Source organism: Herbidospora mongoliensis, from assembly GCF_001570545.1.
Taxonomy (GTDB): Bacteria; Actinomycetota; Actinomycetes; order Streptosporangiales; family Streptosporangiaceae; genus Herbidospora; species Herbidospora mongoliensis.
Map to the genome: position 1 here is coordinate 745,685 of NZ_BBXD01000009.1, position 56,615 is coordinate 802,299.

Sequence of the window (56,615 nt, forward strand, 5' to 3'; positions counted from 1 at the left end):
TATCGCCCGGATCCCGGGGCAGACGTCTCTGTGGGGCGTTGCATGGGATGAAAAGGCCCGGCGGATTCGATCCGCCGGGCCTTTCTCATGCTCTCCCCCGGCCCGCCGCCTCTCTTCGGGGCGTCGCATGGACGAAAGAGGCCCGGTGGACTTGATCCACCGGGCCTCTTCGTTGAAGGTTTCAGGACTTGTCGCACACCGTGCAGGGCGTCAGCCCCGCCTCTTCGGCGGCCGGCAATGACATGGTCTCGATGCCGTCTTCCTCACCCTTGATCAGCGGGCACTCGGGCGAGTGGTAGCGCTTGGTGCCCTCCATGACCTTGACCATGGGCGGCGGCAGCTTGCGCTCGACGGTGTCACCGTCACGGTCCTCGCCGTCTTCGCCCTCTTCCACGGCGACCTCTTCCACGTAGGTCTCTTCGACCTCGGCCTCTTCCGCGGCGGCGGGGGCCGGCGCGGGCGCGCGCTCAGCAGCGGCCGCGGCCCGGGAGAAGGCGTTCCAGGAGGACGAGGCCTCGGGGATCGCGATGGCGGGCTTGGTGGAAGTGGTGGGCTCGGGCTGGTCGGTCTCGGCCTGGAGAGCCTCGGAGGCCTCGGGCTCCGGAGAGTCGGGCTCGGCGGGCTTGTCCTTCTTGGGCGAGGGCTCCGGAACAGCGTCTTCGGGATCGGCGGGCTTCATCGTCTCGGAAGCCGCCGCGAAGGAGGGAACCGCGCTCTTGGGCTCGGCCTTCGCATAAGGGTTGGCCCTGGTGGCGGACTCGGCCTTGGCCGCGGGTTCCGCGGGGCGCACGGACTCGGGCCAGCCGCCCGACGACGTGGGCCGGGCTTCGGACCGGCTCGACGCGACCGGTTCCGGCCATCCGGTCGAAGACGGTTCGGCGCGGAAGACGGCGGTGGACTCGCCGGACTCCAGCGACGGAGCTGCGGCCGGGACGGCCGGGGAGACGACGGCCGGGGCGACAGGAGGGGTGGAGGCGGCCGGAGGCACCGGTCCGGCGCGCCCGGGGGTGTCGGCCGGCTCCACCCTCGCTTCCTGGACCGTGGTGGCCCAGGTGTCGTCTGTGACTGCGTCGACGACGCAGGTGGTGCAGGGCGTGAAGCCCTCTTCCCTGGCTTCCTCGACCGTCAGTTCCTCGGTCTCGCGGCCGACGAGCTGCCGGCAGCCGGAGCGGTGGAACCTCTTGCGGCCGGGGATGACCAGGACGATCGAATCGGGCCCCAGCCCGGGGGCGGGCATCGGGGCGGACACGGTCGGGTTGGGCGGATAGGCAGGGGAAACCGTGGGCGGCACCGGCGGCATGGGAGCCATGACCGTCGGAGCGCCGTAGACCGGCATTCCGGCGTGGGCCATCTGCGGCATCAGCTGCGGAGCGATGGCGGCCTGATGGGCCTCGACAGCGGCCCGGCCCCCAGCGGGGAACAGCTCGTGACGCCTCAGCAGCGCCCCGATCAGCAGGCAGACCGCGCTCAGCACGCTGATCACGATCGACCACATCACGAGGAATGCCATCCCGAGCACGACACCGGCGATCAGTAGCACGATCGCCGCGAGAACAAGGGCGGCACTGACAAGGATCACGGGGGGCTAGCCTTCCGAACTACCTGAACGCGTGCGAGGAGCGATAACCCTAGCGGCGGTCGCCGTGAGAGCCGTCGGGGGCGGGGAAGCCTCCGGTGTGCTGCTCAGTGGCGAACGGGTTGGGGACGGCCTGGATCTGCGGACCGGGCGCGACGGCGTGAGCCATCTGCGGCTGGCCCTGCTGACCCTGCTGCATGGCTGGATTTCCGACGATCGGGAATCCACCGCTGCCTTCGGCCTGGACGTTCAGCTCGGCGAGCTGGTTCTCCAGGTAGAGCTTCAGGCGGCTGCGGTATTCGCGCTCGAAGCTGCGCAGTTCGTCGACCTTGCGCTCGAGCTCGTCGCGGGTCTGCACCAGCGAGCCCATGGCCTGGCGGTGACGCTCCTGAGCGTCACGCTCCAAAGTCTCGGCACGGGCACGCGCGTCGCCGATGACCTGCTCGGCCTGACGACGGGCCTTGCCGAGAACCTCGTCGGCCTCACGGCGGGCGCGGGTGACGGTCTCGTCGGCTTCACGACGGGCGTCGGCGATCGCCTGGTCGGCGGTCTGCTGAGCCAGCGCGAGCACGCGGGCCGCGGTGTCCATGTTGTCTTCAGCCGGAGGAAGGCTCATGACGGGGACGGGCTCGGGACGCACCGGCTCGGGCTGGCGCATCGGCTCGGAGATCATGTCATTCTTCTGATCACCGATGGGGGCGGGGGCCATCTGCATGCCGCCCATGGCCATGCCGCCGGGGACCTTGCCCCGGAGACACTCGGCCAGCTTGGCGCGCAGCTCCTCGTTCTCCTGAATGAGGCGGTCGAGCTCTGCCTCGACCTCGTCGAGGAAAGCGTCCACCTCTTCCTCGTCGTAGCCCGGCCTCAACCGGGTGGTACTGAACTGCTTGTTCCGCACGTCGGCGGGCGTCAGCGGCATTTGGGTCTCCTTGGCGCGCTTGGAGTCTGTCCGGAGGGACGGTACCCGATCAACGAAGCGCGGACACGACTTGGATCAAGACCAAGACCACAATGAACAGCACTGTGAAGCTTAGGTCAAAGGCCACCGTACCCAACCTGAGGGGAGGAATGAAACGGCGGAGAAACTTGAGAGGTGGGTCGGTGGCGGTGTATGTGGCCTCCGCCAGAACCAGCACCGGGCCCTTGGGCCTCCAGGCCCGGGCGAATGCCTGGACCGTCTCGAAGATCATCCGTCCGATCAGCAGCACCAGATATAGGGCCAGGACAGCGACCAAGATCTCACTAACGATCCCCACGGTCGAGCCTCGCCTCCGTCCGGGTCTGCTTCCTCCGGGCGTTCAGGCCGCCGGGGAGCCGCTCACTGTTCATACACGGAACTCTAGCTCTGGTTGAAGAAACCGCGTTCCGCGATCCGTGCCTTGTCCTCAGCCGTCACCTCGACATTGGCCGGGGACAACAGGAACACCTTGTTGGTAACACGTTCAATGCTGCCGTGTAGGCCAAAAATCAGACCTGCCGCAAAATCGACGAGTCGTTTCGCGTCACTGTCAACCATTTCGGTCAAATTCATGATCACCGGGGTGCCTTCACGGAAGTGCTCCCCGATCGTCCGCGCCTCGTTGTAGGTGCGGGGATGGAGCGTGGTAATTCGCGCCAGATCGGTCGTACGCCGCTCAATGACGGCCGCCGAGGGTCGCGGCGCCGGGACGGGGGAATCGTCGCTCCCATCGCGGCCCTGGGTGCCCTGCGGGTTGAAGTCGCCAGGGATGTCGTAGTCGTCGCCGAACTCGTCGGCGTACTCGCGGTATCGGTCGTAACGGTCGTCGTCCTCCACGAGACCGAGGTAGACCGCCATCTTGCGCATCGCGCCGGCCATCGCTCCGTCGTCCTCCGTCTACCGTGCCCAAGGCTGAAGGTCCGTGGCGGATCCCTGCCTGTTCGTTGAGGCAAAATTCAGGCTCGAGCCACGGCCGTCCTTCGGCCGTCCGCATCTCTCGCTCTGGCGAACCGCTGATCGTACCTACTTGTTACTCGGGGGACATTACCTGACGAAGGGCTTCCGGCGGCCGAGCAACGCCGTACCGACTCGCAGGTGTGTCGCGCCGTTCGATATCGCTTGGGGCAGATCGCCGCTCATGCCCGCCGAAATGATGTTCGCGTGCTGATGATCTTTTTGTACGGCTTGCGCCACCCCGTACAACCGGGCGAACGCGGGGTCCGGGTCCTCCCCCAGCGGAGCGACCCCCATGACCCCCCGCAATTCCACACCGGGCAACCCGGCGATCGAAGAGGCGAGCGGCAGGACGTCGGCCGGGAGCGTGCCACCCCGGTCGGGGCGGCCGTCGAGGGAGACCTGGATGAGGCAGCCGATCTCGCGCCCGGCGCGGACGGCCTCACGGGACAGCGCCTCGGCGAGGCGGAGCCGGTCGACGCCGTGGACGACATCGGCGTAGGCGACGACGGACCGGGCCTTGTTGGTCTGCACCTGGCCGATGAAGTGCCAGGTCAGCGCCAGATCAGCGCATTCGGCGGCCTTGACGGCGGCCTCCTGGTCGCGGTTCTCCCCCACGTCGGCGACGCCGAGCCCGGCCAGCAGCCGGACGTCGGAGGCGGGGTAGGTCTTGGTGACCGCGATGAGCGTGATTTCGGAGCGGGACCGGCCTGCGGCGGCGCACGCGTCGGTGATGCGGCGTTCGACCTCGGCCAGCCCCGCCGCGATCTCCTCACCCCGGGGGGAGGGTGCGGCGTGGGTCATGGATGAGCGGTTACTTCAGGAAGTCGGGCACGTCGAGTTCGTCTTCCTGCTCTTCGAAGACGACCGGACGGCGCGGCACGGGCTGGGTGACCTTCGAGGTGATCGGGGTCGGCGGCTCGGTCGGGCGCGGGATCGCGAACGGGCCGGTGCCCGAGGCGCTCTGCTGCTCGGGCCGGGACTCGGCCGACTCGCGGCCGAAGTGACCGGTCGACACGCTGCCCTCACGCTCGGACTGCACCGGGGCCGGAGCCTGGGCGGCCTGCTGGGCGGGCTGGTGCGCCGGGGCGACCGGCGGCGAGACCGGAGCGGAGACCGGGCGGATCGGCTGCGCCTGCTGGGCCGGAGCCGGGCGCGGGGCCGGAGCCTCGACGCGCTGCTCGGGCTTCGGCTTGGGCGACGGCGCCACGAACGACGACAGACCCGGACGCTCCCGCGTCGGCTGCCCGGTCGGCGAGGACACGGAGGCCGGGCGGGCCGCGGCCGCCGGAGCGGCGGGCTGCGGGCGGGTGGACTGCTGCGGCAGCGGCTCGCTGCGGACCGGCTCCGGCTCGTCGAAGCCGGCGGCGATGACCGTCACGCGGACCTCGTCGCCGAGGGCGTCGTCGATGACCGTACCGAAGATGATGTTGGCGTCGGGCGCGGCGGCGTTGGAGACGAGCTGCGCGGCCTCGTTGATCTCGAACAGGCCCAGGTCGGAGCCGCCCGCGATCGACAGCAGCACACCGTGGGCGCCGTCGATGCTGGCCTCCAGCAGCGGGCTGGACACGGCCATCTCGGCCGCGGCGACCGAGCGGTCGTCGCCGCGCGCGTGGCCGATGCCCATGAGGGCCGAGCCGGCGCCCGACATGACCGACTTCACGTCGGCGAAGTCGAGGTTGATCAGACCCGGCGTGGTGATGAGGTCGGTGATTCCCTGCACACCCGACAGCAGGACCTGGTCGGCCGCCTTGAACGCGTCGAGCACGCTCACCTGGCGGTCGGAGATCGAGAGCAGCCGGTCGTTCGGAATGACGATGAGCGTGTCCACCTCAGCGCGGAGATTCTCTATTCCCGCTTCAGCCTGCATCGCGCGCCGCTTCCCTTCGAAGCTAAACGGCCGCGTGACGACTCCTATAGTCAAAGCACCGAGCGATCGTGCGATGTTGGCCACGACGGGTGCGCCACCGGTTCCGGTGCCGCCGCCCTCACCTGCGGTGACGAACACCATGTCGGCGCCCTTGATGACCTCTTCGATCTCCTCGCGGTGATCTTCGGCCGCTTTGCGGCCCACCTCGGGGTTCGCGCCGGCGCCGAGGCCGCGGGTGAGCTCCCGGCCGACGTCGAGCTTGACGTCGGCGTCACTCATGAGCAGCGCCTGGGCGTCGGTGTTGATGGCGATGAACTCGACGCCCTTGAGTCCCTCCTCGATCATCCGGTTGACGGCGTTGACTCCGCCGCCGCCGATTCCAACGACTTTGATGACCGCGAGGTAGTTCTGCGGTGCTGCCACGACGAGGGGCCTTTCCGCTCGCTTACATATGTCCGTCACGGGCGGGTGCCCGCACTAGCCAAGTCTCACCCTCAAGTTGAGATTTAGAGTTATGTCAACCTGAGGATTGATACGGACAGTAGGGTTGCGCCCCGCCAGGGTCAACTCACCGCGCCGCAACCGGCCCGGCGTGTCGTGAACGCGGCTCCTCAGCGGACGGTGACGACTTCCGGAGAGCTCACGTCGAAGGTCTCGGCCCGCTGGTTGAGCAGCCCGAGAAGGATACGGGTCTTGTCGGCCGCGCGTTCGGGCCCGCCGAAGATCACCGTCCGGCCGTCGGACAGCAGCAGGGTCACCGAGTCGGCCTTCTTGGCCTGCACCTCGTGGACCTTCCGCAGCAGGTGCTCGGGCAGCACGCCGAGAACGCTCAGCGCGGCGAGCACCGCCGGGTCCTGCGGGTCGAGCTGCGGCAGCCGGACCACCGGCAGCCGGGGCGGGGCGACCGCGACGATGTCGAGCACCACCCCGAACCGGTCGACCACGGCCGACTTGCCGTTCATCGGCACCGAGGCCAGCGCGGTGCGTTCGCGGATCGTGATCGTGATCGTGCCGGGCCAGACCCGTTCGACCCTGGCCGACTCGACCTCGGTCACGGCGGCCACCCGGCGGCGGACCGCCTCGAGGTCGACCGTGGCCATCGGGGTGTCGGGGGACAGCGCGGCGGCCCGCTCGATCTGATCGGACGGCAGCGCCAGCACGCCCTCGACCACGATCTCCTTGACGCCCAGCACCGGCGACAGGAACACCAGCCAGCCCGAGACCGCCAGCGTGCCGCCGGTGATCAGGGCGGCGCTGGCGAAGCGCCAGATGCCCGGCCGTTTGCGGGTCGCCCGCTCGGGTGCGGGCGACCTGTCGGCGAGCGCCGGAACCTCAGCCGTGGTCACCGGGCCCGCAGCTCCGCGACGATGCGGGGGCCGAGCTCGGTGACGTCGCCCGCGCCCATGGTCAGCACGATGTCGCCGGGACGGGCCCGGTCGGCGACCAGCGCGGGGACGGCCCCCCGGTCGGGCGCGTAGGCCACGTTGCCGGCCGGGAGGGTGACCTTCCCGGCCACCAGCGCGCCGGAGACGCCGGGCTCGGGGTCTTCGCGGGCGCCGTACACATCCAGGACGATCGCCTCGTCGGCCAGGCCGAGCGCGGCGCCGAACTCGTCGGCGAAGAAGCGGGTGCGGGAGTAGAGATGGGGCTGGAAGACCGCGATGACCCGGCCCGCCCCGGCCACCACGTCGCGGGCGGCGCGCAGGTCGGCGGCCAGCTCGGTCGGGTGGTGGGCGTAGCTGTCGTAGACGGTGACGCCACCGCCCTCGCCCTTGGCCTCGAACCGGCGCTTGGCCCCGGTAAAGGCGGCCAGGCCGTCTCTGACCTCGTCGAACGACAGGCCGAGGTCGAGTGCGACCGCGATGACGGCGGTGGCGTTGAGGGCGTTGTGGCGGCCGGGCACCGACAGGCGGACCGCGCCGTGGCCCTTCAGGGTGAACTCCAGGCCGAGACCGCGCGGCACCACGTCGGAGATGCGCAGGTCGGCCTCTTCGCCCTCGCCGTAGGTGACGACCTTCAGGCCGCGGGCGTGGGCGATCGGGATCAGCACGGCGGCGCCCGGGTCGTCGGAGCAGAGCACGACCGTCTCGCCGATGCGCTCGACGAAACGGGCGAAGCTGTCGTAGACGGCCTGCGGGTCGCCGTAGTTGTCGAGGTGGTCGGCCTCGACGTTGGTGATCACGGCGATGCGCGGGGCGAGCATCAGGAACGAGCCGTCGCTCTCGTCGGCCTCGGCGACGAACGCCGCCCCGGCGCCCTCGTCGGCCCCCAGGCCGGTGGTGACGAGCTGGCCGCCGACGCAGTAGGACGGGTCGGCCCCGCACTTCTGCAGCGCCACGGTCAGCATCGAGGTCGTGGTCGTCTTGCCGTGGGTGCCCGCGATGGCCACCCCGGTCTTGCCCGTCATGACGGCGGCGAGCGCGGCGGCGCGCGGGATGATCCGCACGTTCTGCCGCAGCGCCTCCCCCAGCTCGGGGTTGGAGTCGCGGATCGCGGTGGAGACCACGACGGTGTTGACGTCGCGGATGTGCGAGGCGGCGTGGCCGACGTGGACGGTCGCGCCCAGCTCGCGCAGCTCGCTCAGCTGGTCGGAGCTGCGGGCGTCGCTGCCCGACACGGCCACCCCGCGCTTGAGCAGGATGCGGGCGATGCCGGACATGCCGGACCCGCCGATGCCGATGAAGTGGACCCGTCCGAGTTCCTCGGCGGGGATGGGCTCAACCAGTTTGACCAGACTCATCGGGCTGCGATCTCCAGAACCTTGCGGGCGAGCGTCACGTCGGCGTCCTTGCGTCCCATCCGGGCGGCGGCCTCCGACATGGCCGCTATCCGGTTCGGGTCGTGCAGGAGGGGCGCGAGCGTGCGCATGATCCAGTCGGGGGAGAGCTCGGCGTCTTCCACCATCAGGCCGCCGCCCGCGCGCACGATCGGCTCGGCGTTCAGGCGCTGCTCGCCGTTGCCGTGCGGCAGCGGCACATAGGCGGCCGGCAGGCCCACGGCGGACAGCTCGGCGCAGGTCATCGCGCCGCTGCGGCACAGCACGAGGTCGGCGGCGGCGTAGGCCAGGTCCATGCGGTCGACGTAGGGCAGGATGACGTATTGCGGGTCGCCGGGCGGGGGCTCGACCTCGACGGTGTTCTTCGGGCCGATCACGTGGATCACCTGGATCCCGGCGCGGCGGAGGTAGGGCTCGGCGTTGAGGGCCGAGTTGTTGATCGAGCGGGCCCCCTGCGAGCCGCCGAACACCAGCAGCGTCGGACGGTCGCTCTCGAGCCCGAAGTAAGAGCGCGCCTTGTCGCCCAGCGAGAACCGGTCGAGCGTGGAGACGTCCTTGCGCAGCGGGATGCCGACGTATTCGGCGCCCGGCAGCGGGGTGTCGGGGTGGCCGGTGAAGACGTGGCTGGTCAGGCGGGCGCCGAGGCGGTTGGCGAGGCCGGGCTTCGGGTTCGCCTCGTGCACCACGATCGGCACGCCCTTGCGGCGCGCGCCCAGGTAGCCGGGGGTGGCGACGTAGCCGCCGAAGCCGACCAGGATGTCGGCCCGCACCTGCTCCAGGATGTTCCCGGCGGCGCTGATCGCGCCCGCGAGCCGCCCCGGCACGGTGAGGAGCTGGGGGGTCAGCGCGCGGGGCAGGGGAACCGCGGGCACGAGCGCGAGCTCGTAACCCCGGGCCGGGACCAGTCGCGTCTCCAGGCCGCGTTCGGTGCCGAGGCAGGTGATGCCGATCGACGGGTCGAACTGGCGGAGCGCGTCGGCCAGCGCCAGCGCCGGCTCGATGTGGCCGGCCGTCCCGCCGCCGGCGAGGACAACCCTCATGTCTCTCCCTAGTCGTGCTTTGGACCGTTGCGCTCGTGGATCTGCCCCAAAATAAGGCGGTCAGGACTTGAGGCCAAGCCAGCTTAGAGCCCGCGCGGCCGGTCCGGGGCCCCGCGCGGCCAAGGCCTCGGCGGCGCCCGGCTCGCGTTTGGCGAACGACAGCAACATGCCGAGCGCGGCCAGGGTCGGCAACAGCGCCGACCCGCCGTAGGACAGCAGTGGCAGCGGGATTCCGGTGATGGGCAGCGCGCCGATGACCGCGCCGATGTTCACGATCGCCTGCCCGCCGATCCAGGCCGTGCAGGCCGCCGCGGCCAGGCGGACGAACGAGTCCTTGGTCCGGACGGCGATGCGCAGCCCGGCGTAGCAGAGCAGGCCGAACAGCACGAGCACGGTGAGCGTGCCCATGAGGCCGAGCTCCTCGCCGATGATCGCGAAGATGAAGTCACTCTCGGCGTGGGGCAGCCAGTCCCACTTCTGCCGCGACGACCCGAGGCCCAGCCCGAACCAGCCGCCCGACCCCATCGCGATCTGCCCCTGGACGGCCTGGAAGCCGGTCGTCTGGGCGTTGGCCCACGGGTCGAGCCAGCCGTCGATTCGGTCAGACCTGTATCCCTCTGACGTGATCATGAAGACGGTGGCCATGGCGAGGAGTGCCATGATGCCGGCGAACAGGCGTACCGGAGCTCCCACCACCCACAGCAGCGCCAGGAAGATGATCATCAGCACCAGCGTGGTGCCGAGGTCGCGGCCGATCATGACGAGCACGGCCAGGATGGCGACGCCGGGCATCAGCGGGATCAGCAGGTGGCGCCACTCGATCCTGCCGTTGCGCGCCTTGCGGGCGAGCAGGTCGGCGCCCCAGATCACCAGGGCCAGCTTGGCGGGCTCCGACGGCTGGATGGTCAGGCTGCCGATGTAGATCCAGCGCTGCGCGCCGAGCTCGGACGAGCCGATGAAGATCGTCATGACCAGGCCGATGATCGCCAGCGCCAGCAGTGGATATCCGGCCAGCCGGAAGAATCGCTGCGGGAGCCGGGAGCAGACGTACATCAGCGGCAGGCCGAGGGCGACCGACAGCGACTGCTTGAGGAACCAGTAGAACGGGTCGCCCATCATCTGCAGCGCCTCGATCGACGACGCCGACAGCACCATCATCAGGCCGAGCGCCAGCAGCAGGGCGCTGCAGCCGAGGATGAGGTAGTAGGAGGTGAGGGGACGGCTCAGCAGCTCACGCGCGGTGGCGAGCTGGGTCGCCGCCCACGACGGGCGGGCCTGGGCCTGGGTCTGCTCCTCCGTCACCGCGCCGGCGGTCACTGCGTTCCCAGGGTTGGTCCCGGGGTGGAATCCAGCTGGCGAACGGCGCGCGCGAAGGCGTCTCCCCTCGCGCCATAGTTGGCGAACAGGTCGAATGACGCTCCGGCGGGGGCCAGCAGCACGGTGTCACCCGGGGAGGCGAGCCGGGCGGCTTCGGTGACGACACGGTCCATGACCCCAGTGTCTTCCCCACCGACCTCCACAACGGGAACATCCGGCGCGTGTCGCGCGAGCGCCTCGGCGATCCTGGCCCGGTCGGCGCCCAGCAGCACCACGCCGCGCAGCCGCTTCGCGGACACCGCGACCAGCTCGTCGATGTCGGCGCCCTTGAGCTGTCCGCCGGCCACCCAGACGATCGACGTGTACGCCGCCAGCGACGCCCCCGCCGCGTGCGGGTTGGTGGCCTTGGAGTCGTCGACGTAGTCGACCCCCTTCACGGTCGCCACGTGGGCGATCCGGTGGGGGTCGGGGGTGAAGGCGGCCAGCCCCTCGCGCACCGCGCCGGCCGGCACGCCGTAGGCGCGGGCGAGCGCGGCGGCGGCCAGCGCGTTGGCGACGTTGTGGGGCGCGAACGGCTTCACGTCGCCCAGTTCGGCCAGCTCGACCGCGTTGCTGTGCGGGTCGTCGCAGAAGGCCCGGTCGACCAGCAGGTGCTCGACCACCCCGAGCTCACCCGGCCGGGGCACCTGGAGGGTGAAGCCGATCGCGTCGTAGGGCTCGGCGAGCCGGGTCGCCCACGGGTCGTCGGCGTTGTAGACGACCACGCCCGCGTTGGCGAAGATGCGGGCCTTCGCGGCGGCGTACTCCTCGAAGGAGCCGTGCCAGTCGATGTGGTCGGGCGCGACGTTGAGGATCGCGGCCGCCGCCGGGGCGACGCTCGACGACCAGTGGAGCTGGAAGCTCGACAGCTCCACGGCCAGCACAGTGGTGTCGCCCGGGTCGAGGACCGCCTCGATGATCGGGGTGCCGACGTTGCCGACCGCGAGGGGCCGTTCGCCGGCCTTCTCCAGGATGGAGGTCAGCATGCGGACCGCCGTCGTCTTGCCGTTGGTGCCGGTGAGGGCCAGCCACGGCGCGGCGCCCTCGTGGCGCAGCCGCCAGGCGAGCTCGACCTCGCCGATGACCTCGATCCCGGCCCGCGCGGCCTCGACCAGCAGCGGGTGGTCGGGACGCCAGCCCGGCGAGGTGACGACCAGCTCCACCTTGTCGGGCAGCTCGGTGGCCTTCTCGACCCCGAGGTTCGCGAGATCCTCGGGGAGCGGCCGGTCGGACTGCTCGACCACGACGACCCGCTCGCCGCCCAGGGCCAGGCCGCGCGCGGCGGCGGTGCCCGAGACGCCCAGCCCGGCGACGACGACACGACTCACGTCTTGGGCATCCATTCCACGTAGAAGAGACCGAGCCCGGCCGCCGCGCAGAGCATGGCGATCAGCCAGAACCGCACCACGATCGTGGTCTCGGCCCAGCCCTTGAGCTCGAAGTGGTGCTGGAGGGGAGCCATCCGGAAGATGCGTTTCCTGGTCATCTTGAAGAACCCGACCTGGATGATCACCGACGCGGTGATGACGACGGTCAGGCCGGCCAGCAGCAGCAGCAGGAGCTGGGTGCGGGTGGTGATGGCCAGGCCGGCGATCACACCGCCGAGCGCCAGCGACCCGGTGTCACCCATGAAGATCTTCGCCGGCGGGGCGTTCCACCACAGGAAGCCGATCAGCCCGCCCAGCACCGCCGCCGCGACGACGGCCAGGTCGAGCGGGTCGCGCACGATGTAGCAGTTGGGCCCCAGGATCGCCGTCGTGCAGCTGTTGCGGAGCTGCCAGTTGCCGATCAGCACGTACGACGCCAGCACCACCCCCGTCGCTCCGGAGGCGAGGCCGTCGAGGCCGTCGGTCAGGTTCACCGCGTTGGAGAACCCGACGATCATGATGAGCACCCACACGATGAAGCCGATGAGCCCGATCGACGGGCCGAAGTCGCGCAGGAACGACAGGCGGGTCTCGGCGGGGGTGACCGCGTAGGAGTTGGGGAAACGCACCACGAGGATCGCGAAGACGACGCCGACGACGAGCTGGCCGAGGGCCTTGGCGCCCGACCGCAGGCCCAGGCTGCGCTGCTTGTAGATCTTGATGAAGTCGTCGAGGAAGCCGACCACGCCCAGGCCCGTCATGAGGAACAGGACCAGCAGCGCGGAGGCGGTGGGGGGCGAGGGGTTGGCCGACAGCAGGGTGGCCAGGTGGGCGACGGCGTAGCCGAGGAGGGCGGCGATCACGATGACCGTGCCGCCCATGGTGGGCGTGCCCTTCTTGTCGTAATGGCCCTGAGGGCCCTCCTCGCGGATGTTCTGGCCGTAGCCGCGCCGCCCGAACAGCCGGATCGCCAGGGGGGTGCCGAGCATCGAGATGATGAGCGCGACCGCTGCGGCGACGATGATATCTCTCACCGGGCGTCACCCCCCAAGAGAGCTTCGGCGACCTTCTCCAGGCCGGCGGCCCTGGGTCCCTTGATCAGCACGACGTCTCCCGGTGCGAGTCGGCCACTCAGTTCGTTCACGGCCGCCGCGACGTCGGGGGCGTGGATCGCGCCGGGGGCGCCGGCGATGATCTGCCCGGCGTCCTCCCCCACGACCACCAGGGCCGCCAGACCGGCGGCGTCGGCCAGCCGTCCGACGCCCTCGTTCAGCGCGGGCGCGTCGTCGCCGAGCTCGCGCAGGGCGGCCACGACCGCGAACTTCCGGCGGTGGAGGCCCAGGGCGTGCATGGCGGCGAAGGCGGCGCGCATCGAGTCGGGGTTGGCGTTGTAGGCGTCGTTGATCACGGTCACGCCGTCGGCCCGGTCGGTGACCTCCATCCGCCAGCGGCTGCGCGGCTCGGCCAGCGACAGCTCCTCGGCGATGGCGGCCACCGGCAGCCCCAGCTCGTGGGCGGCCGCCGCGGCGGCCAGCGCGTTCTCCACCGCGTGGGCGCCGTGCAGGCGCAGCGCGACGTCGGCCTCACCCGACGGGGTGCGCAGGGTGAACCGGGCCCGGCCGCGGTCGTCGAGGGTCTCGTCGGTGGCGCGGACGTGCGCGCCGGCCTTGCGGCCGAAGTAGAGGACCCGCGCCGAGGTGCGCTTGCTCATCGCGGTGACCAGCGGGTCGTCGAGGTTCAGCACGGCCACGCCCGACGACGGCAGCGCCTCGGGCAGCTCGCCCTTGGCGGCCGCGATGGCCTCCTTGCCGCCGAACACGCCCAGGTGGGCGGTGCCGACGTTCAGCACGACCCCGATGGACGGCGGGGCGATTCCCGCCAGATAAGCGATATGTCCGGCGTTACGCGCGGACAGCTCCAGCACCAGGAACCGGGTGTCCTCATCGGCCTTGAGCACCGTGAGGGGGTGGCCGATCTCGTTGTTGTACGACCCCACCGGCGCCACCGTTGGACCGATCCTGGCCGTCAGCCGGGCCAGCAGGTCTTTGGTCGACGTCTTCCCGGCAGAACCGGTGACTCCGATGACGGTCGCCTTCGACAGGTCGGTGACCACGGCGTTCGCCAGCTTGGCCAGCGCCGCCACGACGTCGTCGACGATGACGGCCGGACCGTCGACCGGCCGGGAGGCCAGCACGGCGGTCGCGCCCGAGGCCAGGGCCTGAGCGGCGAAGTCGTGGCCGTCGGCCCGCTCACCCCTGATCGCGACGAACAGCGACCCCGGCTCGACGGCCCGCGAGTCGATCACGACCGGGCCTCTCACGACGGCGCCGGGGTCGGCCTGGCCCGAGAGGGCGCCCGACGTGATCTCTGCGACCCGGCCCAGCGGCAACGGGATCATGCGTTCCTCCTGCTGATGGCGGCGGCGACCACTTCACGGTCATCGAACGGGACGACCTCTCCCGCGAAGTACTGCCCCTGCTCATGGCCCTTCCCGGCCACGACGACGACGTCGCCCCGGCCGGCCCTGGAGATCGCCAGGTCGATGGCGGCGGCCCGGTCGGGCTCGACGATCACACGGGCACGATCTTCGCGCGGCACGGCCAGCGCGCCGTCGAGCATCGCGGCGATGATCGCGAGCGGGTCTTCGCTGCGGGGGTTGTCACTGGTGTAGACGGCCACGTCGGCCAGCCGCGCGGCGGCCTCGCCCATGAGGGCGCGCTTGCCGCTGTCGCGGTCGCCGCCACAGCCGAGGACGATCGTCAGAGTACCGTCGGTCACCTCGCGCAGGGCGCGGAGCACAGACTCGACGGCTCCAGGTTTGTGGGCGTAGTCGACGATGGCCTGGAACCCGTCGCCGCCGGACACCCGCTCCATCCGCCCCGGCACGCCCCGGAACCCGCTCACCCCGTGGACGGCGGTCTGCAGCGCCACCCCCGACTCCACGAGCGCCACCAGGGCGCCCAGGGTGTTGGCGATGTTGAAGGGCCCCGGCAGCCCGACGGCCACCTCGGCCTCGACCCCGCCGGGCCCGACGATCCGGAAGGTGCTCCCGTCGGCGCCCAGCCGGACGTCGGCCGCCCGCCACTCGGCGTCGGCCGCGCCCTCGGCGGAGAACGTGGTGACCGGGATCTTCACGGACCCGGCCAGCTCGCGGCCATGGGCGTCGTCGATGTTGATCACGCCGAGGCGGGAGAACTCCGGGGTGAACAGGCGGGCCTTGGCGGCGAAGTAGTCGTCGAAGTCGCGGTGGAAGTCGAGATGGTCCTGCGACAGGTTGGTGAAGATCGCGACATCGTAGAACAGACCCTCGACCCGGCCCAGCGCCAGCGCGTGGCTGGAGACCTCCATCGTCGCGGCGGTCACCTTCTGCTCGCGCATCAGCGCGAACAGGCCCTGCAGGTCGCTGGCCTCCGGGGTGGTCAGCTCGGGCGTCACGCTGATGTCGCCGGCGTGGATCTCGACGCCGCCGACCAGGCCGGTGCGGTGCCCCGCCGCGCGCAGCCCCGCCTCGATCAGGAACGTGGAGGTCGACTTGCCGCTGGTGCCGGTGATCCCGATGACGGGGATGTCGGCGGCCGGCTGACCGTAGACCCAGGCGGCGACCTGGCCGAGCACCTGACGCGGCTCCGCCAGCACGAACACCGGGAGACCGGTCTCGGCGGCCATCTCGGCGCCCTCGTGGTCGGTCAGGATCGCGCTGGCGCCCGCGCCCATGGCGGCCGAGCTGAAGGTGGCGCCGTGGGCGGTCTTGCCCTGGATCGCGACGTAGAGGTCGCCCCGGCGGACCCGGCGGGAGTCGATCGTGATCCCGGTGACCACGCCGCGTCCGGCCCCGGCGACCGACTGCACGCCGAGCAGGGCCGTCAGCCCGGAAAGCGGGCGCGGCGAAGTGGAGGACGGGCGCATCTGCTGGTCCGGGTGAGGCCGGGCGGTGCGGTCGGGCTCGTTCACGGCGAGAGCGTATCGTTCCCGGTCACCGGAGAAGGCTCGTCGACCCGGTCGGCGGGATTTTCTTGGTCTTCAACGCAAAAGTCATGACTTCCTGGAATACGGGCGCGGCGATCGTTCCGCCGTAATGGTCTTTCTTCGGGTCCTGAATGACGGCCAGGGCCATCAGTCGGGGCGCGTCGGCGGGGGTGAACCCGACGAACGTCGCCGTATAACCGCAGTATCCGCCACATTTCTGGTCATAACGCATGGCGGTTCCGGTTTTACCCGCCACCCGATATCCATCGATGGAGGCGGCGGCGCCGGTTCCGTCGGCTCCCGCGACGGCCTTCTCGAGCATGCCGCTGAGCTGGCGGGCGGTCAGCTCGCTGATCACCCGGGTCTGCTTCGGCGCGGCGGCCGGGACCAGGTGGCCCTTCTCGTCGGTGGTGCCGGCCACGATCGTGGGCGTCAGCCGCACGCCGCCGTTGGCGATGGTCTGGTAGACGCTGGCCATCTGGAGGGCGGTGACGGAGATGCCCTGGCCGTACATGATCGTGCAGCGCTGGGAGCCGCTCCACTTCTGCCAGTCGGGCAGCAGACCCGCCTCCTCGGCGGGGATGACCCCGCCGCTCTTGGAGCCGAAGCCGAACGCCGTGAACATGTTGTGCAGGCGCTGATCGGTGATCTTGGTGCCCGCCATGATCGTGCCGACGTTGCTCGACTCCTCGAGGATCTGGGCGAAGGTCATCTGCTCGGTCTTGTGCGGGTGGGCGTCGCGGAGCACCTTGTCGGCGCACTGGATGTTGTCGGGCACCGTGAACAGCGTCGAGGGCGCGACCACACCCGCCTCCAGCGCGGCGGCGGCGGTGATGACCTTGTTGGTGGAGCCCGGCTCGAACACGTCGGCGGCGGCCTTGTTCCCCCGGTCTTCCGCGGAGGTCGCCTGCCAGTCACGCAGGTCGACCTCGGGCGCGTTGGCCATGGCGACGATCTGCCCGGTCGTGATGTCCATGACGATGACACTGCCGCTGCGCGCCCCGACCGCCTTGACCTGCTTGGCGATCGCCTCGTAGGCGGCCCACTGGATGTAGCGGTCGATCGTCAGCCGCAGGTCGCGACCCGGCACCGGCGCGACACGGGTGCTGCGGGTCATCGGGATGCGCTCGCCGGCACGCCCGATCTCGATGCTCTGCTGCCCGTCCTTGCCGGCCAGAGTCTTGTTGTACGCCTGCTCCAGACCCTCCAGCCCGAACCCGTCGTCGCCCACGAACCCGACCAGCCCGCCGGCCAGCGTCCCGCCGGGATAGAGCCTTCTGTACGTCGGCTTGGAGCCCACCCCCCGGAAGCCCATGCCCATGATCTTGCGGGCGACCAGCGGGTCGACGTCTTTGGCCACGACCAGGTAGCGCTTGGTGTCCTGGGCGAGCTTAGCGACGATGCTCTCCTTGGGCTTGCCGAGCTCGGCCGAGAGCTTGGTGGCGATGAGGTCGCGCTGCTCGGGCTTGGTCTCCTTGGGGTCGAGGTAGATCTCCCGCGCGTCGGCCGTGACGGCGAGCTCGTTGCCGTTGGCGTCGAGGATCGAGCCCCGCCTGGCGGGCAGGACCTCGGGCCGCACCCGCTGCTCGGCGGCCTTGGCCTGGAACGTCTTGGAGTTCAGCCCCTGGAGCTGGACCAGCCGCCCCGCGAACAGCGACAGCACCACGGCCATGGCCATGAGCGCGATGTTGATCCGCCGGCGCGGGTTCCCCAGCCGCAGCACAGCCGGACGCGGCGGCGGAACCGGCCGCCGCGGCGGGCCACCGGGCCCACCCGGACCGCCGGGACCGCCGGGGTTCCGGCGCGGCGGGCCGTCGCCTTCACGCGCCCTGAGCGGCCGCTCCCCCGGCTTGAGCGGCCGGACGGGCTTCTCCCCGGGCCGCAGGGGCCGCCCGGCGCCCTCGCGGCCGCGGGCGCCGTCACGAAGAGGACCCTCACCGGGGCGTGCACCGTCACGCGGCGGTCCGTCGCCCGGGCGGGCACCGGCGCGGGCGCGCCCCTCGGCCGGACGCGCGTCGTCTCTGGGACGTCCGTCTACCGGGCGCCCGCCTTCACGGAGCCGGCCTTCGCCGTCACGGTTCCGGCCGCCGTCGCGGAAGCCGCCGTCACCGGGCCGGCCACCGCGCCCGCCCTCTCGGGGCTTCCCTTCCCGGCCGTCGTCACGACGGCGTGGCTCATCGGCCGGGCGGCCCTTCTTGGGAACGCCCGGCTCGGTGTCGGCCTCGCGTGGCCGACCGGCGTCGTCGGGACGCCGTGGACGCCCCGGGCCGTCGGCGCGGCCTGGATGGGAGCCTGAACCCGAGGCGCGGCGGCCGTCACGAGGGCCCCGGTCGCCGGGGCCGCCCGGCCGTCCCGGGGACGGTGGGCGGCCGCCGCCACTGCTCACTGCTCGGTGCTCCCCGTCTCAGCGTTGTCTGTGACTTCCGCGTTGGGCTCGGTGCGGCCCGAGGTGGTGGGCTCCGGGTCGGTGATCGACGGCGTGCGGGCGCCGCCGACCCACTTCGGAGCCGTGTCGTCGGGGGACACGCCGTGCTGGACGCCGTTCTTGGCGACCGTGCCGGGCTGGCCGGCGTCGCGGAGCTGGCCCCTCACCGCGTCGGCCTGCTGGCGCAGCTGCTCGTTCACGCGGCGCAGCTCGTTGTGCTTGAACGAGTCCTGTGCGAGCACGGTGTTGAGCAGGAGCAGGCTGACCAGACCGCCGCCGAGCAGACCGACGACGAGCATGACGAAGGGCGCCCTCGGCGGGCGTCGCCGCTCGGACGGCGGCTGCGGCGCGCGCCGGGTGACCGGGGCCTCCGGCCGGGCCACCGGGCGGGCGTGGGTGACGGGTCCGCGCGGGCGACGCCGGACGTCGGGCCGGACATTGGGCTGGGCGTCCGGCTTGACTTCGGGCTTCAGGTCTTTCAGTGGGCTCATCGTCGGCCTCATCCCTGGCGGATCCTCTCTGCCGCCCGCATGCGGGCCGAGGCGGCCCGCGGGTTGCGGGCCAGCTCGTCGTCGTCGGGGAGCTCGGCTCCCCTCGTCAGGAGGCGGAACCGGGGCTGGTGAGCCTCCATCGGGACCGGCAGCCCGGGGGGGCCGGTTTCCCTGGTTCGCGCCGTGAGGACCTGCTTGGTCAGCCGGTCCTCCAAGGAGTGGTAGGAGAGCACGACGACGCGCCCGCCCACCGTCAGCGCGTCGAGCGAGGCGGGCAGGGCCACGTCGAGAGCGGCCAGCTCGGCGTTCACTTCGATGCGCAGCGCCTGGAAGGTTCGTTTCGCCGGATTGCCGCCGGTGCGGCGGGTCGCGGCGGGGATCGCCTCGCGGACGAGGTCGGCGAGGCGCTTGGTCGAGTTGATCGGCTCGACGGCCCGTTCCCTGGCGACGCGGTCGGCGATGCGCGCGGCGAAGCGTTCCTCGCCGAAGTCGCGCAGCACCCGGGCGAGGTCGCGGGGCTCGTAGGTGTTCACCACGTCGGCCGCGGTCAGCTCCTGGTCACGGTCCATGCGCATGTCGAGGGGCGCGTCGTAGGAGTAGGCGAACCCGCGGTCGGCCTCGTCGAGCTGCGGAGAGGAGACGCCGAGGTCGAACAGCGCGCCGTCGATGACCGGCCGGCCCGCTTCACGCAGGACGTCGGAGAGTTCGCTGGAGACGGCACGGACGATCGTCGTGCGGTCGGCGTAGGGCGCGAGGCGCTCGGTCGACATCTCGATGGCGAAGGGATCGCGGTCGATGCCGATGAGGTGGACGTTCGGGTGGGCTTCGAGGATCGCCTCGGCGTGGCCCCCCAGGCCCAGGTTGGCGTCGACGACCACCGGGGACGGCCCGGTGAGTGCGGGAGCCAGCAGCTCCAGCACGCGACCCAGCAGCACCGGAACGTGCCCACCGGTGTTCTGGTCGATCATTCGTCGTACCCCCCATATGTGAATGCCGCTTCTGGGCTCGCGGTCGCGCGGCTCCGTCGGTTAGACAGTCCCCACCCTCGACCGGCTTGCCGCCGAGAACTATGGCGGAGAGCCGACCCGTCCGGCCAGGTCCCCATCCGCAAACCGCGTCTCGTGGCACCTGACACCGGGGAAGGTGCATCAGGTGCCCGGCGGGCGGGTGGAGACCTCGCCGAACGTCACCGACGGGTCATTTCGAAAGGTCACAGGATCCCGGGCAGCACCTCCTCGGAAAGGTCGGCGAATGCCTGTTCCTGGTCGGCGAGATAGGCCTCCCACGCAGGGGCGGCCCAGATCTCCAGCCGGGTGTTGGCGCCGATGACCACGCAGTCACGATCGAGCCCGGCGTAGTTCCGCAAGCCGGGCGGGATGGTGACGCGCCCCTGTTTGTCGGGGGTCTCATCGGATGCACTGGCGAAGAAGACGCGGCTGTAATCGCGGACGGCCTTGGCGGTCACCGGCGCGGTGCGCAAAGCCTCAGTGATGCGCTGGAACTCCTCTACGGGGAAGACGTAGAGGCAGCGCTCCTGGCCTTTGGTGATCACAAGACCCTCCGCCAGCTCCTCGCGATACTTCGCCGGCAGGAACAGCCGTCCTTTGTCATCGAGGCGCGGGTGGTGAGTGCCGAGGAACATCGGCGCCACCTCCCGTGCCATGGGGAACACGAAGCCCTACAGCCACGGCCCTCCACTGGGCTCCACCATACTCCACTTCTCTCCACCGTCAACTGATTCAAACGGTATGACGATCTCGTTTATCGGGCGTTTCCGCAGGTCAAAAGCGGTGGGGCTAAGTGGGGTGGTGGAGCGGCGCGGGCGTGTCGCTCAGCGCGCGTATCAACAGGTGCGGGTCAAGGCGCCCGCCCGGCGTGTCACGGAATCAGGACTGGCGTACCACACGATCCGGACGGCGTAGCACGACACTGTGGGCAGTTCACCCTTCTTTCTGCACAAAGTCGCCCGGGAACCACGTGCGGCATAGTCTCGGTACACACAATGGATAAGAAATGGCAAACCCCCAGCAATACGGCACGCCCTTGGAGGCCCGGTGGCAGTAACTCACGGCGTCGGTGATGAGGCCGGCTCGGAGAGCCTGAACGAGCTGGTGGAGGTCGCGCACCGGATCCGGGACGCGATCGAATCCGTCATCGAAGGCAAAAGCGATGTGGTCCGGCTGACGCTGACCGTGTTGCTCGCCGAAGGTCACCTTCTCATCGAAGACGTACCGGGTGTGGGAAAGACGATGCTCGCCAAGGCCCTGGCGAAGTCGATCGACTGCCCGATGCGCCGGGTGCAGTTCACACCCGACCTGCTGCCCTCCGACATCACCGGTGTGAGCGCGTACAACCAGCAGACCCGCGAGTTCGAGTTCAAGCCCGGCCCGGTGTTCGCCAACATCGTGGTCGGCGACGAGATCAACCGGGCCTCGCCGAAGACCCAGTCGGCCCTCCTCGAGTGCATGGAGGAGAAGCAGGTGACGGTCGACGGCATCACCCACCACCTCGACGGTCCTTTCATGGTCATCGCGACCCAGAACCCCATCGAGATGGAGGGCACCTATCCCCTCCCCGAGGCGCAGCGCGACCGGTTCACCGCGAAGATCGCGATGGGCTATCCCGAGCCGCTGGCCGAGCTGGAGATGCTCGACGTGCACGGCGCCTCGCCGCCGCTCGACAAGCTGGAGCCGGTCGCCACCACCGCCGAGGTGAAGTCGCTGATCCAGGCGGTCCGCGCGGTCTACGTCTCCGTGCCCGTGAAGAAGTACGCGATCGACCTGGTGCACGCCACCCGCCAGAGCCCCGACCTGCGGCTGGGCGCCTCCCCGCGCGCCACTCTGCAGCTGGTGCGGGCGGCCCGCGCGCACGCCGCGCTCTCCGGGCGTGACTATGTGATCCCCGACGACATCCAGGACCTCGCGGTGCCGGTTCTGGCCCACCGCCTGCTGCCCAGCATGGAAGCGCAGGGCCAGCGGCGGCTGCCCGAGCAGTCGCTCGCCGAGCTTGTGCGCCGTGTCCCGGTGCCCGACACGAAGTAGGACTCCTCTATATGACCGGACTCAGGGCGCTCACCGCCCGGGGCAGGTCGTTCCTCGCGTCCGGGATCGCCGCTCTGGTGTGCGCGTTCCTGCTCGGGGAGCACGACCTCGTCCGTGTGGCGATCCTGATCGTCGCGTTGCCGCTGCTGGCCGTCATGGTGGTGGCGCGGACCCGTTACCGGCTGAGCTGCGCGCGCCGCCTCGACCCCTCCCGGGTCGAGGCCGGCAACGACAGCACGGTCACCCTGCGGCTGGAGAACGTGACCCGGCTGCCCACCGGCCTGCTCCTCATCGAGGACACGCTGCAGTACGCCCTCGGCACCCGCCCCCGGTTCGTGCTCGACCGGGTGGAGGCCAAGGGGATCCGCGAGATCGACTACAAGGTGCGGTCGGATCTGCGCGGGCGCTACTCCATCGGGCCGCTCTCCGTCCGCATCACCGACCCGTTCGGGCTGGTCGAGCTGGCCCGCACGTTCACCGCGACCGACACACTCGTGGTGACCCCGCAGGTCATCCCGCTGCCGTACGTGCGACTGTCCGGAGAGTGGGCGGGCGGGGGCGACAGCCGTACCCGATCGGTGGCCTCGGCCGGCGACGACGACGTCGCGCCGCGCGACTACCGGCAGGGCGACGACCTGCGCCGGGTGCACTGGCGCTCGACCGCCCGGTACGGCGAGCTGATGGTGCGGCGCGAGGAGCAGCAGTGGCAGAGCCGCGGCGCGCTCCTGCTCGACACGCGGCGGCCCGCCCACCGGGGTGAGGGGCCGCGTTCGTCGTTCGAGGTCGCGGTCTCGGCGGCGGCCTCCATCGGCGTGCACCTCGCCCATGAGGGACTGGGACTGCGGCTGGTCACCGACCAGGGCGCGCAGCAACTCATGGAGGGCGGCGTGCAGACCTCGCTGCTCGACACGCTCGCGGTGGTGCGCAACAGCCAGTCGCGGTCGCTGTCCAACGGCATCGCCGGGCTTCGGCAGGGCGGCGGCGAAGGACTGATCGTGGCGGTGCTCGGGGCCCTCGACCTCGAAGACGCCCAGTCGCTGGCGCGGCTGCGGCACGGCCACATGACCGGGGTCGCCGTCATGCTCGACGTCGCGACCTGGGAGGGCGGGACCGCGGACGAGGTCTCCCCCGAACACGAACAGGCTCAGGCGGTGCTGGCCGCGAGCGGCTGGCGGGTGCTGCGGCTGCCCGCCGGGGTCCCGCTTCCCGCGGTGTGGCCCGATGCCGCGTACAAGAGGAGTGCCGCGTAATGCGACTGCCCATCGCGTCGGGGGCGGCCACCGGGGCCGTCGCGCTCACTCTCTATCCGTTGTTCTCCGAGGGCTCGTGGTTCTGGGCCATGCTGGGCGTGCTGATCTGCACGACCCTGGCGGCGGCGCTGGTGTCGCGGTTCGCGCAGCCGCCGTTCGCGGCGCCGATCGCGATGGCGCTGGCCGCGATCCTGTTCATGACCGTCAGCTTCGCCCGCGACGAGGCGTGGTGGGGGTTCATCCCGAACTTCGACTCCACCGCCAAGATCGCTGAACTGATGGCCGAGGGCTGGGACGAGATCCAGCGGTTCGCCGCGCCGGTCCCGTCGACCACGGGTATCACCCTGCTGGCCGCCGGCGGGATCGCGTTCATCGCGATACTGGTCGACGCGTTCGCGGTGCGGGTGCGCCGGGCGGCCCTGGCGGGCCTGCCGCTGCTCGGGCTGTTCACCGTCCCGGCCGCGGTGCTGAACGAGCCGATCGCCTGGCCCGCGTTCATCATCGGCGCGCTCGGTTTCGTCGGCCTGCTGGTGTCCGACGGGCGCGAACGGGTCAGCCACTGGGGCCGGGCCGTGCTGGTACGGCGTACGCGGACGACCACCACCGCGCCCGACGCGGGCAAGCTCGTCCTGTCGGGCAAGCGCATCGGGGTCACCGCCGTGGCGCTGGCCATCGGCATCCCGGCGCTGATCCCCACGCTGACGCCCAACCCGCCGTTCGGGTTCGGGGTGGGCAACGGCTTCGGCCCGGGTGGCCGCAACGTCGGCATCCCCGACGCCATCGCCAAGCTCAGCGGGCAGCTGTCGCACCCGGTGAACGCGCCGGTGCTGACCTACACCTCCTCCGACGACGTGCCGCGCTACCTGCGCATCTACTCGCTCGACGAGTTCGACGGGCAGCAGTTCAAGTCGAGTTCGCTGCGCGGGCGTCCCGAGGACCGGGTCAGCGAGAGCGTCATGCCGCCCCCGCCGGGCCTGTCGGACACCACGCCGACGGTGCCCACCGACCAGACCATCACGGTCAGCGAGGACATCGAGGAGCTGCGGTTCCTGCCGCTGCCCTATCCGGCCGCGCAGGTCATCGCCGACGGCGACTGGCGGGCCGACCGCAACACCCTCATGGTGTTCTCCACCGAGGACGACGCGGCCGGGCTCGAATACAAGGTCATCGGCAAGGACGTGCGGCCCGAACCGGACCTGCTGAACAACGCGCCGGACGCGCCGATCGAGGTCCAGGGGCGCTTCCTGACACTGCCCGCCGACATCGACCCCGCGGTGATCGAGCTGGCCGAGGAGGTCGCCCAGGGCGCCACCACGCCCTACGAGCGAGCGGTGAAGCTGCAGCAGTTCTTCACCGTCTCCGGCGGGTTCACCTACGACCTGCAGACCAAGGGGTCGGGGCTGAACGCCCTGAGCGACTTCCTGCTGGTCGGCAGGTCGGGCTACTGCGAGCAGTTCGCCAGCGCCTTCGCGGTGATGGCGCGGATCCTGAACATCCCGTCGCGGGTGTCGATCGGCTACACCGGCGGCACCAAGTCGGAGGGCCGGTGGATCGTCCGGACCCACGACGCGCACGCCTGGCCGGAGCTCTACTTCGAGGGCGCCGGCTGGCTGACCTTCGAGCCGACCCCGTCGGGCGGGTTCGGGCAGGCGACGGCGCGGGTGCCGTCGTACACGCTGCCGCAGTCCGACTCGGCCGATCCCGCACCGGGGGCGTCGGCCGCGCCGTCGAGTGGCCCGGCGGCCTCGCCGGGCGCGAACAGCCCGGCCGGGGGCATCGCCAACGCCGAGCGGGAGCTCGGTCCGACCGGTCTGCCGGTGGCCGAGGAGACGCCCATCTGGGTCAACATCGGCATCGGGGTGGCCATCGCGCTGCTGCTGTCGCTGATCCCCGCGTTCATGCGGATGGTGCTGTGGCTGTGGCGGCGGCGGGTGCTCAACCGGGCGGCGGCCGTACCGGACGACGAGGTTCCCGTCGTCGCGCCGAAGAAGAAGGACGAGGACGACGGCTGGGGCGGCGGCGAGGTGATCGGCGGTGAACCCGCCGGGGAGCCCGCGTCGGTCTGGTCCGTGGAGGAGCCCGTGGTCGTCGCGGCCAAGCAGGAGAACACCTTCGCGGCCCCGGCCGTGGAGGCCGCCTGGGCCGAACTCTGCGACACGCTGATCGACCTGGGCATGCCCAAGGCCGGCAGCGAGACGCCCCGGGCCCTGGGACGGCGGCTGGCCGAGGCCTACCCGCTCGACACCGAGGCGGCGAAGGCCCTGACCAAGATCGCCACCAGCGAGGAGAAGCTGCGCTACGCCCGCACCCCCGGCGAGACGACGCCTCTGGTCGACGACCTCAAGGCGATCAGGCGGAGCCTGGCCGCGTCGGTGTCACGGGGCCGGCGGATCGCGGCGGTGCTGGCGCCCATGTCGGCGCTGCTGCGGGTGCGCGGCCTCGGAGAGCGGCTCCTGGACGGGTTCGACCGCCTGGAGACCATCCGCTTCCGTCCGTCGCGAAAGGCAACCGAGACCGCCACCACCGAGGACGTCCTGGAATCCCAGGTGGGCTCACGCCGGTAAGCACGGAACAAACGAACGGGCCCGGGGCGTCAGCCCCGGGCCCGTTCGTGTTTCCACGTTCAGCGAGACGCGGACAGCCCGCCGTAAGATGCGGAGGGCCGGAGGCCGGTCGTGGCTCACGCTCGGATCTGCCCCTAGGCAGGCCTGTCGTGGCTCGCGCTGTGAATCTGCTCGGACAACACGAGACGCGGCCAGCCGATGGCTGGCCGTGGCTCGGGCTGTGGATCTGCCCCTAAAACAAGCTGTGGCGGCTAACGCTCGTCGTTACGACGGCGCCAGCGCTCCTCCATGCGCTCCATGAAGCCGGGACGGCGCGCACGACGGCCGGCCGGCCCTTGCTGCTGCGTGGATGCCGGGGGGCGGTCGCCGTGGAAACCGTTCATGCGTTTCCAACTGGACAGACCCCACAGGCAGGTCGCGAGCATGACCACGAAGCCGGCGACGCCGAGCCAGATGACGGTGGACACGACGCCGACCATCAGCAGGACGACGCCGAGTGCGAAGCCAATGGAGGCCTTCACCAGGCGGCGCTTGTAATGGCTGCGTGGGTCACTGATCCGGACGGTATTGGCCCACTTCGGGTCCTCGGCATAGAGGGCCTGCTCGATCTGGTCGAGCAAGCGCTGCTCGTGCTCAGACAGCGGCACGGCGCCTCCCAAGGACGGCCCCAAGACGGGGAAGACGGCAACGAACTACACGGGATGTCCGAACCCTGCGGTCGGTTATCCCCAGAATACGAGTCTGTAGACGTCGGCGAAAGAAAACGGTCAGAACGTCCACAAGCGCGGTCCAATGTGGAGGTGACGTCATAGATCCATTGGACCAAACTGTTTTCGGACCAGCGAGGCGGGGCGGACCGCATCCGGGCCGAATCTCCGGATCGCCTTGTCCATCGCCTGTTCCGCCTCCCGCCAGCCGATCTCGCGGTCTCCCAGGCCGATTTGCCTGGTCGCCGTGCCCGCCGGGCGGAGGTTCTCCATCCGGACGCCTACGAGTCGCAGACGCACTCTATCGAGACCGGCGGCCTTGTAGAGGTCGCAAGCGGTGGTATGTATCTCTTTCGCCACATCTGTGGCCTCTCGGAGGGTACGCGACCGCGTGATGGTCGTGAAATCGGACCGGCGCAGCTTCACACTGACGGTCCGGCCGACGTAGTCGGCGGCGCGCAGCCGGGCGGCGACCCGTTCGGAGAGCCGGAGCAGCTCCCGCATGATCGTCTCGGGGTCGTCGACGTCGTGGGCGAAGGTCTCCTCGTTGCCGATGCTCTTGTCGGGCACGTGGGTGGTCACCCGGCGCTCGTCGCGGCCCCACGCCAGCGCCGCCAAATGGCTCCCCGCGGCCCCGAATTCGCGCTGGAGCGTGGCAATGGGCACTCGGGCCAGATCACCCACCGTTTTGATGCCCAGGCGCGTGAGCGCCTGCTCAGTGCGTTCGCCCACGCCCCACAGAGCGGCCACCGGGAGCGGGTGGAGGAAGTCGACGACGCCGTCGGCCGGGACGACCAGGAGGCCGTCGGGCTTGCACTGGCGGGAGGCGAGCTTGGCGACGAACTTGGTGGAGGCCACACCGACCGAGCAGGTCACCCCGAACCGGTCGGCCACCTGGGCCCGGATCATCGCGGCGACCTGAATCGGGGACCCCAGCCTGCGGCGGGCGCCGGCGACGTCGAGGAAGGCCTCGTCGACCGAGAGCGGCTCCACGAGTGGGGTGACGGAGTGGAAGATCTCGAAGACGCCCTTGGAGATCGCGCCGTATTTGCCGTGGGAGGGCGGGATGATCGTGGCCTGCGGGCACAGGCGCATCGCGCGGGTCATCGGCATCGCCGAGTGGACCCCGAACCGGCGGGCCTCATAGGTGGCGCTCAAAACCACCCCGCGCGCCCCGGCGGCCCCGACGATCACGGGGGTGCCGTGGAGCTCCGGGCGGTCGATCAGCTCGACCGCCGCGAAGAACGCGTCCATGTCGACGTGGAGGATCGGGCAGCCGGTGTCGTCGCCCGCTTGGGTCGGGCCGGTGACCTGCGGCAACACCTGTTTCCTCGACATGCCGCGAGTCTATCCGAACAGACGTTCGGCCGAAACGGCCAGACCTGGCCCGTTTGGCCAAACCCACTCGTTGGCCAGCCCGCCCGTTTGACCCAAGCCCGCTCGTTTCGCCAAATCTGCTCGTCGGCCGGACCTGCTCGTCGGGTGTGATGCGGGCGCGGCCGGTGGGCGCCGGGTGCGGCGCTCGCCGGGGGCGGCGGGCGGGGCCGGGGTGGGCGGAGCCGTAACGGAGAAAGAGGCTTTTCTACCTGTGGGCGAGGAGGTGGAGTCGCGTCGCGATGTCTCGGAGGACCGGGTGCGTGATGGCCACCCTCTCCAACTCGACCAGTCCATCCGGGTCGTCTTCGGCGAAGCGGCTGGGGACCAGGTCGGTGAAGACGCGGACGCCCTGGACCTCGCCCACGGTGAAGCCGGCCTTGCTCAGCAGGGCCGCCAGGGTGTCGCCGGTGAAGCGGCGGGGGGTCGGATCTTTCTCGCCCCAGGTGCCGGTGCGGAGCACGTCGGCGGCCTCGGCGAAATTGCCGGCCAGGGCGCGGTGGATGGCGGTGGCCACGGGGTTGGCGGCCAGCACGCTGACCACTCCCCCGGGGCGGACGACCGTGTGGACCGACGCGAGCGCGGCGGCCGGGTCGTCGACGTATTCCAGGACGCTGTGGCAGAGCACCAGGTCGGCGCTGGCGGCGGGGAGCAGGTCGGCCAGGTCGCCCGCGTCGCCCTGGAGGGCGGTGACGGTCACGCCCGCCTCGGCGGCGCGGCGCTCAAGGCCGGCCAGGGAGTCGGGTGAGGGATCGACCACGGTCACCGAGTGGCCCAGCCGGGCCAGTGGCACGGCGAAACCGCCGGTGCCGCCGCCGGCGTCGAGGATGTCGAGCGCGGATCTGCCGGCGATGGCCGCCTGTAGGGACTCCCAGACCAGGGGCTGCCGCGTGGCGTCACGCACGGTGATCCTCCCAAACGGGAGCCCGGTTGCCCCCAGTCGACGACGTAGGCACGTCAGCCTACGCCGCCGCCGGAGCTCAGAGCGTCAAGGAAGGCTTGAGCTGCTTGAAACGGGCCAGCAGGCCGTTGACGAACTGGGGCGACTCGTCGGTCGACAGTTCGCCGGCCAGGGCCACCCACTCACTGATCACGACGCCCTCGGGCACCTCGTCGACGCAGAGCATCTCGTAGGTGCCCACCCGGAGGATGTTGCGGTCGACGGCGGGCATGCGCTCCATCGTCCACCCCTCCGAGTAGGTCGAGATGAGGTCGTCGATGCGGCCCAGCCGACCGGCCACGCCCTCGACCAGGGAGATCGTGTATTCGTTGACCGGAGGCTCGGCCCGCTCCACCCGCTCGGCGAGGACGCTGAGCGGATCTTCGTCACGAGCCTCGGCCTCGAAGAGGATGTCGAGCGCGCGCCGGCGTGCCTTCCCTCGGGCAGACATCAAGCGCGACCGAGGTAGTCGCCGGTCCGGGTGTCGACCTTGACCTTCTCGCCGGTCGTGATGAACAGCGGCACCTTGATCTCGGCGCCGGTCTCCAGCTTCGCGGGCTTGGTGCCGCCGGTCGAGCGGTCGCCCTGCAGGCCCGGCTCGGTCTCGGCGACGATCAGCTCGACGGCGGCCGGAAGCTCGACGTAGAGGACGTTGCCCTCGTTGACGGCGACCGTGGCGGTCATGTTCTCGAGCAGGTAGTTGGCGGCGTCGCCGACGGCCACCCGGGTGACGTTGAGCATGTCGTAGGTCTCGGTGTCCATGAACACGAACTCTTCCGCGTCCATGTAGGAGAACTGCATCTCGCGCCGGTCGACGATCGCGACCTCGACCTTGACGCCGGCGTTGAAGGTCTTGTCGACGACCTTGCCCGACTTGATGCTCTTCAGCTTCGTTCGGACGAACGCGCCGCCCTTGCCGGGCTTGACGTGCTGGAACTCGACAACGGACCAGAGGTCGCCGCCGTCAAGCTTGAGCACGAGTCCGTTCTTCAGGTCGTTCGTGGTCGCCACGTTGAAGTCTCTTCTCCTGCGTGCGGGCCGCTCACAGGACGAGCAGCTCCCGGGTGGTGAGTGTGAGTAGCTCCGGCAATGGGTCACGCGTCACAAGCGTGTCCTCGATGCGTACGCCGCCCAGCCCCGGCAGGTAGACGCCGGGCTCGACGGTGATCGGAACTCGATCCTCTAGTCTACCGTTCCTGCCGGGGCCGAGGAACGGCTCCTCGTGGATCTCCAGGCCGACGCCGTGGCCCAGGCCGTGTCCGAAGCGGTCGCCGTAGCCCGCCCCGGCGATCAGGTCGCGGGCGGCCGCGTCGATCTCGCCGACCTCGGCCCCCGGGTGGACGGCGGCGCGTCCGGCCGCCTGGGCCGCGTGGACCAGCGTGTAGATCTCGCGCTGCCAGTCGGACGGCTCTCCCAGGGCCACGGTCCTGGTCATGTCGGCGTGGTAGCCGTCGTACAGGGCGCCGAAGTCCATCGTGACGAGGTCACCTTTTCGCACCGCGCGATCCCCGGGCGAGTGGTGGGGGATCGCGCCGTTGGGGCCGCTTGCGACGATCGTGTCGAATGCGGGGCGGTCGGCGCCGAGCTCCATCATCCGGAAGTCGAGCATCCGGGCGATCTCGCGTTCCGTCATGCCGGCCGCGATCTGGCCGATGACCAGGGAGAACGCCTCGTCGGTGAGGGCGCAGGCGCGGGCCAGGGCGGCGATCTCGGTGGAGTCCTTGACGCGGCGCAGGTCTTCGACCAGGCCCTCGGTCAGCGGCGCCGTGCCGCCGAGACGGTGGTATTCGCTGACGGTCAGGTGGTGGGCCTCGACGGCGGCGCCGGGTTCCAGGAGGTCGCCGGCGACGTCGCGGCTCTGCTTCAGGTCGACGCCTTCGCAGGACCGGGCGGTCTCGATGTAGCGGGAGTCGGTGGCGAGGGAGGCGGTCGCGTCGGCCCGGACGAGCACGGCGGCGTTGGAGCTGGCCAGGCCGGTCAGGTAGCGGACGTTGACGGGCCGGGTGACCAGGAGGCCAGCGTGGCCGCGCTCGGTGAGGAGCGCGGCCAGGCGGGCGCGGCGTTCCGCGAAACTCATGGTTGGAAATCTAGGACATTTCAGCAGCTGGGCGGTTCGAGACGGGCTTTGACACGTGGCTGGGGGGCGGTGCCTCCGCCCAGGAGGGCGCGGGTGAGCGACTCGCTGTCTCCGGACATCTGGGCCAGCACCGTGGAGAAGTGGTCGTCCGTCAGGGCGTGCTCGTCTCGTCTCAGGGCCGTGAGGACGACCCTCCGGAGCAGCTCCTTGACGAAGGAGGCGGTGACCCCCTCGGTGGCCGCGACGACCTTGTCCACGTCGGCCTCGACCGGGCGGTTGCGGGCGTAGAGGCGGACCAGCCGCGCGCGGGCCGGGCCGTCCGGGGGCGGCACCTCGACGGCCAGGTCGATGCGGCCGGGGCGCTGGACCAGCGCCGCCTCCAGGGTCTCCACGCGGTTGGTGGTGAGCAGGAAGGTCACGTCGGCGTCCCCGGCGACGCCGTCCATGGCGTCGAGGAGGGCGAACAGCAGCGGGCTGGTCTCGAACTGGGAGCGGTCCTCGCCGATGAGGTCGACGTCCTCGATGACCACGATCGACGGCTGGAGCCTGCGGGCCAGGGCCACCGCGAAGTCGATCTTCGACATGCCCTCGGCCGTCATCAGGATCGCGGTGCTCTCGGGGCGGCGGCCGAGGAGGTAGCGCACGGTGTGGGTCTTGCCGGTGCCGGGCGGGCCGTAGAGCAGCAGGCCACGGCGCAGGTGCTGGCCGGCCTCACGCAGGCGGTCGGCGTGGCGGCCGATGCCGACGACGTGCTCCTCCAGTGCCTCCAGGCGGCCGTCGGGCAGCACCACGTCCTCGGGGGTGAGGTCGGCCCGGGGGATGAAGGTGAGCAGTTCGTTCTCGCGGTGCTCGGAGAAGCCGAAGCTGACCACCTGGCCGCGCAGCGGGTCGAGCTCGTTGCGGTGGCGGTCGATCTCCTCGCGGACGGCGGTCGCGGCGGCTCTGTCGGCGGCGATGACCGTCAGGAGGGCGTACTTGCTGTAGTCCTCGCGGTTGCTGACGCCCACGACGACAGGGGTGCCGTCGGGCGCGTGGGTGCAGACCATGCCGAGCTTGATCACGTCCATGGTGGCGTCGGGCCCGATGGAGGCGACCGTGTAGTCGGGGCGGCCCAGGAGCACGCTGCCCGCCCGCATGGCGCTGGCGATCAGGTTGATCAGGCTCTCCCAGCGCACGTCGGAGCCGACGATGCCGAACCACTCGGCGTCCGGGCTGTGCGCGCTCAGGTAGCGGTCGGCGGCGAGCTGGAGGGCCGCGTGTTCGAAGAGGCGGTACTTCTCCTCGACCACGACCACCTCGCCGAGAGGCCTGCCCAGGTGGCCGGTCACCTTGGCGGCCAGGGGCGAGGTGGCGTTCTCCTCGGTCACCCGTTGCGCGACCGCGTCGTAGACCCGGCGGAGGCTCTCGGCCAGGGCTCGGGCGTCGTGCGAGTCGATTGACGTCACCCGGCCATGGTGGCCGGGGGCCGCGGGGGCGGGCAATCCGTTAAACGCGTTCGTGCCTGCCGTGGCGGCTGTGGCGACCCGCCTCGGGCTCAGGGGTCGCCGGGGCGCCCCCTCCGCGCAGCGGCACCTCCTTGAGCAGCAGGACCGCGACCACGCCGAGCACGGCGGCCGGAACTCCGACCAGGAACACGGTCTGCATCGCTTCCGTGTACGACTCCAGCACCGCCTTCACCACCTGCGGCGGCAGCGAGTGGATGGCCTCGGGGGTGCCCAGCGCGGGCGCGGCGCCGACGCCGCCGAGGCGGGCGGCCAGCTCGTCTTTGACCCGGTTGGTGAGGATCGCCCCGAACGCCGCCACGCCGACCGCGCCGCCGAGGCTGCGGAAGAAGGTGACGCCCGAGGTGCTGACGGCCATGTCCTGCCGGGTCGCCGCGTTCTGGGCGGCCAGCACCAGCATCTGCATGGTCATGCCCAGGCCCGCGCCCATGATCGTGATGTAGACGCCGATCTCCAGCGCGCTGGAGTCGACGTGCAGCCGCGACAGCAGGAACAGCCCGATCGCGACCAGCACCAGCCCCACCGCGGGGAACGCCTTCCACCGCCCGGTCGTCGAGGCGACCCTGCCGGAGATGATCGAGCTGAGGAACAGCCCGACCACCATCGGGAGGGTCATCAGCCCCGACTCGGTGGGCGACATGCCCTTGACGATCTGGAGGAACTGCGGCAGGTAGATCATCGCGCCGAACAGGGCGACGCCGACCAGGAGCGAGGCCACGCTCGCCAGCACGAACGTGCGGTCCCTGAACAGCCGGGGCGGCAGGATCGGCGCCGCCGCCGCCCGCTCGGCCACCACGGCCCCCGCGACCAGCACGACCGTGATCGCGCCCAGGGCGTAGGTCCACACCGAGTTCCACTCGAACTCGTGGCCCCCGAACGAGAGCAGCAGCATGAGGGCGGTCGCGGCGCCGGTCAGCGTGGTGGCGCCCCACCAGTCGATGCGGGCGTCCCGGCTCTCGTGGTCGAACCTGAGCACCCGCTGGACCACGGCGAAGGCCACGATCGCGAGCGGCACGCAGACGTAGAAGCACCAGCGCCAGCCCAGCCAGTCGGTGTCGACGATGAACCCGCCCAGCAGCGGCCCGGCGACGGTCGAGAGGCCGAAGACCGCCCCGACGTAGCCGGAGTAACGGCCGCGCTCCCTCGGCGGCACGATGTCGCCCAGGATGACCTGGGTGAGGGCGGACAGACCGCCCGTGCCGAGGCCCTGGACCGCGCGGGCGGCGATGAGCATGCCGATGTTCTGCGACAGGCCCGCCACCACCGAGGCGGCGACGAACAGGGCGAGGGCGATCTGGAAGAGGCGCTTGCGGCCGAAGATGTCGGACAGCTTGCCCCAGAGCGGGGTGGAGACGGTCATGGTCAGGAGGGTCGCGCTGGCCACCCAGGACAGCTGCTCCTGCCCGCCCAGATCGCCCACGATCGTGGGCAGTGCGGTGCCGACGACCGATGTGGAGAGCATCGAGGTCATCAGGGCGAGGAGGAGTCCGGAGAGGATCTCCAGGACCTGTCGATGGGTGTAGGTCCGTTGTGGTGCGTCCAAGAGAGTCAAAGCCGGCGTCCCCCCGTGTAAAGAAACTTCCACAACAGAGTTAGTAGACGCTTGTTTACTTGTCAAACGCAGCTAATATTCCGTCACGTGACGAGAGATCGGGAGGCGACCAGCCGGCGGATCCTGGAGGCGGCCCGCGAACTGTTCGCGGAGCACGGCTACGACCAGGTGACGATGCGGATGATCGCATCCGAGGCCGGGGCGAACGTTGCCCTGGTCAACCGCTATTTCGGGACGAAGGCCGCTCTCTTCGCCGAGGCCCTGGCGACCGGGTCGACCCTCGCGGCGGTGATCGACGGCGATCCCTCGGGGTTGGCTTCCCGCTTGGCGCATCGACTGGCGGTCCGGCTGCAGAGCGGCGTGACCGAGTCGGTGACGCGGATGGTCGACAGGGCGGGCACCAGCCCGGAGATCCGCGCCATCCTCCACGCTCATGTGGAGGCGACCGTGGTGAAGCGGATCGCGGCCCAGCTGGAGGGGCCGCGACCGGAACAGCGAGCCTTACTGGCCGCGACGATGATCATGGGAACAGGTTCGGTGCGCCGCCTCTTCGGCCCCGGAGTGATCGAAGAAGTTGACGCGGAGGAAGTCGAGGAACGGCTGCGGGAGATGTTCGCCATCTGCCTGCGGCCATGATCAGCCCGCCAGCTCCTTCACTTTCTCGATCAGGCGAAGGCGCTCCTCGTGGGTCGAGCCGACCGGGGTCACGTTGAGGGTCGTGACGCCGCTCTCCTTCATGGCGGCCAGGCGGTCGCGGACGAAGCCCTCGCTGCCGATCAGGGACATCTTCTCCAGGAGGTCGTGCGGGACCAGGGCCGCCGCCTCCTCCTTCTTGCCGGCCAGGTAGAGGTCCTGGATGTCGGCCGCTTCCTTCTCGTAGCCGTAGCGGACCGCGAGGTCGTTGTAGAAGTTCTTGCCCTTGGCGCCCATGCCGCCGATGTAGAGCGCCGCCATCGGGCGGCCGAACTCCAGCAGGCCGCTCACGTCGTCGCCGATGGCGAGGGTGGCGGTGGCGATGACGTCCAGCTCCCCCAGTTCGGGGTCCCGTTTGGCCCGGCCCGCCGCCAGGGACGGGCCCCACACGTCGGCGGCCTTCTCCGGCATGTAGAAGATGGGCAGCCAGCCCTCGGCCAGTTCGGCGGACAGTTCCACGTTCTTGGGGCCGATGGCGGCCACCACGATCGGGATGCGCTCGCGGACCGGCGGGATGATCAGCTTCAGGGGCTTGCCGAGGCCGGTGCCGCCCTGGAGGGGCATCGTGTAGTGCTTGCCCTGGTATTCGAGGCGTTCCCGCTTCCACACCTTGCGGACGATCTCGATGACCTCGCGGGTGCGGCCGAGCGGGGCCGTGTAGGGCACGCCGTGGAAGCCCTCGATCACCTGGGGGCCCGACGCGCCGAGGCCCAGGGTGAAGCGGCCGTCGGAGACGTAGTCGAGTCCGGCCGCCGTCATGGCCAGCAGCGCGGGGGTGCGGGAGTAGACCGGCAGGATGCCGGAGGCGATCTCCAGGCGCTCGGTCTTGGCGGCGATGTACCCCATTTGGCTGACCGCGTCGAAGCTGTAGGCCTCGGCGACGAACACGATGTCGAGGCCGGCCTTCTCGTAGTCGGCCAGTTCGGCGACGGTCTCCTTGAAACCGCCCGAATAGCTCAGGGCCATCCCGATCCGCATAGATCCTCCCTGGACAGAATGTTGTTCCGGTAATACGGCACTCCGAGGGTACATGTCGTCTCACGCCCTCCGTATATGGGTGCCCGTACACTTCCCGGCAGGGGAGGGATCTTGCTGGCTCGTGTGGTGTCCGTGTTCGCGGTGGCGCTCGCGGCGGTTCTGGCGTTGCATCGGCTGCTGCCCGAACTCGGCGGCGTGACGCCGGTGCTGGAGAGCGGGCTGCCCTGGCTCGGGGTGGCGATCGTGCCCTTAGTCGCGCTGGCGGCGGTGGCCCGGTCGCGGGGCGCGGTCATCGCGGCACTGACCCCGGCGCTGGTGTGGGGCGTGATGTTCGGGCCGAGCGTGCTGCGCCGGCCGCCCGGCGGCCCCAGCGACTTCACCGTGGCGACGCTCAACGTCGGGGTGGCCAACGAGATGTCCGGCGAGGCCGTGGAGGCCGCCGCCGCGGGACGCGACGTGGTCGCGGTGCAGGAGCTCACCCCCGGCGGGCCGGCCGCCAAGAAGCTCAGCGACATCTACCCCTACCGCTTCCAGGTCGGGACGGTCGGGCTGTGGAGCAAATACCAGCTCGACGACGCGAAACGGGTCGATGTGGGGCTCGGCTGGGCCAGGGCGCTGCGCGCCGTCGTACAGACGGAGAAAGGCACCGTGACCGTGTACGTCATGCACCTCGCCTCCGCCCGCCCCGGTGAGACCTCGTTCCGGGACAAGACATTGAAAGAGGCCGGCGAGGTGATCGCCAAGGACAAGAGCCGGCGGCTCGTCCTGCTGGGCGACCTGAACACCGCCACGACCGACCGCAACCGGGGCAACCTGGTGCCGCCGCTGCGCGACGCCCAGGAGGAGGCGGGGGCGGGCTTCGGCTTCACCTGGCCGTCGGGCTTCCCGATCACCCGCCCCGACCACATCCTCTACCGGGGCATGGACGCCACCCTGGCGGAGGTCCGCGAGGCCACCGGCAGCGACCACCGCGCGGCGATCGCCGACCTGAAGTTCTAACTGACCGGCAGGTCGCCCGGTTCGTCGATGTCGGCCGGGTCGCCGGCGTCGTCGCAAGGCACCTCGGTCACCAGGCTCCGGTTCTTCTTCAGGTAGGGCCGCGCCCCCACATCCCCCTCCAGCGAGGCCGCCACCTCGGCGATGTGGTCGCGGGAGATCAGCACCGGGTTGCGTTGCTTTCCCGAGTAGGTCGCCACGGCCAGTTCGGCCCCCGCCTGGAAGGCGGCGATGAGGCGTTCGACCGCCTCGGGCCGGATGAACGGCTGGTCGACCAGGGCGATCACGACGGCGAGCGACTCGGGCGGGACCGCCTCCAGGGCGACGCGCAGGGACGAACCCATCCCCGTCTCCCACTCCGCGTTGAGCACGGTCACCGCACCCCGTACCGGAGTGCACGCGGCGCCCAGCACGACGACGACCGGATGACACCCGCCCTTCTCCAGCAGCCGCACGCCCCGGTCGACCAGGCGCTCGCCCTCGAACTCGACCAGGGCCTTCGGGCCGCCGAACCGGCGGCCCGCCCCGGCCGCCAGCAGCACGCCGGTGATCATGCGAGCTCGCCGTGGATGCGGCCCTCGGTGGTGGTCAGCGGACGCCCCGAACCGCCCCAGCGGAGCTGGATCAGCTCGGCCGCGATCGAGACGGCGGTCTCCTCGGGGGTCCGCGCCCCCAGGTCGAGCCCGATCGGCGAGCGCAGCCGGGCCAGTTCGACGTCGGTCAGGCCGATCTCGCGCAGCCGGGCCATCCGGTCGTCGTGGGTCCGCCGGGAGCCCATCGCCCCCACGTAGGCGGCGGGCGTGCGCAGCGCCACCTCCAGCAGCGGCACGTCGAACTTCGGGTCGTGGGTCAGCACGCAGATCACGGTGCGTTCGTCGACCGCCGCCTGGGACAGGTAGTCGTGCGGCCACTTCACCACGACCTCGTCGGCGTCGGGGAAGCGCTTGGAGGTCGCGAACACCGGCCGGGCGTCGCAGACCACCACGTGGTAGCCGAGGAACTTGCCCACCCGGGCCACCGCCGCCGCGAAGTCGATCGCGCCGAACACCAGCATCTTCGGCGGCGGCGCGAACGACTGGACGAAGACCTGCAGGTCGTCGAGACGCCGTTCGCCGTCGCGGCCGTAACGCCGGACACCGGTCGCGCCCTGGGCCAGCATGCCCCGGGCGTCGTCGTCGACGGCGTCGTCGAGCCGCGCGGAGCCGAGCGAGCCGGAGACGTGGTCGGTCCAGACGACGCGGCGGGCGCCGATCCGTCCCGGGCCGGACAGTATGGTCGCCACCGCCACCGGGATCCGCTTCTCGATGGACGCGGCGATCTCGCCCAACTCGGGATAGTCCTGCCGGGAGACCGGCTCGACGAAGATGTCGATGATCCCCCCGCAGGTCAGGCCCACGGCGAAGGCGTCGTCGTCGCTCACTCCGTAGCGCTGGAGGACGGGTTCTCCCGAGGCGACGACCTCCTGGGCGAGTTCGTACACCGCGCCCTCGACGCAGCCGCCCGACACGCTGCCGACCGCCTCGTCGCCGAGCACGGCCATCGCGGCGCCGGGCTGGCGCGGCGCGCTGCGGAACGTCCCCACGACCGTGGCCAGGCCGAACGTGTCCTGGTCGGCCGCCCACCAGCGGCTGACCTGCGAAAGGATGTCACGCATGACCGGTTCTCCTTCCCGCGAGAAGCCCGGCCAGCTCCTCGTAGGCGGCCAGGCTGTGCCCGGCCACCAGATCGTCGATATACGGCAGTGCCGCCCGCATCCCCCCGGTCAGCGGCCGATACGCGGGGTCCCCCTTATGGGGGTTAACCCAGATGACCCGGTGGGCCATCCTGCTCAGCCGCTCCATCTGGGCGCCGAGCAGGGATGGATCACCACGTTCCCACCCATCGGAGGCGATCACCACGATCGCGCCCCGCGCGTCGGGGCCTTTCAGGAACTCCCGTAGCTCCTCCCCCAGGCGGGTGCCGCCACTCCAGTCGGGGATGGCCCGGGAGACCTGGTCCATGGCGAGGGCCGGGTCCCTGACCCGGAGTTCGGCGGTGATCCTGGTGAGCCGGGTCCCGGCCGAGAACACCTCGGTGGCCCTGGGGGCCGACCTGGTGATCGCGTGGGCGAGGCGGAGCAGGGTGTCGGCGTAGGCGGCCATCGAGCCGCTGACGTCGACCAGGAGGACCACTCTGCGCGGCTTCCTCCTGCGGTCCCGGAACCTGAGCCTGGCCGGCTCGCCGCCGCGCTTCATGGCCTCCCTGACGATGCGGCGGGGGTCGAGGCGGCCGCGTTTCGAGGAGGTCAGGCGGCGGGAGGCGCGCTGTTCACGGGCGGTGCGCATGAGGGCGAGCAGGCGGTTGATCTCGGCGCGTTCTTCGGGGGTGAGCCCGGCGACGTCCCGGCCCCGGAGGATCTCCAGGGTGCTGGCGGTGGCGGCGAGGGATTTCTCGCCCGATTGTTCTGGTGTGCCGTCGGGTGAGGCGGTGTAGCGGGTGACGGTGACGGTCGGCGCCGGTGACCGGGGCGGTTGGCGGCCGTCGAAATAGGCGGCGAAACAGCGGTCATATCTGGGGAGGTCGTCGGGGCTGGAACAAAGAGTGAGCCGGCCCGCCCAATAGACGTCACCGCGCCGACCGACATGGAGATTCTCCAGGGCCGCCAGAAATCCCCGGGTCCGCTCATGGTCGGCCGCCACTCCGGCGGCCCGGAGTGTGCGAACGAACCCGGCCATGACCGGAACGATGTCAGCCACGCTCAAGCCGTTCAGGCATCGAGGAGCCCGTTCCGAATGGCCGTCTGCTGGTCTTCGCGGTATTTCAGCGCGGCCCCCAATGTCACCGCCGCCATTTCCGGGTTGAGCTGATCGGCGCCCAGCGTCAGCAGCGCCTCCGCCCAGTCGATGGTCTCCGCGATCCCCGGAGGTTTCAGCAGGTCGGCGCCGCGCAGCCGGGCCGCCACCTTGGCCACCTGTTCGGCCAGGACGGCGGTGCAGGCAGGCAGCCGGCGCAGCAGGATCGCGACCTCCAGGTCGAAGCCCGGATGGTCGAGCCAGTGGTAGAGGCAGCGCCTTTTCAAGGCGTCGTGGACTTCACGCGTCCGGTTGGAGGTCAATACGACGAGTGGCGGGGAGGCGGCCCGGATCGTGCCGAGCTCGGGAATGGAGATGCTGAAATCCGACAGCACCTCCAGCAGGAACGCCTCAAATTCGTCGTCGGCCCGGTCGATCTCATCCACGAGAAGCACGGACGGGTGCGACTCGATCGCTTGCAACAATGGCCTCGCGATGAGGAACCGGCGGTCGTAGATCTCGCCTTCGAGGGCTTTCACGTCGGTGATTCCGGCGGCTTCCGCGGCTTTCAGGTGCAGGAGCTGGCGGGGGAAATCCCAGTCGTAGAGGGCCTGGGCCGCGTCCAGTCCCTCGTAGCACTGCAGGCGGATCAGCGGGGCGCCGAGGACGGCGGCGAGGGTTTTGGCGAGTTCGGTCTTGCCGACTCCGGCCGCCCCTTCCAGGAACAGCGGCCGGCCCATGCGCAGGGCCAGGAAGGCTGCCGTCGCCAAGCCCGGGTCGGCGAGGTAGTCGCGCTGTTCGAGGAGGCCACGCAGGGTCTCCGGGGAGTCGATTTCCACCCGTCCTAGGGTACTTCGGAGAGTGATGAGGATCTCGGCGTCAATGGACGAAACGCGCCGGTAAGCCTTGGTAGGTTCGCCCGCGTGACGCAGGATTTCCCCGACACCCCGGCGGGGCGCGCCCTGCTCGCGGAGCTGTCCGCACGCTGGGCGGAACCCCACCGCCGCTACCACACGACCGACCACCTGACCGCGGTCCTGGCGGCGATCGAACCGCTGAAGGACCACGCCCACGACCTCCACGCGGTGAGGCTGGCGGCCTGGTTCCACGACGCCGTCTATGACGGCAGGCCCGGCCTCGACGAGGAACGCAGCGCCCAGCTCGCCCAGGCCCGCCTGACCGCCCTGCACGCGCCGACCGCCCACGAAAGCACAGCCACCCTGCACCTGCCGGTCGCCCTTGAGGTCGCCCGGCTGGTCCGGGTGACGGCGCGGCATTCGTACCGGAAGGAAGACGGGAACGCGGCGGTGCTGTGCGACGCCGACCTGGCCGTGCTCGGGCAGGACCCTGCGGCTTATGACCTCTACGCCGCCGCGATCAGGCAGGAGTATCGCCACGTCCCCGACCCGCTGTTCCGGGTGGGGCGGGGTGAGGTGCTGCGGAGGCTTCTGGACGGTCCTCTCTACGGCACGGAAACGGCCCGCGACCTCTGGGAACGGCAGGCCCGGGAGAACCTCACGAGGGAGCTTCACCACATTACCGATTGACTTGGTAGGAAATATGGGTAACCCTGAGGGCGGTCCACTCCTCCCCGCCCTCTGCGAGGTTCCCGTATGTCCGTCGTCGAGCTGGCGCGCCCGGTCGAAAAGCCGCGCGCCACGCCGAAAGGGCCACGGCGCCGCGTCACCGCGTGGCATCGCTGGCTGAGCCCGCTCGCCCTGCTCGCGATCTGGCAGATCGCCAGCGCGTCGGGGCTGCTGCCCGAACGCCTGCTGGCCGCACCGGCCACCATCGCCGCCACCGCCGTCGACCTGACCCAAGCGGGGACGCTGCACACCGCGATCGGGGTCTCGCTCCAACGGGTCCTGATCGGGTTCGCGATCGGCGGGCTGGCCGGCATCCTGCTGGCCACGGTCGCGGGGCTGAGCCGGGCGGGTGAGAACGCGGTCGACCCGATCATGCAGATGCTGCGGGCGTTGCCGTTCTTCGGGCTGATCCCGCTGTTCATCCTCTGGTTCGGCATCGGCGAGGAACCAAAGATCCTTCTGGTGGCCCTCGCGGTGTCGTTCCCCCTCTACCTGAACACCTTCTCCGGCATCCGCGGCGTCGACGGCAAGCTCGCCGAGGTCGCCAAGACCCTGCGGCTGTCGCGCGGCCAGCTCATCAGGCACATCGTGCTGCCGGGCGCGCTCCCCCAGACGCTCGTCGGACTGCGGCAGGCGCTCGGCGTGGCCTGGCTGGCGCTGATCGTGGCCGAGCAGGTGAACGCGACCACCGGCCTCGGCTACATGATCAACGACGCCCGCGAGTTCCTGCGCACCGACGTGATCGTGGTCGGGCTGCTCGTCTACAGCGCCCTGGGTCTGCTGACCGACTCTCTCGTACGACTTCTCGAGCGGAGGGCGCTGGCATGGCGACGCGGCTTTCTGGCGTAGCGCGCGCGTTCGGCGACCGGGTCGTGCTCGACTCGGTCGACCTGGAACTGCGCGACGGCGAGTTCACCGCCCTGCTGGGCCGCAGCGGCTCCGGCAAGTCGACCCTGCTCAGAGCACTGGCCGGGCTCGACGACGAGGTCACCGGGAAGATCGACGTCACGAGTTCGGTCGCGGTGGCCTTCCAGGAACCCCGGCTGGTGCCGTGGAAGCGGCTGCTGGCCAACATCACCCTCGGCCTCGACGCCCCGGTCGAGAAGGCCAAGGCGGCCCTCGAAGAGGTCGGGCTGACCGAGCGCTCCGACGCCTGGCCGCTGACCCTGTCGGGCGGCGAGGCCCAGCGGGCCAGCCTGGCCCGCGCGCTGGTCAGGGAACCCGAACTGCTGCTGCTCGACGAGCCGTTCTCCGCGCTCGACGCGCTCACCCGCATCACCATCCACCACCTCGTCCTGGAGCTGTGGGCCCGGCACCGCCCGGCCGTGCTGCTCGTCACCCACGACGTCGACGAGGCCCTGCTGCTGGCCGACAGGGTGCTCGTCCTCGACGAGGGCCGCATCGCCCACGACATCCCCATCACGACCGACCGTCCCCGCCACCGCGAGGACCCCGATCTGGTCGCGCTGCGCACCACCCTGCTCGCCGCACTCGGCGTCTCACCCGAAGGAAGATCATGAACCGAAGAGTTCTCGCCGCCGTCGTCGTCCTCGTGGCCACGCTGGCCGGCTGCGGGACGGGCGACGACGCGGCGGCGCCCGCAGCTGGCGGACAGGTCGAGCTGCGCGTCGGCGACCAGAAGGCGGGCGCCCAGGCGCTGCTGAAGGCGGCCGGGCTGCTCGACGGCACCCCGTACAAGATCACGTTCGCCCAGTTCACCTCGGGCCCGCCGATGCTGGAGGCGATCAACGCCGGGGCCGTGGACATCGGCGGCGTGGGCAACACTCCCCCGATCTTCGCGGCGGCGGCCAACTCGAAGATCAAGGTCGTCGCGGCCTACAAGCAGAACGTGACGGGGGCGGCGATCGTCGTACCGGAGAACTCGACCCTCGCCGGCCCCGCCGACCTGAAGGGCAGGAAAGTCGCGGTCTCCAAGGGCAGCTCCGCGCACTACCACCTGCTGGCGGTGCTGAAGAAGGAGGGCCTGAAGTTCTCCGACATCCAGCCCCAGTACCTCCAGCCCGCCGACGCGCTGGCCGCCTTCTCCGGCGGCACCATCGACGCCTGGACGATCTGGGAGCCCTTCACCTCCCAGGCCAACATCCAGAACAAGGCGAGGACGCTGGTCGACGGCACCGGCTACGTGAACGGCCTGAACTTCCAGGTCGCGGCCCCCGCGGCGGTCGACACCAAGGCCGACGCGATCCGTGACTTCCTCACCCGCATGGCCAAGGCCCGCGTGTGGGCGCTCGACCACAAGCCCGAGTGGGCCAAGGTCTGGGCGACCGAGACCGGCCTGCCCCAGGAGGTGGCCGACGCGGCCGTCGACAACGCGGTGATGTCGCCGATCGTCATCGACGACGCGGTGATCAGCTCGGAGCAGGAGATGGCCGACGCGTTCATCGCCGAAGGACTCATCCCCGCCGGTCTGAAGTTCGCCGACTTCGCCGACCAGCGGTTCAACGACATCGTGGGGGCGGCCCAGTGAGTGACGCGCTGAAATTCCACTGGTTCCTGCCGACGACAGGTGACGGGCGCTCGATCGTGGCCGGCGGCCACGGCCTGGGCCGCACCTACGGCGACTCCGAATACCGGCCCCCGACGATCGACTACCTGGGCCAGATCGCCCGCGCGGCCGAACAGGTCGGCTTCGAGGCGGTGCTCACCCCGACCGGCACGTGGTGCGAGGACGCCTGGCTCGTGACGGCGGCGCTCACCCAGGTCACCAAGAAGCTGAAATTCCTGGTGGCCTTCCGGCCCGGCCTGCTGTCGCCGACCCTCGCCGCGCAGATGGCGGCGACCTACCAGCGGATCTCCGGCGGGCGACTGCTGCTGAACGTGGTGACCGGCGGCGAGGCGGCCGAACAGGCCCGGTTCGGCGACCATCTGAGCAAGGACGAGCGTTACGCCCGTACCGGCGAGTTCCTGACCGCTGTCCGGGGGGCGTGGCAGGGCGGCTTCGACTTCGCCGGCGACTACTACGACCTGACCGACGCCCGCGTGGCCGTGACGCCCGACCCGATTCCGGAGATCTACTTCGGCGGGTCGTCGGGCGCGGCCGGCCCCGTGGCGGCCAAGCACGCCGACGTCTATCTGACCTGGGGCGAACCGCCCGCGCAGGTGGGCGAGAAGCTGCGGTGGATCCGCGAGCTCGGGGCCGCTGAGGGGCGCACTCTGCGGTACGGCGTCCGCCTGCACGTCATCACCAGGGACACCAGCGCCGAAGCCTGGGCGGAGGCCGGACGCCTGCTGGAGCGCATCCCGTCCGGAGACATCGACAAGGCCCGCAAGCTGCTGTCCACCAGCGAGTCGGTCGGCCAGAAGCGCATGCTGGCCCTGCACGAGGGCTTCAAGAGCGGCAAGGTACGGGACCTGGAGATCCACCCCGGGCTGTGGGCGGGGGTGGGCCTGGTGCGCGGCGGCGCCGGAACCGCCCTGGTCGGCAGCCATTCGGAGGTGGCCGACCTGCTGGAGGAGTACGCCGCCCACGGCGCCTCGGAGTTCATCCTGTCCGGCTACCCGCATTTGGAAGAGGCCTACTGGTTCGGCGAGGGCGTGCTGCCGGAACTGCGGCGGAGGGGGCTCGTCCAGAAGGCGGCCTGAACCTGCTCGTCGCGGGCGGCGGCTATCGGGTCTTCCAGATGAAGTAGACCGGGATGGGGCCAGGGTCGTCGGGCCCCGCGCTCGGGAACTCCATGAGGCCGAACCTGCCTTCGCTCGTCTGCACGCAGAACGTGCCGGTGTCGTTCATCCACCCCAGTTCCGTCCGCCACGCGTCAGGGGCGACCGAGACGCAGTCGGCCAGCCAGGCGTAGCCGTCGCCCTCCCACTCCACCGCCCTGGCGCCGTTGACCATGACGATCTCGCCCGCGAGAACCCCACGATCGTAGAAGGAGTCGGCTCCGGGGCCGGGCCCCATCGGCTTTCTGTGGTCGAAGTCCATGTAGTTGCCCGGCTTGAACGCGTCGAACGTCACCGTGTCGTATCTGGGCTGGAGGAGGCTGTCCAGGACGGCGACGGTGGCGGCGCGCCCCTCGGGGATCTCCACGGTGATCGGCACGTCCGCATCCCGGTAGGTGCGCGGTTCGCCGCCGGTGACGACCACGTGGATGTCGCCGGGGATGGCGACCGTGTAACCCTGGGCGCCTTTCGCGGTGTTCAGGGTGAGGCGCCAGCCGGTGGCCGCGGGCTCCAGCGGCCGCACCGGGACACCCGGGCCGGCCGCGACCTCGACCGACCCGTCTTCGGCCACCAGGAACCTCGCGACGGCGACGGCGCCCTGGTCTCTGGTCTCCGCACGGAACAGGTCATCCGAGACGGGAGGATCGAACAGCCCGGCCACGATCTCGATGAGGATCAGGATCACGACGATGCCTATCGGCACCAGAACCCAGCGACCTTCCACTTCCTCATCATTGAGGAAATAAGTGACCTTGGCACTAGCGCATGTCGGAGCAGAGCGGTGCGATGCCGTCGAGCGTGCGCTGGAGCCCGAATTCGAAGAGTGTGTCGAGGGACAGATCCACGTCGTCCCGGGCCAGCAGTCCGGCCATGAGCGGGAAGGATCCGGCGTGCATGGCCGCGGCCAGCGCGTTGCCCTGGGTGCGCAGCCACTCGTCGTCGGTCAGGCCGGTGTCCTGCTCGGCCTCGGCCTCCCGCTCCAGGTTGGCAGCTGTGCCGCGGACGAATCCCGCCATCGTGGCGGCGACGTGGATCATCGTCAGGGGGTCGAGTCCCTGACCGGAGACCGCGCGCATCGTCCATTCGGTGTGAGCGATCGCGTTCGGCGCGAGCAGCGGCCTGGTCAGCGACACCACCTGTGCGAGCCAAGGATGCCGCCGATACATGGACCATTGGACTCGGCACACCAGTTCCAGTTGGGCGCGCCAGTCGCCGGTCGGCCGGGCCGGTAGACGGTCCTCGGCGAACACGGCGTCCGCCATCAGCGTCACGAGGTGGTTCTTGCCGCGGACGTGACGGTAGAGCGCCATCGTGGCCACGTCGAGGTCGGTGGCGATGCGACGCATCGTGGTGGCGGCCAGGCCTTCGGCGTCGGCGATCGTGGTGGCGGTTCGCACGATGCGGTCCGTGAAGATCTCCGCGTCGCTCCGCCCGGCGATCCGGCGCTGCCCCGCCTGAGCTCCTTCGGCCCGCCGTTCCTCCGGTCGGGCCGTCCGGCGCCGTTTACCGGACGTGACCACGGTGCCGACGCCGGGCACGGGTTCGACCAGACCCTCATTCCGCAGCGCGGCGAGGATCTTGGACGCGGTGGCCATCGCGACGCCCCATTCCCGGACGATCTGCCGAGTGGACGGGACACGGTCGCCGGGTTTGAGCGCGCCAGTGGTGATCCGACGGCGTAACTCCGCGGCGATCCGCGCGGACGCGGGCTCCGCTTCATCCTGTACCGCACCGTCGTCGTTCGCCACGAAATCTCCCGACCGTACTAGTGCACCGGATCGTCGTGCAGCCTGACCCGCCAAGGATGCCACCGTGCGGAGTTGGTGCACTAGTGCCGTTCTTGGCCGGATCAGCACGTGGCCAGGATGCTGGCGGCCAAGCGCGTACCGGGTTAACAAGACGCAGGAGGCAAGGGATGGGCAAGGCGATTCGGAACTGGATGGGTGCCGGCGCGATTGCGGTCGGGCTGGCTTCGGTTCCCCTGAGCGCGGCGGCGGGCACGGCGGACCGGGGCGCGAATCCGGCCGTGGTCCGCACGGCTCAGGGCGCGGTGCGGGGCACGGTCGCCGCGGACCACCGCTCGTTTCAGGGCATTCCCTACGCGAAGCCGTTGAACAAGAAGCTGCGCTGGCGGTCACCGCAGCCGAGGGAGCCGTGGAAGGGCGTTCGTGACGCCAGGAAAGCCGCTCGTGGGTGTGCTCAGCCGCAAGGGCTGCCGATGGACCGGGCCAGTGATGCCGAGGACTGTCTGTATCTGAACGTCACCACCCCGCCGGAACATGCGGACAAGCCGCTGAAGCCGGTGGTGGTATGGCTCCACGGCGGACACTTCTTCCTCGGACAGGGGGACACCTGGGGCGGCCGCAGGATGGCCGTGGAGGGCGACGTCGTCGTGGTGACGGTCAACTACCGCCTGGGCCCGCTCGGGTTCCTGACCCATCCCGGCCTGGAGCGGTCGCCCGGCACCGCGGGCAACTTCGGCATCGAGGACCAGCAGGCCGCGCTGCGCTGGGTGCGGGCGAACGCGGCGGCTTTCGGCGGCGACCCGGACAACGTGATGCTCGCCGGCCAGTCGGCCGGTGCGGCCAGCGTCTGCGCCCATCTCGCGGCACCGGGTTCCCAGGGGCTCTTCCACCGAGCGGTCCTGCAGAGCAACTCCTGCACTGCCCCGCTGCGCACCCGCGCGGAAGCGGTGGCCGGAGCCGAAGCCCTCATCAAGAGGACCGGATGTGACGAGGATGCCGCCGGTGTGGCCGCGTGCATGCGCGAACTGCCGGCCCGGAGGCTGATCAAGGCCGCCGGGTTCCCGGGCGAGTCCGCCTGGGAACCCGCCCCGGTCGCCGGCGGGTCCGTGCTCCCGGTCGACCCCGCCGAGGCGCTGGCCACGGGACGCTTTCACCGTGTGCCCGTCCTCATCGGCGCCACCGCTGATGAGTACCGCGCGCACGTGTGGGGCATGGAGCGCACCCACATGCTGTGCGCATCCGATCAGAAGCCTCCCTGCGACCTCACTGACGACCAGTACCGGGAGCAGATCCAGGCCGCCTTCGGTGAGCACGCCGACAAGGTCCTCGCCCGGTACCCGGTGGACGACTACGAGACTCCCTCCGAAGCGCTGTCGGCAGCCATGACCGACTTCCAGTACGCGTTGCCGATCCTGGACACGGCGCGCGCCTTCAGCCGGTACGTCCCGACCTACATGTACGAGTTCGCCGACCGGGACGCCCCCTTCTTCACCGAGGCGGCACCGGTGACCTTCGCGACCGGCGCCTACCACACGGCCGAATTGCCCTACCTGTTCGACGTCGACTACTCAGAGCCTCCGACGGTCGCGCAGGAGGGCCTTTCCGACATCATGGTCGGCTACTGGACGAGGTTCGCGCACAACGGCGACCCCAACCGCCGTGGCCTGCCGTCCTGGCCGCGGTTCGACATCCGGTCCGGTCACGTGCAGCGTCTCGCCACCGGGCCGGACGACATCGGACGCACGGACTTCGTACGCGCACACCACCTCGGCTTCTGGCGCTCCCTGACGGGCCAGACAGGCTCTAGTGGTCGGGCGCCTCGCTCTTGATCTTTATGAGGGCGTTCAGTTCCGCCACCGCCCGCGCCGCGCGCGCCTTCTCCGAGCCCTGGATGCCCATCGCGCCCACGACGTTGCCGTCGGCGAGGTCGAGGCGGGGCCAGGGCTCGGCGTCGGGCAGGCTGATGCCGAGGATCTCGGCCCACTCGTAGCGGTGGACCCGCACCGCGTTCACCACGGTCACGCCGTCGTCGTCGGCCTCCACCCGCAGGCGGCCCAGCAGGTGGAGGATGAAGGCGACGGCGCAGCCGAAGACGAGCACCCCGATGCGGTCGGGGATGTGGAACTGCTCCGGCAGGATGACCGCGAGGATCAGGGCGCCCCCCACCATGATCGCCGCGAGCGTGTAGGCCACGACGCGGGCCCTTTTCGGACGCCAGACGACGGGGAGGGGCGGCGCGGGAACACTGGGGAACATGAGCCCAAACGTTAGCGCGATCCGGAGGTGAGCCCGCGCAACAGGACCGCCGTCTCCAGGGCGGCCACGGTCGCCTCGTAGCCCTTGTCCTCCTTCGAGCCGGGGACGCCCGACCGTTCGACGGCCTGGTGGACGCTGTCACACGTCAGCACGCCGTTGCCGACGGGCGTCGACTCGTCGAGGGAGATCCGGGTGAGACCGCTGGTCACCGAGTCGCAGACGTACTCGAAGTGGGCCGTCTTGCCGCGGATGACCGCGCCCAGCGCCACCACGGCGTCGTGGGTGCGTGCCAGCGCCTGCGCCACCACGGGGATCTCCAGCGATCCGGCGACCCGGACCACGGTCGGGGTCGCGCCGCACTCCTTCGCCGCCACCAGCGCGCGCTCCAGGAGCTGGTCAGTGATCTTCTCGTGCCACTTGGCCGCGACGATGCCCACCGTCAGGCCCTCCGCTTCGACCGGCCAGATCTCCGGTCGTCCGCCGCCACTCATGGTTACTCCTCAGGGATCTCGTGACCGAGGCGGTCACGCTTGGCGTACAGATACTTCTCGTTGTACGGGTTCACGGCCACCGGCATCGGTTCCCGGCCCAGGACCTTGATGCCGTATCCGTCCATCCCCCGCATTTTGGCGGGATTGTTGGTGAGCAGGCGAACCGACTTCACGCCCAGGTCGCCGAGCATCTGCCCGGCGTTGGAGAACTCGCGGGCGTCGACCGGCAGGCCGAGTTCGAGGTTGGCGTCGACGGTGTCGTGGCCGGCGTCCTGGAGGGCGTAGGCGCGGAGCTTGGCGAGCAGGCCGATGCCCCGGCCCTCGTGGCCGCGCAGGTAGACGACCACCCCGCGCCCCTCCTCGGCGATGGCGGCCATGGCGTGGTCGAGCTGCACGCCGCAGTCGCAGCGCAGCGAGCCGAGCACGTCGCCGGTCATGCACTCCGAGTGGGCTCTCACCAGCACGTTCTCGCCGTCGTCGAGGTCGCCGTAGACGAGGGCGAGGTGCTCGCCGCCGTCGAGGGAGCTGGCGAAGCCGAAGGCCTTCCACATGCCGTAGCGGTTGGGGATGGACGTCTCGGCGACCCGGGTCACCACGCGCTCGGAGCGGCGGCGGAACTCGATGAGCTGCTCGATGGAGACCAGCGCCAGGTCGTGCTCGTCGGCGAACACGCGCAGCTCCGGCAGGCGGGCCATCGTGCCGTCGTCGTTCACCACCTCGGCCAGCGCGCCGGCCGGGGTGAGCCCGGCCAGCCGGGCCAGGTCGACGGCCGCCTCGGTGTGGCCCGGACGCACCAGCACGCCGCCGTCACGGGCCCGCAGCGGGAAGATGTGGCCGGGCCTGACCAGCTCGAACGGTTCGGTGGCCGAGTCGGCCACGGTGCGGATGGTGCGGGCCCGGTCGGCCGCGCTGATGCCGGTGGTGACCCCGTCACGGGCGTCGACACTGATCGTGTACGCCGTCCGCATGCGCTCCCGGTTGTCCTGCACCATCAGCGGCAGCCCCAGCCGGTCGAGGTCCTCGCCCCGCATGCCGACGCAGATGACACCGGAGGTGTGCCGGATCGTGAAGGCGAGGGTCGCGGCCGTGGCCTTCGACGCGGCGAAGATGAGGTCGCCCTCGTTCTCGCGGTTCTCGTTGTCGACCACCACGACCGGCTTGCCGTCGCGTATGTCGGCGATGGCCCGTTCGATCGGATCGAGCCTGATGTCACTCATACTGCGACCGCCTCTTTCTGCTGCCACTGCTTGCGCCAGTTCACGAATCCGGTGAGGACCAGGACGAAGAACACCGCGTACACCGCCCCGGAGACGACGAGCCCCGACCGGAACGCGAGCGGCACCCCCACGAGGTCGACGGCGATCCAGACGAGCCAGAAGTCGGTCAGCGCCCTGCCCTGGGCCCAGGTCGCCACCGCGCTGCCGACGAAGATGTAGGCGTCGGCCGCCACCAGGAAGTACCCCTCGGGCAGCGGCGCGTGCGCGCCCCACGAGAGCCCGGTGACGAAGAAGAACCACCCGACGAGGGCAGTGCCGACGACCACCGTGCCGGCCAGGAACAGCCGCTCGGCGTAGGTGGCGGGCCGCACGTCGAGCTGCTCGCCCTGGCTCTTCCAGCGCACCCAGCCGTAGATCGCCAGCACGCCGAACAGGACCTGCTTCAACGCGTTGCCGGTCAGTCCGGCGTTGATCGAAGCGGCCAGGAGCAGGACCGACGCGGTGAGCTGGACCGGCCAGGTCCACAGCGAGCGGCGGATGGCGAACACGACCGTGGCCAGGGCCAGGATGTTGCCGATGAGGTCGGTCCAGAGGACGGTCGTACCGAAGACCTCGAAACTGGCGTTCATCGGACGACCAGCTTTTCCACGTACTTCGCGATGACGTCGGCCTCCAGGTTCACCGGGTCTCCGGCGACCTTCCGGCCGAGAGTGGTCAAGGCCAGCGTGGTGGGGATCAGGCTGACGGTGAAGCTCTCCTCGGACACCGAGGCGACGGTCAGCGAGACCCCGTCCACCGTGATCGAGCCCTTGTGCACCACGTAACGGGCCAGGTCGGCGGGCAGGGAGACGGTCACGACCTCCCAGTGCTCGTCGGGCTCGCGGTTCAGGATCACGCCGGTGCCGTCCACGTGGCCCTGCACGATGTGGCCCCCGAGCCGCTGGTCGACGCGGACCGCGCGCTCCAGGTTCACCGGCGTGCCTTCGGCGAGGGCGCCGAGGCTGCTCCGGTCGAGGGTCTCCTTCATGACGTCCACGGTGAAGACGTCGCCCTTGACCTCGACGACGGTCAGGCAGACCCCGTTCACGGCGATCGAGTCGCCGTGCCCGGCGTCCTCGGTGACGATCGGGCCGCGGAAGGCCAGCCGGGCGGCCTGCGGGAGGGGGTCGACGGTGACGACCTCGCCGAGTTCCTCGACGATTCCGGTGAACATGATCAGTTCTCCTTCGGGGGTGCCGGCCGGGCGGTGATCCGCAGGTCCGGGCCAACGGGGACGACGTCTTCGAACTCCCACCGGTGGATCCCGCCGATGGTCTCCACACCCGCGTCGCCCAAGGCCGGCTTTCCCGAGCCGAGGAAGGCGGGGGCGAGGTAGGCGACGACCCGGTCGACCAGACCGGCACGCAGGAACGATCCCGCGAGCGTGGGGCCGCCTTCGAGGAAGACGCTGACGATCTGACGGTGGTGGAGTTCGGTCAGCAGCGCGGGGAGGTCGAGGCCGTGGGGGCCGCGCGGGATGCGTACAGAATTCTCGAAGGGGACATCGACCCCGACGGCGAGCAGCGTCGGCGCGGCGCCGTCGAGCACCTTCGCATCCGGGGGTGTACGCCCCGCGCTGTCGACCACGACACGGACCGGCCTGGCGGTCTGGGGCCGGACCGTGAGGTGCGGATCGTCGGCCAGCACGGTCCCGACGCCGGCCATGATCGCGTCGTGCTGCCCGCGCAGCCGGTGCACGTCGGCGCGGGCCTCCGGCGAGGTGATCCACTGACTGGTGCCGTCGGAGGCGGCCGAGCGCCCGTCGAGGGTCGCGGCGAACTTCCACGTGACGAACGGCCGCTGCTTCCGCGTGTACGTCAGCCAGTGAGCGTTCCCCCGCTCCGCCTCCGCCCGCAGGACGCCGGTCTCGACGGTCACCCCGTGGTCGCGCAGCCTTCTCAGCCCACCGGCCGCGACGGGATTGGGGTCGGGCACCGCGACGACGACGCGTTCGACGCCCGCCTTGAGCAGGGCCTCGGAACAGGGGCCGGTCCGGCCGTGGTGGTCGCAGGGTTCGAGCGTGACGTAGGCGGTGCCGCCCCGGGCCAGCTCACCGGCCTGGTCGAGCGCCCCGACCTCGGCGTGAGGCCCGCCCGCGACGGCGTGGAAGCCCTCGCCGACGACGGCGCCCTCTGCGGAGGTGATCACGCAGCCGACCACCGGATTCGGGCTCGTCGTGCCCTGCCCGCGCGAAGCGAGCTCAACAGCCCGGCGCATGAAGTGGTCGTCCACCCCGGTCCCTTCCCAACTCAGGGCTCCGGGGCATGGGCATGGAAGTGCCCAAAAACGGACGCACCCCGAAAAAGGGGCCTCGCCCGCCGCGTGCTGCCTCCCATCCGGACTTTCACCGTCGGTCCTGGAATTTCACCAGATCAACCGGCCGATGGATTCGGCCGGGTCGCGGACTGTCACCGCCGGTTCGGATTTTCACCGACCCCGGAGCACGCAATGCTTGTTTCTTGCGGCAGATTCAAGAACGCGAGCCACGGTCGGCCTTCGGCCGCCCGCATCTCGCTTCCTGATCAGCGTAAAGGCTGTTGCCTACGCAAGTTATTCCCAGTCTGCCACGAGGGTTCCGGGCGGCGTCAATGTGGCGCCGGTCGCAGTGCCCTCGGGACGGCGTTCAGGCCGGTCCGGACGGTACGCAGCGTCATCGTCGCCCACAGGTCCTCGACCGGGGTGGCGGGCAGGCCGTAGAGGCGGCGGGCCCATCGGGGCAGGCTCGCGAAGGCCACCGCGGTGATCCACGGGAAGATCGGTTTGATCAGGGTCAGCCGTGCCGGCAGGGGCGGGTTCAGCGACATCAGCCACGGGTTCGGGGCCTCGGGTACGAACCGGAGTCTCGGCCGCTCGCCCTCTATGTAGTCGCGCATCTCGCCCACCGAGTGGGGCACGTCATCGGGTGACAGGCCGACGACCTCGGCGGCGCGGCGCCATTCGTACACGAACTGATCGGCTTCCCGATCCGTGATGGAGACCCCGGAGCGGCGGGCCGTCGACAGGTAGGAGTCGACCTCCCCGACGTGCACCCAGCGCAGCGAGTCGGGTTCGTCGAGGTGGTAGCGGTCGCCGACGTCGGGATCGTAGGCGGTCAGGGTCGCGTGGATCTTGCGGACCCGCGCGGCGGCCTTGTCCACCTCCTCACCCGTGCCGTAGGTGCGGACGCGGACGAACTCGGTCGTGCGCAGGAACCGTCCCCACGCCTCGGCGGGGTCGAGCAGCGCCGAGTTCTGGATCACCCCGCGCATCGCCCGGGGGTGGAGGCCCTGCAGCAGCAGGGCCCGGAAGCCGCCCACGAAGAGGACCGGCTCCGCCATCACCCGCCAGGTGACCGAACCGGGTCCGAACAGCCCGCTTTGGTCCATGGGGTCACGCTACGCCCCTTCCGCCAGCGCACGAAGGGCCTGGACCGCCGCGGCGGGGTCGTCGCGGCCGTAGACGGCGTTCCCGGCCACGAACACGTCGGCGCCCGCCTCGGCGCAGCGCTCGATCGTGTCGTCGGACACCCCGCCGTCGACCTGGATCCAGATCTCCATGCCGTGCTTGGAGATCAGCTGGCGGGCCCGGCGGATCTTGGGCAGCACCCCGTCGATGAACCGCTGCCCGCCGAACCCGGGCTCCACGGTCATCAGCAGCAGCATGTCGATCTCGGGCAGCAGGTCTTCATAGGAGTCGACGGCCGTCGCCGGGTTCAGCGCGAACCCCGACCGCGCGCCCGCGCTCCGGATGCCCCGCAGGGTGCGCACCGGCGCCTTGGCCGCCTCGGCGTGGATGGTCACGCTCTGGGCGCCCGCCTCGGCGTAGCCGATCGCCCAGCGGTCGGGGTCTTCGATCATGAGATGACAGTCGACCGGGGTCGAGACCGCCTTCAGCAGCGACTCCACCACGGGCAGCCCGAGGGTCAGGTTGGGCACGAAGTGGTTGTCCATCACGTCGACATGGAGCCAGTCGGCGGCGCCTTCGACCCGGGCGGCCTCGTCGGCCAAGCGCGCGAAATCGGCGGACAAAATGCTGGGCGAGATCTGTACGGCCATGACGGAGGAGTCTACGCGGGAAGGTTTTGTGCCCTCATGAACCTGCGGATGATCTGCGCAAACTAACCTCGAACCATGATCAGCGCAGCCGGCCTGACCAAGGTCTACGGCGGGAAGACCGCCCTCGACCACGCCGACTTCGCGGTGCGGCCGGGTGTGGTGACGGGCTTCCTCGGCCCGAACGGAGCCGGGAAGTCGACCGCGATGCGACTGATCCTGGGCCTCGACCGCGCGACCTCCGGCTCGGTCACCGTCAACGGGCGCGCCTACCGCGACCTGCCCGCCCCTCTCCGTGAAGTGGGCGCGCTGCTGGAGGCGAAGGCGTGGCACGGGGGGCGGTCGGCGTACGACCATCTGCGGTTCCTGGCCCGCACCAACGGCATCCCCAAGAGCCGGGTCGGCGAGGTGCTGGACATCGTCGGTCTGTCCGACGTCTCCGGGAAGCGCGCGAAAGGCTATTCGCTCGGCATGGGCCAGCGGCTCGGCATCGCCGCCGCCCTGCTGGGCGACCCCGGGACGCTGATGTTCGACGAGCCGGTCAACGGGCTCGACCCCGAGGGCATCCTGTGGATCCGGCGGCTGATGCAGTCGCTCGCCGCCGAAGGGCGGACCGTCTTCGTCTCCAGCCACCTGATGTCCGAGATGGCGGTCACCGCCGGGCACCTGATCGTCATCGGCCGCGGCCGGATCCTGGCCGACACCTCGATGAACGACTTCATCGCCGCCAACGCCACCAGCCACGTGCGGGTCCGCTCCCCCGAACGGCAGGCCCTCGGCCGGGTCATCGCCGGCCAGGACTGGCGCGCCGCCGCCACCGACGACGGCTCCATCCTCGTGTACGGCGTCACCCCCGCCGACGTCGGCGACCTGCTCCACCAGGCGGGCCTGCGGGTGCACGAACTCGCCTCGGTCCAGCCGTCGCTGGAGGAGGCGTTCATGCGGCTGACGGCCGACAGCATCGAGTTCCACGGGGGCGGGTGATGACCTTCGCGCGGGCCGTGGCCGGGGAATGGATCAAGGTCTGGACGGTCCGGTCGACGCTGTGGAGCATGCTGGCGACCGTCGTGGTGACCGTGGGGCTGTCGTCGCTGCTGGCGCTGGCGTACACGCTGTCGTACGACCGGCTCGGCATCCGCGCCCGGCTGGCCTTCGACCCGGTCGCCTACGGGCTGGCCGGGCTGAACTTCGGGGTGATCACCCTGGGCGTGCTCGGAGTGCTGGTGGTGTCGACCGAGTATTCGTCGGGGCTCATGCGGACGTCGCTGTCGGCGGTCCCCCGGCGCTCGAAGCTGCTGGCCGCCAAGGCCGTGGTGCTCGCCGTGATCGCGCTGGTCGTGGGGCTGATCTCGTCGTTCCTGGCGTTCTTCGCCTCACAGGCCATCTTCGGCATGCGGCGGCTCGGGGCGGGGATCGGCGACCCGGAGGTGCTGCGCGCGGTGACCGGCGGCGGGCTCTACCTGATGCTGATCGCGCTGATCTCGCTGGGCGCGGGAGCGATCGTGCGGCACACCGCCGGGGCGATCACGTCGGTGCTCGGGGTGCTGTTCGTGGCCCCGATCTTCGGGGTGTTCCTGCCGGAGGACTGGGGGCGTACCGTCCAGAAGTTCCTGCCCCCGGCCGCCGGAAGCGCCATCCTGACCACCCGCGAGACACCGATCACCCTGCCTCCGTGGCAGGGCTTCGGCGTCTTCGCGGGCTACACGGCCTTGGTGCTGCTGATCGCTTTCGCCCTGTTCAGGCGCCGCGACGTTTGAGCAGTGCCAGGAACATGCCGTCGGTGCCGTGGCGGTGGGGCCAGAACTGGGCGTAGGGACCGTCACCGAGCCCCGGAACCTCGGGCAGGAACGAGCGCGCGTCGAGCGTCTCGGCCAGTTCGGACATGTCGCCCACGACGGCCCGCGTCTCGGCGATGTGGGGTGAGCAGGTCACATAGGCGACCACGCCACCCGGCCGGACCGCCGTCAGAGCCGACCGCAGCAGCTTGCGCTGGAGCGCGGTCAGCTCGGGGATGCCACGCGGGTCGCGCCGCCAGCGGGCCTCCGGACGACGCCGCAGCGCCCCCAGCCCGGTGCACGGAGCGTCGAGCATGACCCGGTCGAACACGCCCTCCCGCCAGGGCGGGTTGGTCGCGTCGGCCACCACGACGGTGGCCTCCTTGGTCGCCTGCCAGGCCAGCCGCGCCCGGTGCTCCTGCGAGTCGCCCGCGAGCAGCCGCGCGCCGGTCTGCGTCGCCACCGCGTCGAGCAGGCCCGCCTTGCCGCCGGGACCGGCGCACATGTCGAGCCAGTTGCCGTCGCGGTCGTCGAGCGGCACCCGGGTCAGCGCGAGGGCGACGAGCTGGC

General features: G+C 70.6%; 56 protein-coding genes and 1 riboswitch (1 of these 57 cut by a window edge). Of the genes, 13 read left to right on the forward strand and 43 right to left on the reverse strand.

The annotated features are described in order from the left end of the window. Positions 1–181: 181 nt before the first annotated feature. From AW272_RS07710 to mraZ, 19 genes are all read right to left on the reverse strand, one after another. Positions 182–1,579, reverse strand: a complete 1,398-nt coding sequence (locus AW272_RS07710) for an ABC transporter permease (RefSeq protein WP_066362149.1) — start codon at positions 1,577–1,579, stop codon at positions 182–184. Between the two features lie 49 nt (positions 1,580–1,628). Then, positions 1,629–2,495, reverse strand: coding sequence for a DivIVA domain-containing protein (locus AW272_RS07715; protein WP_066362151.1), 867 nt, complete (start codon positions 2,493–2,495; stop codon positions 1,629–1,631). 49 nt (positions 2,496–2,544) lie between these two features. Then, positions 2,545–2,832 carry a YggT family protein gene (locus AW272_RS07720; protein ID WP_066362152.1) on the reverse strand — a complete coding sequence of 96 codons (288 nt, stop codon included), beginning with the start codon at positions 2,830–2,832 and terminating at the stop codon, positions 2,545–2,547. An 83-nt stretch (positions 2,833–2,915) separates the two neighbouring features. Further along, on the reverse strand, positions 2,916–3,413 hold the full coding sequence (locus AW272_RS07725) for a cell division protein SepF (RefSeq protein ID WP_066362153.1): 498 nt from the start codon (positions 3,411–3,413) through the stop codon (positions 2,916–2,918). Between the two features lie 165 nt (positions 3,414–3,578). After that, the gene (locus AW272_RS07730; protein WP_066362156.1) at positions 3,579–4,292 is read right to left on the reverse strand and encodes a YggS family pyridoxal phosphate-dependent enzyme; all 714 of its coding nucleotides are present in this window, start codon (positions 4,290–4,292) and stop codon (positions 3,579–3,581) included. Between the two features lie 10 nt (positions 4,293–4,302). Next, entirely contained in the window at positions 4,303–5,781 is a 1,479-nt protein-coding gene (gene ftsZ, locus AW272_RS07735) for a cell division protein FtsZ (RefSeq protein ID WP_066362157.1), read from the reverse strand. A gap of 188 nt (positions 5,782–5,969) precedes the next feature. After that, on the reverse strand, positions 5,970–6,704 hold the full coding sequence (locus AW272_RS07740) for a cell division protein FtsQ/DivIB (protein ID WP_083958097.1): 735 nt from the start codon (positions 6,702–6,704) through the stop codon (positions 5,970–5,972). After that, a complete protein-coding gene (gene murC, locus AW272_RS07745; protein ID WP_066362159.1) occupies positions 6,701–8,098 on the reverse strand; it encodes a UDP-N-acetylmuramate--L-alanine ligase in 1,398 nt (465 codons plus the stop codon). The genes AW272_RS07740 and murC overlap by 4 nt, the downstream gene beginning before the upstream one ends. Next, the gene (murG, locus tag AW272_RS07750) at positions 8,095–9,174 is read right to left on the reverse strand and encodes an undecaprenyldiphospho-muramoylpentapeptide beta-N-acetylglucosaminyltransferase (RefSeq protein WP_066362160.1); all 1,080 of its coding nucleotides are present in this window, start codon (positions 9,172–9,174) and stop codon (positions 8,095–8,097) included. Before murG ends, murC begins: the two co-directional genes overlap by 4 nt. 60 nt (positions 9,175–9,234) lie before the next feature. Further along, complete coding sequence (ftsW, locus tag AW272_RS07755) at positions 9,235–10,491, reverse strand: putative lipid II flippase FtsW (RefSeq protein WP_157518427.1); 1,257 nt, start codon at positions 10,489–10,491, stop codon at positions 9,235–9,237. Continuing rightward, positions 10,488–11,873, reverse strand: coding sequence for a UDP-N-acetylmuramoyl-L-alanine--D-glutamate ligase (gene murD, locus AW272_RS07760; RefSeq protein WP_066362161.1), 1,386 nt, complete (start codon positions 11,871–11,873; stop codon positions 10,488–10,490). The genes ftsW and murD overlap by 4 nt, the downstream gene beginning before the upstream one ends. Further along, positions 11,855–12,931, reverse strand: a complete 1,077-nt coding sequence (mraY, locus tag AW272_RS07765; RefSeq protein ID WP_066362162.1) for a phospho-N-acetylmuramoyl-pentapeptide-transferase — start codon at positions 12,929–12,931, stop codon at positions 11,855–11,857. The genes murD and mraY overlap by 19 nt, the downstream gene beginning before the upstream one ends. Beyond that, on the reverse strand, positions 12,928–14,295 hold the full coding sequence (locus AW272_RS07770) for a UDP-N-acetylmuramoyl-tripeptide--D-alanyl-D-alanine ligase (RefSeq protein ID WP_066362163.1): 1,368 nt from the start codon (positions 14,293–14,295) through the stop codon (positions 12,928–12,930). Before AW272_RS07770 ends, mraY begins: the two co-directional genes overlap by 4 nt. Then, positions 14,292–15,803, reverse strand: coding sequence for a UDP-N-acetylmuramoyl-L-alanyl-D-glutamate--2,6-diaminopimelate ligase (locus tag AW272_RS07775; protein ID WP_066362594.1), 1,512 nt, complete (start codon positions 15,801–15,803; stop codon positions 14,292–14,294). Before AW272_RS07775 ends, AW272_RS07770 begins: the two co-directional genes overlap by 4 nt. A 67-nt stretch (positions 15,804–15,870) precedes the next feature. Then, positions 15,871–17,586: a peptidoglycan D,D-transpeptidase FtsI family protein gene (locus tag AW272_RS07780; protein WP_245657261.1), complete on the reverse strand. Its 1,716-nt coding sequence runs from the start codon at positions 17,584–17,586 to the stop codon at positions 15,871–15,873. A gap of 311 nt (positions 17,587–17,897) precedes the next feature. Next, positions 17,898–18,242, reverse strand: coding sequence for a hypothetical protein (locus tag AW272_RS41855; protein WP_157518428.1), 345 nt, complete (start codon positions 18,240–18,242; stop codon positions 17,898–17,900). Between the two features lie 3 nt (positions 18,243–18,245). Next, positions 18,246–18,779, reverse strand: coding sequence for a cell division protein FtsL (gene ftsL / locus AW272_RS07785; RefSeq protein WP_066362165.1), 534 nt, complete (start codon positions 18,777–18,779; stop codon positions 18,246–18,248). Positions 18,780–18,787: 8 nt separating this feature from the next. Next, positions 18,788–19,747, reverse strand: a complete 960-nt coding sequence (gene rsmH, locus AW272_RS07790; protein WP_066362167.1) for a 16S rRNA (cytosine(1402)-N(4))-methyltransferase RsmH — start codon at positions 19,745–19,747, stop codon at positions 18,788–18,790. A 242-nt stretch (positions 19,748–19,989) separates the two neighbouring features. Continuing rightward, positions 19,990–20,421, reverse strand: coding sequence for a division/cell wall cluster transcriptional repressor MraZ (mraZ, locus tag AW272_RS07795; protein ID WP_066362596.1), 432 nt, complete (start codon positions 20,419–20,421; stop codon positions 19,990–19,992). Between the two features lie 412 nt (positions 20,422–20,833). Between mraZ and AW272_RS07800 the strand changes: the two genes are divergently transcribed. From AW272_RS07800 to AW272_RS07810, 3 genes are read left to right on the forward strand one after another with little or no spacing between them, the layout of a single operon-like run. Further along, positions 20,834–21,820: an AAA family ATPase gene (locus AW272_RS07800; protein WP_066362168.1), complete on the forward strand. Its 987-nt coding sequence runs from the start codon at positions 20,834–20,836 to the stop codon at positions 21,818–21,820. An 11-nt stretch (positions 21,821–21,831) separates the two neighbouring features. Next, positions 21,832–23,070 (forward strand): DUF58 domain-containing protein, encoded by a 1,239-nt coding sequence (locus AW272_RS07805; protein ID WP_066362169.1) that lies wholly within the window; start codon positions 21,832–21,834, stop codon positions 23,068–23,070. Next, on the forward strand, positions 23,070–25,634 hold the full coding sequence (locus AW272_RS07810) for a transglutaminase TgpA family protein (RefSeq protein ID WP_066362170.1): 2,565 nt from the start codon (positions 23,070–23,072) through the stop codon (positions 25,632–25,634). The genes AW272_RS07805 and AW272_RS07810 overlap by 1 nt, the downstream gene beginning before the upstream one ends. Positions 25,635–25,885: 251 nt before the next feature. On the opposite strand, the gene AW272_RS07815 is transcribed toward AW272_RS07810, so the two are convergent. From AW272_RS07815 to AW272_RS07850, 8 genes are all read right to left on the reverse strand, one after another. Continuing rightward, positions 25,886–26,281 carry an SCO2097 family morphological protein gene (locus tag AW272_RS07815; RefSeq protein ID WP_066362172.1) on the reverse strand — a complete coding sequence of 132 codons (396 nt, stop codon included), beginning with the start codon at positions 26,279–26,281 and terminating at the stop codon, positions 25,886–25,888. 159 nt (positions 26,282–26,440) lie between these two features. Then, the gene (locus AW272_RS07820) at positions 26,441–27,679 is read right to left on the reverse strand and encodes a DNA polymerase IV (protein WP_066362173.1); all 1,239 of its coding nucleotides are present in this window, start codon (positions 27,677–27,679) and stop codon (positions 26,441–26,443) included. Positions 27,680–27,923: 244 nt separating this feature from the next. Then, complete coding sequence (locus tag AW272_RS07825; protein WP_066362175.1) at positions 27,924–28,619, reverse strand: methyltransferase domain-containing protein; 696 nt, start codon at positions 28,617–28,619, stop codon at positions 27,924–27,926. A gap of 76 nt (positions 28,620–28,695) precedes the next feature. Continuing rightward, entirely contained in the window at positions 28,696–29,106 is a 411-nt protein-coding gene (nusB, locus tag AW272_RS07830; RefSeq protein WP_066362176.1) for a transcription antitermination factor NusB, read from the reverse strand. Next, on the reverse strand, positions 29,106–29,666 hold the full coding sequence (gene efp / locus AW272_RS07835) for an elongation factor P (protein WP_066362177.1): 561 nt from the start codon (positions 29,664–29,666) through the stop codon (positions 29,106–29,108). The genes nusB and efp overlap by 1 nt, the downstream gene beginning before the upstream one ends. A 31-nt stretch (positions 29,667–29,697) precedes the next feature. Continuing rightward, complete coding sequence (locus AW272_RS07840) at positions 29,698–30,732, reverse strand: aminopeptidase P family protein (RefSeq protein ID WP_066362178.1); 1,035 nt, start codon at positions 30,730–30,732, stop codon at positions 29,698–29,700. Between the two features lie 20 nt (positions 30,733–30,752). Next, positions 30,753–32,177, reverse strand: coding sequence for an AAA family ATPase (locus AW272_RS07845; RefSeq protein ID WP_066362180.1), 1,425 nt, complete (start codon positions 32,175–32,177; stop codon positions 30,753–30,755). A gap of 40 nt (positions 32,178–32,217) precedes the next feature. Then, the gene (locus AW272_RS07850; protein ID WP_066362181.1) at positions 32,218–33,786 is read right to left on the reverse strand and encodes an MDR family MFS transporter; all 1,569 of its coding nucleotides are present in this window, start codon (positions 33,784–33,786) and stop codon (positions 32,218–32,220) included. A gap of 87 nt (positions 33,787–33,873) precedes the next feature. Here AW272_RS07850 and AW272_RS07855 point away from each other — a divergent pair, with 87 nt between their 5' ends. Beyond that, a complete protein-coding gene (locus AW272_RS07855) occupies positions 33,874–34,422 on the forward strand; it encodes a TetR/AcrR family transcriptional regulator (RefSeq protein ID WP_169807507.1) in 549 nt (182 codons plus the stop codon). Here AW272_RS07855 and AW272_RS07860 read toward each other — a convergent pair whose 3' ends face one another. After that, complete coding sequence (locus AW272_RS07860) at positions 34,423–35,457, reverse strand: LLM class F420-dependent oxidoreductase (RefSeq protein ID WP_066362183.1); 1,035 nt, start codon at positions 35,455–35,457, stop codon at positions 34,423–34,425. A 111-nt stretch (positions 35,458–35,568) separates the two neighbouring features. On the opposite strand from AW272_RS07860, the gene AW272_RS07865 reads away from it, so the two are divergent. Then, the gene (locus AW272_RS07865) at positions 35,569–36,456 is read left to right on the forward strand and encodes an endonuclease/exonuclease/phosphatase family protein (RefSeq protein ID WP_083958099.1); all 888 of its coding nucleotides are present in this window, start codon (positions 35,569–35,571) and stop codon (positions 36,454–36,456) included. On the opposite strand, the gene AW272_RS07870 is transcribed toward AW272_RS07865, so the two are convergent. Genes AW272_RS07870 through AW272_RS07885 form a run of 4 tightly spaced genes read right to left on the reverse strand, consistent with a single transcriptional unit; the run spans position 36,453 to position 40,063 of the window. Then, the gene (locus tag AW272_RS07870) at positions 36,453–37,007 is read right to left on the reverse strand and encodes a nucleotidyltransferase family protein (protein ID WP_174551799.1); all 555 of its coding nucleotides are present in this window, start codon (positions 37,005–37,007) and stop codon (positions 36,453–36,455) included. The two genes, AW272_RS07865 and AW272_RS07870, sit on opposite strands and share 4 nt — an antisense overlap. After that, positions 37,004–38,107 carry an XdhC family protein gene (locus AW272_RS07875; RefSeq protein ID WP_066362186.1) on the reverse strand — a complete coding sequence of 368 codons (1,104 nt, stop codon included), beginning with the start codon at positions 38,105–38,107 and terminating at the stop codon, positions 37,004–37,006. The genes AW272_RS07870 and AW272_RS07875 overlap by 4 nt, the downstream gene beginning before the upstream one ends. After that, positions 38,100–39,167, reverse strand: coding sequence for a vWA domain-containing protein (locus AW272_RS07880; RefSeq protein ID WP_066362600.1), 1,068 nt, complete (start codon positions 39,165–39,167; stop codon positions 38,100–38,102). The genes AW272_RS07875 and AW272_RS07880 overlap by 8 nt, the downstream gene beginning before the upstream one ends. Positions 39,168–39,199: 32 nt before the next feature. Continuing rightward, positions 39,200–40,063, reverse strand: coding sequence for an AAA family ATPase (locus AW272_RS07885; RefSeq protein ID WP_066362187.1), 864 nt, complete (start codon positions 40,061–40,063; stop codon positions 39,200–39,202). Positions 40,064–40,147: 84 nt separating this feature from the next. Between AW272_RS07885 and AW272_RS07890 the strand changes: the two genes are divergently transcribed. The 5 genes from AW272_RS07890 to AW272_RS07910 all read left to right on the forward strand — a co-directional run bounded on the left by AW272_RS07890 (position 40,148) and on the right by AW272_RS07910 (position 44,413). Beyond that, positions 40,148–40,771, forward strand: coding sequence for an HD domain-containing protein (locus AW272_RS07890; RefSeq protein WP_066362191.1), 624 nt, complete (start codon positions 40,148–40,150; stop codon positions 40,769–40,771). Between the two features lie 66 nt (positions 40,772–40,837). After that, the gene (locus AW272_RS07895) at positions 40,838–41,659 is read left to right on the forward strand and encodes an ABC transporter permease (protein WP_066362193.1); all 822 of its coding nucleotides are present in this window, start codon (positions 40,838–40,840) and stop codon (positions 41,657–41,659) included. After that, the gene (locus tag AW272_RS07900; RefSeq protein ID WP_066362195.1) at positions 41,635–42,330 is read left to right on the forward strand and encodes an ABC transporter ATP-binding protein; all 696 of its coding nucleotides are present in this window, start codon (positions 41,635–41,637) and stop codon (positions 42,328–42,330) included. The genes AW272_RS07895 and AW272_RS07900 overlap by 25 nt, the downstream gene beginning before the upstream one ends. Beyond that, positions 42,327–43,298, forward strand: coding sequence for an ABC transporter substrate-binding protein (locus tag AW272_RS07905; protein ID WP_066362196.1), 972 nt, complete (start codon positions 42,327–42,329; stop codon positions 43,296–43,298). Before AW272_RS07900 ends, AW272_RS07905 begins: the two co-directional genes overlap by 4 nt. Continuing rightward, positions 43,295–44,413 carry an LLM class flavin-dependent oxidoreductase gene (locus AW272_RS07910; RefSeq protein ID WP_066362197.1) on the forward strand — a complete coding sequence of 373 codons (1,119 nt, stop codon included), beginning with the start codon at positions 43,295–43,297 and terminating at the stop codon, positions 44,411–44,413. The genes AW272_RS07905 and AW272_RS07910 overlap by 4 nt, the downstream gene beginning before the upstream one ends. Before the next feature lie 22 nt (positions 44,414–44,435). On the opposite strand, the gene AW272_RS07915 is transcribed toward AW272_RS07910, so the two are convergent. Next, the gene (locus AW272_RS07915) at positions 44,436–45,215 is read right to left on the reverse strand and encodes a hypothetical protein (protein WP_066362199.1); all 780 of its coding nucleotides are present in this window, start codon (positions 45,213–45,215) and stop codon (positions 44,436–44,438) included. A gap of 34 nt (positions 45,216–45,249) precedes the next feature. Beyond that, positions 45,250–46,239 (reverse strand): TetR/AcrR family transcriptional regulator C-terminal domain-containing protein, encoded by a 990-nt coding sequence (locus tag AW272_RS07920; RefSeq protein ID WP_066362200.1) that lies wholly within the window; start codon positions 46,237–46,239, stop codon positions 45,250–45,252. A gap of 167 nt (positions 46,240–46,406) precedes the next feature. Between AW272_RS07920 and AW272_RS07925 the strand changes: the two genes are divergently transcribed. Next, positions 46,407–48,065, forward strand: coding sequence for a carboxylesterase/lipase family protein (locus AW272_RS07925; protein WP_169807508.1), 1,659 nt, complete (start codon positions 46,407–46,409; stop codon positions 48,063–48,065). On the opposite strand, the gene AW272_RS07930 is transcribed toward AW272_RS07925, so the two are convergent. The 8 genes from AW272_RS07930 to rpe form a co-directional block, all read right to left on the reverse strand. Beyond that, on the reverse strand, positions 48,040–48,492 hold the full coding sequence (locus tag AW272_RS07930; protein WP_066362201.1) for a PH domain-containing protein: 453 nt from the start codon (positions 48,490–48,492) through the stop codon (positions 48,040–48,042). The two genes, AW272_RS07925 and AW272_RS07930, sit on opposite strands and share 26 nt — an antisense overlap. Positions 48,493–48,503: 11 nt before the next feature. Then, positions 48,504–48,983: a 6,7-dimethyl-8-ribityllumazine synthase gene (gene ribH / locus AW272_RS07935; RefSeq protein ID WP_066362207.1), complete on the reverse strand. Its 480-nt coding sequence runs from the start codon at positions 48,981–48,983 to the stop codon at positions 48,504–48,506. Positions 48,984–48,985: 2 nt separating this feature from the next. Next, positions 48,986–50,200: a bifunctional 3,4-dihydroxy-2-butanone-4-phosphate synthase/GTP cyclohydrolase II gene (locus AW272_RS07940; protein ID WP_066362208.1), complete on the reverse strand. Its 1,215-nt coding sequence runs from the start codon at positions 50,198–50,200 to the stop codon at positions 48,986–48,988. Then, complete coding sequence (locus tag AW272_RS07945; protein ID WP_066362209.1) at positions 50,197–50,829, reverse strand: nicotinamide mononucleotide transporter family protein; 633 nt, start codon at positions 50,827–50,829, stop codon at positions 50,197–50,199. The genes AW272_RS07940 and AW272_RS07945 overlap by 4 nt, the downstream gene beginning before the upstream one ends. After that, the gene (locus AW272_RS07950; RefSeq protein ID WP_066362210.1) at positions 50,826–51,413 is read right to left on the reverse strand and encodes a riboflavin synthase; all 588 of its coding nucleotides are present in this window, start codon (positions 51,411–51,413) and stop codon (positions 50,826–50,828) included. The genes AW272_RS07945 and AW272_RS07950 overlap by 4 nt, the downstream gene beginning before the upstream one ends. A 2-nt stretch (positions 51,414–51,415) precedes the next feature. After that, the gene (gene ribD / locus AW272_RS07955; protein ID WP_245657262.1) at positions 51,416–52,471 is read right to left on the reverse strand and encodes a bifunctional diaminohydroxyphosphoribosylaminopyrimidine deaminase/5-amino-6-(5-phosphoribosylamino)uracil reductase RibD; all 1,056 of its coding nucleotides are present in this window, start codon (positions 52,469–52,471) and stop codon (positions 51,416–51,418) included. A gap of 86 nt (positions 52,472–52,557) precedes the next feature. Further along, positions 52,558–52,688: riboswitch (FMN riboswitch) on the reverse strand. 136 nt (positions 52,689–52,824) lie between these two features. Then, positions 52,825–53,604, reverse strand: coding sequence for an oxygenase MpaB family protein (locus AW272_RS07960; RefSeq protein ID WP_066362211.1), 780 nt, complete (start codon positions 53,602–53,604; stop codon positions 52,825–52,827). Positions 53,605–53,613: 9 nt separating this feature from the next. Continuing rightward, the gene (rpe, locus tag AW272_RS07965; RefSeq protein ID WP_066362212.1) at positions 53,614–54,273 is read right to left on the reverse strand and encodes a ribulose-phosphate 3-epimerase; all 660 of its coding nucleotides are present in this window, start codon (positions 54,271–54,273) and stop codon (positions 53,614–53,616) included. Positions 54,274–54,348: 75 nt separating this feature from the next. Between rpe and AW272_RS07970 the strand changes: the two genes are divergently transcribed. Together AW272_RS07970 and AW272_RS07975 are read left to right on the forward strand one after the other, a co-directional pair. Beyond that, entirely contained in the window at positions 54,349–55,254 is a 906-nt protein-coding gene (locus AW272_RS07970; RefSeq protein ID WP_066362213.1) for an ATP-binding cassette domain-containing protein, read from the forward strand. Then, complete coding sequence (locus tag AW272_RS07975; protein WP_066362214.1) at positions 55,254–56,027, forward strand: DUF2705 family protein; 774 nt, start codon at positions 55,254–55,256, stop codon at positions 56,025–56,027. Before AW272_RS07970 ends, AW272_RS07975 begins: the two co-directional genes overlap by 1 nt. Here AW272_RS07975 and AW272_RS07980 read toward each other — a convergent pair. Further along, on the reverse strand, positions 56,008–56,615 hold the 3' portion of the coding sequence (locus AW272_RS07980) for an RsmB/NOP family class I SAM-dependent RNA methyltransferase (protein ID WP_066362216.1). The gene runs 802 nt beyond the window's last position; 608 of the gene's 1,410 nt are visible here — the last part of the coding sequence; its start codon lies beyond the right edge, outside the window; it ends in the stop codon at positions 56,008–56,010. The genes AW272_RS07975 and AW272_RS07980 overlap by 20 nt on opposite strands.

Bases quoted from the DNA above. Each gene is read 5' to 3' on its own strand.
- AW272_RS07970 (WP_066362213.1), top strand. From the start codon at position 54,349: ATGATCAGCGCAGCCGGCCTGACCAAGGTCTACGGCGGGAAGACCGCC.
- AW272_RS07870 (WP_174551799.1), bottom strand. From the start codon at position 37,007: ATGATCACCGGCGTGCTGCTGGCGGCCGGGGCGGGCCGCCGGTTCGGC.
- AW272_RS07940 (WP_066362208.1), bottom strand. From the start codon at position 50,200: ATGAGTGACATCAGGCTCGATCCGATCGAACGGGCCATCGCCGACATA.
- AW272_RS07770 (WP_066362163.1), bottom strand. From the start codon at position 14,295: ATGATCCCGTTGCCGCTGGGCCGGGTCGCAGAGATCACGTCGGGCGCC.
- AW272_RS07730 (WP_066362156.1), bottom strand. From the start codon at position 4,292: ATGACCCACGCCGCACCCTCCCCCCGGGGTGAGGAGATCGCGGCGGGG.
- AW272_RS07950 (WP_066362210.1), bottom strand. From the start codon at position 51,413: ATGTTCACCGGAATCGTCGAGGAACTCGGCGAGGTCGTCACCGTCGAC.
- AW272_RS07820 (WP_066362173.1), bottom strand. From the start codon at position 27,679: ATGTCGAGGAAACAGGTGTTGCCGCAGGTCACCGGCCCGACCCAAGCG.
- AW272_RS07840 (WP_066362178.1), bottom strand. From the start codon at position 30,732: ATGAGTTTCGCGGAACGCCGCGCCCGCCTGGCCGCGCTCCTCACCGAG.
- AW272_RS07925 (WP_169807508.1), top strand. From the start codon at position 46,407: ATGGGCAAGGCGATTCGGAACTGGATGGGTGCCGGCGCGATTGCGGTC.
- murC (WP_066362159.1), bottom strand. From the start codon at position 8,098: ATGAGTCTGGTCAAACTGGTTGAGCCCATCCCCGCCGAGGAACTCGGA.
- rpe (WP_066362212.1), bottom strand. From the start codon at position 54,273: ATGGCCGTACAGATCTCGCCCAGCATTTTGTCCGCCGATTTCGCGCGC.
- ftsL (WP_066362165.1), bottom strand. From the start codon at position 18,779: ATGAGCCCACTGAAAGACCTGAAGCCCGAAGTCAAGCCGGACGCCCAG.
- murG (WP_066362160.1), bottom strand. From the start codon at position 9,174: ATGAGGGTTGTCCTCGCCGGCGGCGGGACGGCCGGCCACATCGAGCCG.
- AW272_RS07960 (WP_066362211.1), bottom strand. From the start codon at position 53,604: ATGGACCAAAGCGGGCTGTTCGGACCCGGTTCGGTCACCTGGCGGGTG.
- AW272_RS07715 (WP_066362151.1), bottom strand. From the start codon at position 2,495: ATGCCGCTGACGCCCGCCGACGTGCGGAACAAGCAGTTCAGTACCACC.
- AW272_RS07805 (WP_066362169.1), top strand. From the start codon at position 21,832: ATGACCGGACTCAGGGCGCTCACCGCCCGGGGCAGGTCGTTCCTCGCG.
- AW272_RS07905 (WP_066362196.1), top strand. From the start codon at position 42,327: ATGAACCGAAGAGTTCTCGCCGCCGTCGTCGTCCTCGTGGCCACGCTG.
- AW272_RS07900 (WP_066362195.1), top strand. From the start codon at position 41,635: ATGGCGACGCGGCTTTCTGGCGTAGCGCGCGCGTTCGGCGACCGGGTC.
- AW272_RS07875 (WP_066362186.1), bottom strand. From the start codon at position 38,107: ATGCGTGACATCCTTTCGCAGGTCAGCCGCTGGTGGGCGGCCGACCAG.
- AW272_RS07945 (WP_066362209.1), bottom strand. From the start codon at position 50,829: ATGAACGCCAGTTTCGAGGTCTTCGGTACGACCGTCCTCTGGACCGAC.
- AW272_RS07930 (WP_066362201.1), bottom strand. From the start codon at position 48,492: ATGTTCCCCAGTGTTCCCGCGCCGCCCCTCCCCGTCGTCTGGCGTCCG.
- murD (WP_066362161.1), bottom strand. From the start codon at position 11,873: ATGGATGCCCAAGACGTGAGTCGTGTCGTCGTCGCCGGGCTGGGCGTC.
- AW272_RS07975 (WP_066362214.1), top strand. From the start codon at position 55,254: ATGACCTTCGCGCGGGCCGTGGCCGGGGAATGGATCAAGGTCTGGACG.
- AW272_RS07860 (WP_066362183.1), bottom strand. From the start codon at position 35,457: ATGCGGATCGGGATGGCCCTGAGCTATTCGGGCGGTTTCAAGGAGACC.
- AW272_RS07775 (WP_066362594.1), bottom strand. From the start codon at position 15,803: ATGCGCCCGTCCTCCACTTCGCCGCGCCCGCTTTCCGGGCTGACGGCC.
- nusB (WP_066362176.1), bottom strand. From the start codon at position 29,106: ATGTCTGCCCGAGGGAAGGCACGCCGGCGCGCGCTCGACATCCTCTTC.
- ribH (WP_066362207.1), bottom strand. From the start codon at position 48,983: ATGAGTGGCGGCGGACGACCGGAGATCTGGCCGGTCGAAGCGGAGGGC.
- mraZ (WP_066362596.1), bottom strand. From the start codon at position 20,421: ATGTTCCTCGGCACTCACCACCCGCGCCTCGATGACAAAGGACGGCTG.
- AW272_RS07725 (WP_066362153.1), bottom strand. From the start codon at position 3,413: ATGGCCGGCGCGATGCGCAAGATGGCGGTCTACCTCGGTCTCGTGGAG.
- AW272_RS07810 (WP_066362170.1), top strand. From the start codon at position 23,070: ATGCGACTGCCCATCGCGTCGGGGGCGGCCACCGGGGCCGTCGCGCTC.
- rsmH (WP_066362167.1), bottom strand. From the start codon at position 19,747: ATGATCGACCAGAACACCGGTGGGCACGTTCCGGTGCTGCTGGGTCGC.
- AW272_RS07895 (WP_066362193.1), top strand. From the start codon at position 40,838: ATGTCCGTCGTCGAGCTGGCGCGCCCGGTCGAAAAGCCGCGCGCCACG.
- AW272_RS07880 (WP_066362600.1), bottom strand. From the start codon at position 39,167: ATGGCCGGGTTCGTTCGCACACTCCGGGCCGCCGGAGTGGCGGCCGAC.